Here is a 57,671-nt window from a genome sequence, read left to right as displayed (position 1 = left end):
AAAAAGGCGAAAAAGTATTGGTAATAGATGCGAATTTACGAACACCAACGATTCATGAAATGTTTGGAGTGGAAAATACAATTGGTTTAACTGACATATTGAACGGAAAAACAAATTTGGTGGGTGCTGTAAAAAAAACAAAGATGGAAAGTCTGGATGTATTAACTAGCGGTCCAGTGCCATTCAATCCGTCAGAAGTACTTAGTTCAGAGGCAATGGATATGTTGATTCAAAAGGCGATGGAACGGTATGACATCATATTATTTGACTCTTCCCCTGTATTAGAAGTAACAGATACGAGTGTATTAGCTGATAAGTGTGAAGGTGTTCTTTTGGTGATCCGGTATAATCGCACTGTGAACGAAGATGCACTTGAAACGAAAAGGGCATTAAGTTTTACGAACAGTAGAATATTGGGTGCGATTTTGAATGGAAAAGTATAAAGGATAGTTTTAAATTAAATCTTTGTATGTGAGAGTGTTCGTTATAAAGAAAAAACAATAGGATTGTGATGTGGTGATGTCTCCTAACCGCTATCAATGGAGGCACTCGATTATGCTGTGGGTTGTGAAAATAACCTTAGATGCCAGTCGTCAAAAGTGTAATGTGAGGGAGGGTTAGATGCCCATGTTTTATTAAAGTTTCTAACTATGTGTTTTTAATAAAGAGAATATAGTTAGAAACTTTAAGTTTGAAAGAGTTAAGTAAGGAATTGATTAAAGGAGGAAGTTATATGACGTATCGCCGGAGGATATCGTTATTGCTTTTAATGGATTCACTGATAGTATTAACTGCTATTTTTTTTAGTTATTTTTTTGTAAATGCTAGCTTTAGTGTTATCACTTTATCATCAGTTATTAGCTCTATCACTTTATTAGTTAGTCATCATTTGTTTGCTTTTATTTATAAGTTATATAAAAAGGCTTTGGAATATGCAAGTATAGGAGAATTGCTAATTATATGCAAGGTTGTTACATTTTCTATACTTACTACAGCGGCTGTGCAGCAACTAGTCATCGGAAAAATGTATTTTCGATTGTTAGTTGTTACTTGGATGATTCATATTTTGTTAATAGGTGGTTCTCGCTTTATTTGGAGAATGTACAGAGATATTTATTATGTAAAAAAAGGCGATAAGAAAAGAACGTTAATTGTTGGTGCTGGATCTGCTGGGACAATGGTTGCAAGACAGTTGTTGAAGAACAGTGCTACGGAATTAATGCCAGTCGCATTTATTGATGATAATATCAAAAAACATAATCTAGATATTTGGGGGATTCCGGTAATTGGTGGTATGAACCAAATTGATTACGTTATTAAAAAAATGAATATCGAAATGATAATTTTAGCAATTCCTTCGTTAAACAAAAAAGAAAGAAATATTATTTTAAAAAATTGTTTAAAAACAAATGTTAAAACGCAAATTCTTCCAATGTTAGAAGACTTAGTAACAGGTAAAGTTTCAGTGAATGAATTCAGAGATGTTCAAGTAGAAGATTTATTAGGGCGTGATCCTGTAGAGCTAGATGTGGATATCATTTCAGATTATATAACTGATAAAGTCATTTTAGTTACTGGTGCAGGTGGATCGATAGGCTCAGAAATTTGTAGACAAGTTGCGAAATTTAAGCCCAAAAAATTGATTTTATTAGGGCATGGAGAAAATAGTATATATTCAATAGAAATGGAATTAAATGAAAAATATAATGATAGGAAAGGCGTGTTTATTCCAGAAATTGCAGATATACAAGATGAAAAGAAGATGCATGTAATAATGAAAAAACATCTTCCTCATGTTGTATATCATGCTGCTGCACATAAACATGTACCATTAATGGAAAACAATCCTGAAGAGGCAGTTAAAAATAATTTGATTGGGACTATGAATATAGCAGAGGCGGCAAGAACACATGGAGTAGGAACGTTTGTTATGATTTCGTCGGATAAAGCAGTGAACCCAACGAGTGTTATGGGGGCAACAAAGAAATTAGCTGAGATGGTAATACAACATAAAGATAAAATAAGTCATACAAAGTTTGTTACTGTACGATTTGGAAATGTCTTAGGGAGTAGAGGGAGTGTTATCCCTTTATTTAAGAAGCAGATTCAAAAAGGTGGACCAGTTACTGTTACTCATCCAGATATGGTTCGGTATTTTATGACAATTCCGGAGGCGTCTAGACTTGTAGTACAAGCTGGTGCGTTAGCTAAAGGTGGAGAAATTTTTGTACTCGATATGGGAGAACCAGTAAAAATAGTGGATCTTGCTAAAAACCTCATTCGATTGTCAGGAAACTCCGTGGATGAAATAGGAATAGAATTTACGGGTATACGCCCAGGAGAGAAACTTTTTGAAGAATTACTAAAAGAAGATGAAATGAATGAGCAGCAAGTCCACCCAAGAATTTATGTAGGGCAAGAAATGAATGTTCGTATAGAAGAAATAGAAAAAATAATTTCTGAATATACAGAATTAGATGGATTTGAACTAAGAAAGCGATTGTTAAATTTAGTGAATCAGCGTAAAACTTTGAAACTATTAATACCAGTATCAGGTTAATGGCAAAAATTCATAATAAGACGGGTGCGTGGGATGGTGTCTAAAAAAGTTCTGTTTTGTGCAACTGTGGATTATCATTTTAAAGCTTTTCATTTACCGTATTTGAAATGGTTTGCAGATCAAGGTTGGGAAGTACACGTTGCAGCAAATGGGGATATACACCTTCCGTATGTAACTGAAAAATATAATATGCCTATTCAAAGATCACCTCTTAGCATACAAAATCTTCATGCATATAAAAAACTCAAATCAATTATTCATCAAAATAAATATAATATCATTCACTGTCATACGCCTATGGGAGGCGTAATTGCTCGTCTAGCTGCTCGGAAAGCAAGGAGTGAAGGGACGAAGGTCATATATACGGCACATGGATTTCACTTTTGTAAAGGATCATCGTTTATAAATTGGCTTTTATATTATCCAATTGAAAGAAGTTTGGCAATTAATACAGATTGTCTTATAACAATTAACCAAGAAGATTACAATTTAGCAGTTAAACATCGTTTTCAAGCGAAAGATATTAAACTCGTTCATGGTGTAGGGGTAGATATAGAACGATTTATTCCTGTTACTGAAAGAGAAAAGAAGAAAATAAGAGATAAACATGGTTATCAGTCTAAAGACTTTTTAATGTTTTATGCAGCTGAATTTAATAAGAACAAAAATCAAAGCTTGTTAATTCAATTGTTGGCACAATTGAAAACTGAAATTCCTCATGCGAAGCTACTACTTGCTGGTGAAGGGCCTTTAATGGAAGAGTGCAAAAAAATAGCGACGCAACTAGGCGTGAGTAGTATGGTTCACTTTCTTGGTTATAGAAATGATATAGCCTCTTTGCTACAGATGTGTGATCTAGCTGTTGCATCGAGTTATCGGGAAGGTTTACCAGTTAATATTATGGAAGCTATGGCTTGTGGGCTTCCGGTTATCGCTACAAGTAACAGAGGGCATAGGGAGTTAATTATTAATAATAAAAATGGTTGGACTATAGAACGCGATGACATAAAGACGATGGCTGAAAGAATCAATTCTATTTCTAAAAATACTGAATTACAAGCGCAGTTTGGACATTATGGACGTACTATTATTACGAATGAATATTCAGTTAATGAAGTATTGAAAGAGAAAAAAGAAATTTATACAAGTTATATGGATGAAATGGAGGATTTAAATTGGGCGCTCCATTAAGAGTATTACATGTAGTCGTAAATATGAATAGAGGCGGAGCCGAAACTTTAATTATGAATTTGTATCGTAATATAGACCGCTCAAAAGTACAATTTGATTTTTTAACTTGTAAAGAGGGGGTATTTGATGAAGAGATAGTAAAGTTAGGCGGGAAAGTTCATAGAATTCCATACGTTACAGATGTTGGTCATAGAGGTTATATAAAGGCACTAGATACTTTCTTTAGCACTCATCCGCATTATAAAATCGTTCATTCACATATGGATAAAATGAGCGGTTTTGTACTTCGTTCAGCTAAAAAAGCAAGGGTGCCAGTTAGGATTGCGCATAGTCATAGTACAAGCAGTGAGGGTGGCGCTATAGCAAAAATATATAAGTGGTATGCAGGAGCGTTTATTATGTCATGTGCTACACATTTTTTAGCATGTTCAGTATCTGCAGCGCAATGGTTGTTTGCCAATAGAGAAAGTACAACAAAAATATTAAAAAATGGAATTGAATGTGATGAATTTACATTTAATCCAGACGTTAGAGAGCAGGTAAGAAAAGAACTGAAACTTCATGGGGATGTTTTTGTGGTTGGACATGTGGGAAGATTTGCACATCCAAAAAATCATACTTTTTTAATTGATATTTTTGCTCAATTAATAAAATATAGGCCGAACTCTATTCTTCTATTAGTTGGAGATGGACCGCTTCGATTGGAAGTGGAGAAAAAAGTAGAGAAACTGGATCTAACAGATAAAGTGAAATTTTTAGGAATACGTAGTGATATTAATCGTTTATTACAAGCATTTGATGCATTTTTATTTCCATCTATTTATGAAGGTTTGCCAGTTACTCTTATTGAAGCACAAGGGGCGGGTTTGCCATGTATTATATCGGATACTATTACACAAGATGTGGATTTGGGGTTGAATTTAGTTGAACAGTGCTCTTTGTTAGATGTAAGAGAGTGGACAGGGAAATTACAAAGTATAACGGATAGGAAGATATCGAGAAGCATTGCACAATTTACGTTAGCTGAAAAAGGATACGATATAAAAAATATTACTGGGTTTACTCAAAAATTCTATGTAGCAGTATCGAGGTGAGAAATTTGAAAAAACTAACGGTTTTTACCCCTACATATAATAGAGGGTATTGTCTTCAGGGATGTTATGAAAGCTTGAAGAAACAAACATGTAAAGATTTTATATGGCTTATTATAGATGATGGATCTGATGATAATACAAAGGAGTTAGTGCATTCTTGGATTTCTGAAGATTACATAGACATGCGGTATTGTTGGCAACCAAATCAAGGTATGCATGGTGCTCATAATACAGCTTATGAAATGATTGATACAGAACTCAATGTATGTATTGATTCAGATGATTCAATGGCCAGTGATGCCGTAGAGAAAATTATTAATTTTTGGAATGAAAATGGAAATGAACAGGTAAGTGGGATAATCGCTCTTGATTTATATATAGATGAGAAGGTAATTGGTTCAAAATTACCTTCTCATCTTAACCGTTCTACACTTTTTAATCTCTACAATAAACATGGTGTAACTGGAGATAAGAAATTAGTATATCGTACAGAACTAACAAAGAAGTATCCATATCCTATTTTTAAAAATGAGAAGTATGTAGGTTTGGCATATAAATATTATATGTTGGATAAGAAATATGAAATGTTACTGATGAATGAAGCTCTTTGCTATGTTGAATATATGCCTGATGGTTCTTCGATGAATATGTTAAGTCAGTATCGTAAAAATCCAAAAGGTTTTGCTTTTTATCGTAAGGAACTGATGAAGCTACCATTTGCAAATAGATTGTTTAAATATAGACAAGCTATACATTATGTATCAAGTAGCATTATTGCGAAGAATAAAAAATTTATAAAAGAGTCACCATGCAAAGTGCTTACCCTTTGTGCAGTGCCATTTGGGATTATTCTATATAGTTACATTACATTGAAAACAAGAATGAAAGTAAATATATAGAAATTTATTTAGGATTGATAAGAGGGAAGAATAATGACTATACTTTGGATGAATTTCTTTATAGTGTTCGTACTAGCGTTTTTTGCACGTTATTTTGCGATCCCAGTAACTTCAGAAATTGTGATGTTAAAACCGAATCGACTCTTGATTTTAATGGCGACGACCTCTCTTGTACTAGTATCTGGTTTTAGAAATAATATTGGTGATACGTATTTTTATATGCATGCTTTTAAAGTTTCTGATTTTAATTGGGGGAATGTTCAGGATAGCCAGAATATCGGATTTAGTACTTTGCAAATGATTTTAAAAATGTATACGAATGATCCTCAAGTTCTAATTTTTATAACAGCGTTAATAACAAATATATTAATAGTAGCGGTTTTATATAAATATTCAAGAATGATTGAGTTAAGTTTATATGTATATATAGCATCGGGTATGTACTTAGTTTCAATGAATGGGGTGAGACAGTATTTAACAGCAGCTATTATTTTTGCAGCCACAAAATATATTTTAGATGGGAATTGGAAAAAATATTTTTTAATAGTTTTGTTTGCATCTACTTTTCATCAAAGCGCCCTTGTGTTGATTCCGATTTATTTTGTAATTCGAAGAAAAGCTTGGTCGGCCATAACATTTATACTTCTCTTTTTTGCAGTGCTTATTGTAATCGGGTTTAATCAATTTGCAGAAGTGCTCTTTGCAGCGATAGGGGATACACAATATGGTCACTATAAGGATTTTCAAGAAGGCGGAGCTAATATTCTTCGAGTTGCTGTGGAAGCAACTCCGCTTATCCTTGCTTTCATTGGGAGGCAGAAACTCAGAGAACTTTTTCCAAAGAGTGATTATATCGTAAACATGGCATTATTAGGTTTAGTCTTTATGATTATTTCAACTCAAAATTGGATTTTTGCAAGATTTTCGATTTATTTTGGATTATATCAATTAATATTAATTTCCTGGGTTGTAAAGTTATTTACTGATAAAGATCAAAAGCTTATTTATTATGCAGTTTTAGTATGTTATTTTATTTATTTTGTATATGAACATGTAATTACTTTGGGGATTATCTATAAGAGCAATTTGCTTGGATAATAAAGAATTAAATATAGGGAATTGATTGTAAGATTGGGGTAGATTTCAATGGTTAAGACTGAAAAAAACAAAAGAGTCTTGCACATTGTCAGTGCTATGAATCGGGGTGGTGCCGAAACTTTATTGATGAGTATATACAGAAAAATAGATAAACAGAAACTCCAATTTGATTTTGTATCCCATGGAAGCGGGAAGTGTGATTATGAAGATGAAATAGCAGCGTTAGGTGGGAGTGTATATAGAATACCGAGTCTAGGAAAAGTAGGGCCTCTGGTATATATTAAAGAACTTATAAAGATAATGTCTAATGGTCAATATGTGGCTGTACATGCACATACGGATTATCAAGGTGGTTTTGTAGCTGTGGCTGCAAAGATGGCTGGTATAAATAGGAGAATTTGTCATTCTCATAGTAATAATTGGCCGCAAGGATTTGGAGTCGCAGCAAGAGTTACCTTAAAAGTTCTGCAATCTATTATTAAATATGCTGGAACAGATTATTGTGCGTGTAGTATTGAAGCGGCCCGTTTTTTATTTGGTGAAAGGATGCTTAACGATAATAAGGTGCAGTTGATTAAAAACGGACTAGATATTAATCAATTTATTGATGTGGATATAGGAGATATTGACGGTGTAAGAAAAGAACTTTGTATACCGGATGCTGCGAAATTAATTGGGCATATAGGTCGTTTTTCAGAATCGAAAAACCATATTTTTATCCTACAAGTATTAAAGGAGATTTTAAAGAGGGATACGAATTTTATCGCTATTTTAGCAGGGGATGGTCCGTTAAAAGCTTCTATTGAATTGAAAGCAAAAGAACTAGGTATTTATGAAAATATTAGATTTTTAGGAGTGAGAACGGACGTTCCGGTAATTATGAATATTTTAGATGTTTTTATTTTTCCTTCTTTATTCGAGGGGTTTGGTATTGTGACATTGGAAGCACAGTGTGCAGGCGTACCTTGTATTGTGGCGGATACAATACCTAAAAATACTGATATGGGGTTAGGTATAATGTCGTTTGTTGGCTTAGATGAAAGAATTGAAATATGGTCTACAGAAATTTATAAAGCGCTACTAAAAGAAAGACCTGAAAAGGAAGTTATAATTAATAATATTTCAAAATTAGGTTTTGATATTAATAATAATATTCTTGATTGGTTAACTTTATACGGAATAGAGGATAAGGAAGTTATAAGGTAATCTGGTTTATTGCTAATTTATACAATGGATTCATATGGTGATTTGTTGGCCGGAGATAGCAAAAAAAGTCATATGAAATAATAGAAATCCACAATAGATTTTGTGAGGTATTCGAGGATGAAAAAGAAAAAAATATTGATTACATCGTTTGATTTGGCAATTGGTGGGGTAGAAAGAAGTTTGATTGGTTTACTAAATACAATTGATTACAGTAGATATGATGTAGATTTAATGTTATTAAAACATGAAGGAGAGTTTTTCACTTTACTACCGAAAGAACCAAATTTATTACAGGAATTACAAAAATACACTACTTTTAGAAAATCAATTAAACAGATAGTAAAAGAGGGGCATATCTCTATTGGGATAACAAGGTTGATAGGGAAAGTTATGGGTACTGTGCATGGCAGATATGTGAAAAGTGAAGAACCAGGGTACTTTGTCATTCAATATGGATGGAGAATGTCTCTTCCATTTCTTCCGAAATTGGAAGAAGAGTATGATGTTGCAATTAGCTTTTTGTGGCCACATTATTTCATAGGTAATAAAGTTCGGGCAAAAAGAAAAATTGGATGGATTCATACTGATTATTCGAATATACAGCTGAATAAAGATATGGAATATAAAATGTGGAAAGAAATAGATGATATTGTGGCTGTCTCTGAAAGTTGTAGAGATACATTTCTTAGTAACGTTCCTTATATTAATAAAAAGGTAGAGGTTATTGAAAATATAATATCTCCCGAGTTTATATGTAAGCAATCTAATCAAGATGTTAATCATGAAATACCAGTTAGCCTTGAACGGATCAAACTTGTTACTGTTGGTAGACTTTCATATGCTAAGGGAATCGATGATGCTATATATGCCTTTCGGAAATTATTGGACCAAGGGTACGATATTGAGTGGTACATTGTTGGATATGGACCTCAAGAGACTGAACTTGAAAAAATGATAGATAAACTAGAGCTGCAAGGTAGATTCTTTCTACTAGGCAAGAAGACTAATCCATATCCGTACATAAAGGCATGTGATATATATGTACAACCATCCAGATATGAAGGGAAGGCTGTGACAGTACGTGAGGCACAGATCCTTAATAAACCAGTACTTATAACTAATTTTCCAACTGCAAAAAGCCAGTTAGAGAATGGTGTAGATGGATATATTTGTCCAATGGGTGTAGATGGGATTGTAGAGGGAATAAAAAAGCTGGTTGATGATGTCGAATTCAGAACTGAAATTGTGAATAATGTTAGTCAACGAAATTATGGTAATGAAAGAGAAGTGGAAAAGATATATAGATTAATTGAGTGATAATTGATTAATTTATAAAACTAAAAAATCTTTTATTATATGTATAAAAGATATTTGGAGGAAGTGTTTTCATGGATAATGTTTTAGTGTTAGATACGTCGGTAGGTTCTCTTAATAAGGGCGATGACATAATAATGAAGTGTGTAAAGTACCAGCTATCTGATATAACTAAAAATGCATATGTTTTAACATTACCCACCCATGTTTCACCGTTTCATTGGTATCAAGTAGCAAGAAAATCACATCGAGTACAGATTTATAGTAGTGCTAAATATAAGTTTGTAGGCGGTTCAAACTTGTTAGTGATGGATATGCTTACTCACTTTCCTCAATGGAATATTAATATGTTTAATTGTGGTCCTTTAAAAGGGAGCATTCTAGTTGGTGTTGGTGCAGGGAAAGGAAATAAGATAAATAAATATACAAAGTTGTTATATAAGAAAGTGCTATCACATGAATATATACATAGTGTTAGGGACGAAAGAACGAAAAGGTTTTTAGAAGAAATGGGGTTTAAAGCTTTAAATACAGGCTGTGCAACATTATGGTCCCTTACACCTGAGTTTTGCAAGGAAATCCCAACAAAAAAATCAGACTCAGTAGTTTTTACACTTACTCATCATTCTAAGGATTTTGCAAAGGATCAATTATTGATAGATGTACTTAATAGAAATTATAAAAACGTTTATTTTTGGATACAAGACGCTGGGGATTATGAATATTTTAAAGAATTAAAAGATATACAAAAAATAAAAATTTTGCCACCTACTATAGAAGAATACGAAAAAATACTTAATACAGAGGTGGATTATATCGGAACGCGTTTACATGGGGGTATATTTGCAATGCGACATAAAAAACGCACAATAATTATTTCAATAGATGAAAGAGCCCAAGGGATGGGCGAGACATACAATTTAAATTTAATCGATAGAGCTGATTTTAATCATCTTGAGAAAATGATTAATTCAGAAATAATAACGGAGGTAAAGGTGGATTTTGATGTGGTAAATCTATGGTTAAAACAATTCTCCAATCAACCAAAAATCTATGGTAAATGAGGCGATTTATAAGGAGGAAAAAATGAATAGTATAATTCTCGATAAAATTATCGTAAAACATAACAGAGTTGATTACTTTTTTAGTATCAAGGGGGATTTACAAAAGTATTTTAACACAGGTAATCATATGTTTCTTGAATACAACTATGATTTATCTGATATTCCAAATAGCATTTTAGCTATTCCATTTGTTGCGAATGTAGTCCCTCTAATATGGATTACAGATTCAACAATAGTGATAGAAGAATTAGATAAATCCTTTTATATCTGTCTAAATAATATAAAGAATGCATATCAAAACATGTTTCCTAATGTCAAATTTATGGGTTCTATTGTTGTAGATAAAATTGTTGACAATACTTATATTCCTAGATTAGAGGCAGCATCTCTATTTAGTGGAGGACTTGATGCACTTACTACTTTTATAAGAATAAAGGATAAAAGGCCGTTATTGGTTACTGAATATGGATGGCATGAAGATGATATAGAGAGCAGTAATGTGTGGGATGCAGATAAAGAAAATGTTATAAATTTTGCAAAAGATAATGGATTAGAAAACATTCTTATACAATCTAATTATGGTACTTTTATAATTGCGGGGAATGTTGATCATGACTTTAGAAATAAATTAGAAGATACATGGTGGCATGGATTACACCATGGATTAGCAATAATATCTGCAGCTATTCCTATAGCTTTCAAACTTAAGATAAAATGCATATATATTGCAAGTTCTAATTCCCCTTTATATCAAGTTACTTGTGCATCTGATCCAACAGTGGACAACGAAATAAAATATGCATCGGGTGAGGTTTTTCACGATGGGTACGAACTTACTAGGCAGGATAAGGTTAAAGTGGTTGTTGATCATTATTCAACTAATAAGGAGTCGGTTAATATCAGGGTATGTTTTAAAAATGAAGAAAATTGTTGTAAATGTGAAAAATGTTTAAGAACTATTATGGGAATTATTGCTGAAGGAAAAGATCCGCGTGAATATGGATTCAATATCCCAAATAATCTTTTTCAGTACGTCAAAACATCTTTAAATAATGAGGTGAAGTTTTTTACAAATACGTTTATTGTTATGTATTGGAATCTAATTCAAGTTCGGATGAAGCAAAACTACACTTATATATTAGATAAAGATTTACTAGATTGGTTTTTAGATTATGATTTTAAAGCGCAGCGAAGAAGAGCATTATTAAAATATAGAGTAACAAAATTTTTTCCTATTTTAAAAAGAAAGATTCGTATTAAGGTAAATGCAATACTTAAACAAAACAATTAAAAATAGAAGGTATTATTATGAGGATACAAAATTCCCTAAAAAATATATTATTCGGTTTGTCTGGACAAATAATTAGTATTGGTATGGGGTTTATTGTTAGAACTGTTTTTATTTATATACTTGGCATAGAATATTTAGGGGTGGATGGACTTTTTACAAGTATATTAATTATGTTTTCGCTAGCTAATTTGGGTTTTGATACTGCTATAATTTATAGTTTATACAGGCCTTTAGCTGAAAAGGATATTTATAAAATACAGGCATTAATGAACTTATACCAAAAAGCATACAGATTAATAGGATTAATAGTTTTATTGATAGGATTAGCACTATTACCATTTCTTCCTTATATAACGAATGCTCATACTACAATTGAAAATATTAACATTATCTATCTCTTATTTTTAGTAAGTTCAGTTTCATCATATTATTTTGTGTATAAGCAATCAATTATTATCGCTGATCAACGTAATCATATTATATCTAAAATACACAGTATATTCACAATCATATCTCACTCTTTACAAGTTTTTTTATTGGTAGCTACAGGTAATTATATTATGGTGCTAATAGTTCAATTAACATTAAGAGTAATTGAAAATATATATATTGCAAATACGGCAAATAAATTATATCCATATTTAAAAGAGAAAAATAATGCAAAACTATCCAAAGAGGATAGAAAGATATTTTTTGAAAATTTATATGCGTTATTATTATACAAAATTAGTGGTGTAGTAATTAACGGAACTGATAATATTGTTATCTCTAAATTTGTTGGAATTATTTGGGTTGGTATGTATTCGAACTATTTGTTGATTTTAAACACATTAAATACCTTGTTAGGGTATTTTTTTTATTCTATTACTGCCAGTGTCGGAAATTTAAATGTTAAAGAAGATGCAGAAAAAAAATATTTTATTTTTCGTGTGATTAATTTCGCTAATTTTTGGATATATGGATTTTGTACGGTTTGTCTTTGGAATTTAATGGATCCATTTATAACTTTATGGTTAGGTGAAAATTATGTGTTTGATAAATATATAGTTTTTGCCATAATACTAAATTTTTTTACTGCTGGAATGCAAAATGCGGCCACAACTTTTAGAGAAACCACTGGTTTATTTAAAAAAGGAAAATATAGACCTATTATAGCGGCTGTTATAAATATTATATTTTCTATAATTCTCGCGAAACACATAGGAATTGCAGGTGTGTTTTTTGGAACCATCATCAGTAGATTGTGTACTTACTTCTGGTACGATCCTTATATTATATATAACTTAGTTTTCAAAAAATCAGTGAAATTATATTTTGCCAGATATGGTTTGTTTATATTACTGGTGTTAGTTGCTGTTATAATAACGGATATTTTGGGCAATATCTTTAATAATTCTATGGTCATTAATATGGTAATACGTAGTGTTTTATGTTTAGTTATTCCAAATGTAATTTTTTTATTGGCTTTCAGAAAAACTAGAGAGTTTGAATATTTAATCGATATATTCAAAACATTTACCATTAAAATAATATCTAGACGATTAGCACATAAAAATTCAAGTAAGACCTATTTATGAATAAGTTTTTGAATCTCACCACTTGAAATGTTAGATAATGGAGAGAAAATAGTGAAGATGATATCTACAAAGGGAGGTGAAGTTTATGAGTCAGGTAAGTATAGTAATACCTATTTATAATGCAGAGAAAAAACTTGATAAATGTATACATTCTATTCTTAATCAGACATTTGAGGATTTGGAATTGATTTTGGTGAATGATGGATCCTCAGATAGTAGTTTGAATATATGTAGGAAATATGAAAGACAAGATAAAAGAATCATTGTAATAAATAAAAAAAATGAGGGGAGTATTACAACTCGAAAAAAAGGCATAGAAGCTTCGAGTTCTGATTATGTCATGTTTGTAGATGCAGATGACTGGATTGACAGAAGAATGGTTGAAATATTATATAAACAATCTGTTGAAAGTTCTGCAGATATTACAGTTTGTAATACGTATAAAGTTTTAGGTAACGGTGTGTTGATTAAGAAAAAAAATAAAAGTGAATACTTCGATAATAATAGAATTTATGATAAGGAGGGAATAAGGAAAGAATTGGTAGTAGCGTACTTTTGGGGACATCCATTCCCATCTTCGTTATATGCAAAGCTATATAAAAGGGAGATACTCGAAAGTTGTGGGGAGTATTTGAATAAAATACATTTTTTGGGTGACGATCTCTTTTATAATTTGGAAATGTTTATAAAATCAAATAGGATAACAATTATTGATCAGGCTTTATATTATTATAGGATGGGTGGACTAACAAGTAAATATATGCCGTATTTATTTGAGGATATGGTCAATGGCTATCAAATACAAAAAGAAGTTATTAATAAATATTATTTAGATACTCAACAAAAGCAATACAATGGAATTAGTATAATGTTGCTAAATACATTTAAAACATGTCTATATAATTTATTTAATAGCAACCTTGGTGAAATGCACATTAGAGAATTGATAGAAAAGTATGTTTCGAATGAAAAGGTAATAGAATGTTTGCATAACGAAGGTTCTAGGGACTACTTTTCAAAGGAATATTTAGATGCTATCAAATATAAAAATGTAGATTATTTATACGCACTAGGTGAAAAAATGTATAGAAAGGGGAAAATCAAAAGGGTTATTAAAAATATTATTGCTAAGCTTCCAGTAATATAACTTATTGTAATTCGTTATGAAAATAGAAAATGTTCTCCGATTTTTGGAAAGTATACCAAAAATAATGAGTTGGAGAAAATTTTTTAGGAAAGAAGAAAGAGATTATAAAAGGTCTTTCTGAATAGTGAATTTCTGTATGGATATTTATAAAGTGCAATTAATTCTACTATATCCAATCAATTTACCTTACTGAACATAATATATAGAAAAGTGAAAAAGAGGTGAAAATTGATGTGGATCAGAAAGGCGAATCTTGGAAGTTTGAGTGATTTGAATTTTGTAACAAAACCTCCTTCTAATGACGATATTTTGACTTATGATAGTAATCAGTCAAAATGGATTCCAAAATCGTTAGGGATTCTAAATTCTTCAAGTATATATACATTAGAATTAGATAGGTGGAATGTTAAGAATGATGGAACTGATGCCGTTAATACTTCTCAGGGGATTAATAATGCTTTAGTTTGGGCGTCGCAACAAGGATGTATAGAAGTTGTATTACCAAAAGGTATATATTTAATTGATAAACAAAATCCTATTGAACCTCAAAGCTACCTTACACTGAATTTAAATGGTTCAATCTTAAAAATGGAAACGAATAAATTGACAGGTTATGCAATTATAAGTTTCCGTAAAAATCAGATTTATTCTAGGGTTACAAATGGTGTTATCCAAGGAGATAGAGATACGCATGATTATTCAAGTGGAGGAACACATGAGGGAGGGTATGGAATTGAAGTAGGGAGTTTTACTCCGCCTGCCGATGGGGGGAACAATATAAGGTTTCTATCTTTAGATAATCTAGATATTTTAGATTGTACAGGAGATGCGATTACACTGAACAGTACTTTTGGGCAGATTTCACCTTTTCCTACATCATTAGCAAGTTCATTTGAACAGGGAGCAATTAATACAACAGATGGTTCATTAATAAGTAGTACAACAAAGATACGTTCCAAGTTGAAAATTGATATGACCCAAGTGGCTATTGTAAAGTATGGTTACTTCGGTTTATATGGAAATGGATTTGGAGCATTGGGTTCTGATATAAAATGTGATTATTATGATGTGATTTTTTATACTCTAAGTAATGTATTTATAACTTCAAAAATTAATGTCCAATTTTTTGATGAAGTAGAGGTTCCTAAAGAAGCAAGTTATGCTAAAATCGTTCTGCATCAAGGTAATGTGCCTGTTCCTACAAATTGCTTAATAAATGTTCGAGTGCCTTCGTTCCCTCAATATACGTATATTGAGAAATGTGATTTACATGACTGTCGTAGACAAGGGATCAGTGTATGTGGTGCAAAGAATGTATACATTCGGGATAATAATATTCATCATATTGCAGGTACTAATCCACAAAGTGGAATTGATATTGAAGATGGATATGATTTAAACCAATATATCTATATTGAAAGAAATAATTTTCATGATAATAAAAATTATAATATTATTGTTGTAAATGGGAAATTTATTTATGTTTTGGATAATTCTATAATGAATACAGTATCAAATGCTTATGTTGGGCTAGCTATTAATGGTGGCGCGGATAGGGTAATAGTGGCAGGAAATAATATTCGATTAACAAAGATCGCTTTGTCAGGAGATGTTATTTTCTCTAATAATTACGTTTATGGCACACAAATAAACACGCAGGGTGCGTATGCGAACAGGTCTATTAACATACTAGGTAATGTTTTTTGCAATAGTAAGATGATTATTGATACACCTTTTTCATATGTAGTTAAAGTTGATTCATGTCGTTTTTTTAACGATGCTGATAAACTAACTTCTTTGTCATCATTGTATCAATGGACTTTAGAGGTGAAAAATGAGCCGCAAATAATTTCAAACTGCGTGTTTGAAGGGCAAGATGTGTTGTATTTAAATTATGTAACAGCAGGAACATTTAAATCAGGGTGGATATTTGAAAATACACTATTTAATAATGTTAAAAACCCAACCTTATTTGCAGGAACATACACAAATTGTTTTTTTAAGGAAATTGATTTGTTGGGTATTACAAGTAATACAGATTCTTTAGAATTAAGAGATTGTAAGTTCATTAGTAAGGATAAAAACAATACGTTACTTACAGTAAATAACCTCAAATCATTCAAGATGATTAATTGTCATATTGAAAAACCGAATGGAACGGTCTTAAATGTTCAAAATGTATCCGATGATATAGTGTTAAGTGGGAATGTTGCGAAAATTAAAAATGATACTCTTCAAAGAACGATTATTATTTTAGATGCAGCATTTGCAGGCAAACAAGCAGTAATCCAAAATAATACTATAACCGCTATAAATTTAATACAAGTTGGGATAGACAATAGAACAACGAGCAGTACACTTCAAGTCGTAATGCAGAATAACATGCTAAATAATGCAACAATGATGATTACAGGAAAAGAATTTCTACAAGGAAATATTGTAAACGGTGTGCTAGATCCATACTATCGAATACCAACTATCCCAACAACAGGATATTATAGATTAGGACAAGAACTAAGAAATTCAAATCCGATTGCAGGAGGATATATTGGTTGGATTTGTTCTAAAGCTGGATATGCAAATGATCAAACGTGGACAGCATCTAAAAGTTATGTGAAAGGAAGTAGAATTAATTTTGGTAACCATGTATATGAAGCTGTAAATAATGGTACGTCACATACAATCCCACCCACTTTTTCTACAATTTCCAGCGGTACTATTACTGATAATGATATTGTATGGCAGGAAATTGGTCCATTGGCCATGTTTGTAACGTTCGGGCAAATGAATGCGTAATGTGCTTAATTATTAATATAAAAAAAGAAAGGCTACCATGTTTTCATAGGCATAGTGGCTTTTTATTTATGCTGAGTTTTTAGAACTTTAGGAAGAAGTGCCGTATAACGACAACTAAAATTATATATATACGATTTAAATAAAATAACTGATATGGAATACATAACAAGAAACCAGCAGATATGAAAGGAGGAGATTTGATTTTATGGAAATTTCAAAAAGTGATACAAAAATGTTAAAAGGAGCAGCTATATTACTCATGTTGTTACTTCACTTGTTTGCTAGGAAAGAAGTTAACGGGATGTATGAAAATTTTTTAACAATCAAGGGAACACCGCTAGTTTACTACTTGGCATTATTTGGAGATGCATGTGTACCGATATATTGTTTTATAAGTGGTTATGGTTTATATATAATTTTTTATAAAGAGCAAAGATTAAATGTAAGTAGAAACTGTATACGTATTCTAAAATTATTAATGAACTATTGGATAGTGCTTGTTCTATTTGTTGTTGTTGGATTTTTTGCGGGTAAATCAGAGGTTTTCTCAGGTGGTATAATAAAGTTCTTTCTCAACGTCTTTGTACTGTCATCTTCATATAATGGTGCATGGTGGTTTTTACAGACATATATTATTCTTGTCTTTTTAGCACCGCTATTGACTAAATTGGTGAGGAAATATAATTCATTAAGTTTGTTACTGGTTTTTGGAATCATATATTTAGTGAGCTATATTCAACGTATAAAAAATGTTTTGGATGTTGGGCATCATACAATTTTAGGCATGTCAGTAAATGCCGTGGTATTGGTTGGTACATCTTTACTTCCATTTATTGTGGGTACTATTTTTGCGAAAGAAAAAATTTATTCAAAACTATATAATAAATTTTATTACATGCCTTATAAGAATATACTTTGTACTATAGGGATTATTATGTTAATAGTTTTACATGCTTTTTATGAATCTATGATTATCGCTCCTTTTACCGCTATTGCATTTATTAGTTTCTTTATTCTTATGAATAAGAGTAGTGTTATACAACATATATTAGCCTTTTTGGGGGCGCATTCGACAAACATATGGTTGACTCATATGTTTTTTTATATGTCAATTTTTCCAGGGCTTATATTTGCACCTAGATATCCAATCATAATTTTTATTTGGTTGATAACGTTATGTATTGCCTCATCGTATGTAATAAATTTTATATATAAACCTATAGAGCGAATGATTGATAACAGGAGTTTTATTGCACGTAATAATCAAAGAGCGATTGGATAGCTTTTTTCATTGAAATAAATGGGACAATTGTCTATTTAATAGAAGTAGTTGTTTTATATGAAATAATAAGTGAATGGAATAAGTTAATAATTAAAAAATTACGATAAATTAAAGGGAAGCTAAATGTATAAATAAAAAAGGGAACTGAAAAATACAAGGCTTACATTTTTTTCTAAGATGTATAGTGAAATGAGATAAGTTTGTAACAAATGTCTTTTGGTTTATATATTTATTGTTGAAAATGGCATTCGTAAAAATATTAGCAAGGAGTATGATTATTAATGAAAAGACTCTTTGATATACTTATTTCTTTATTATTATTATTGTGTTTCTTTCATGTCATTCTTTTAGTAGCGGTCCTAGTTAAGTTCAAAATAGGCTCACCTATCCTATTTAAACAACAACGTCCAGGTATACATGGACATCCTTTTTATCTTTATAAGTTTCGCACGATGACTGATGCTAGAGATAGTAATGGCGAGCTGCTATCTGATCACGATAGATTAACTAAATTTGGAAAATTCCTTAGGAAATATAGTTTAGATGAATTACCACAATTAATAAATGTACTAAAAGGTCAATTGAGTTTGGTGGGCCCTCGGCCATTATTAATGGAATATTTGCCTTTATATTCGCAAGAGCAAGCTAAAAGGCATAATGTTAGACCGGGAATCACTGGATGGGCTCAAATTAATGGAAGAAATAGTATCTCATGGGATGAGAAATTTAAATTAGATGTATGGTATGTTGAGAATCAAAATTTTCTTTTAGATTTGAAAATTTTATATCTAACTTTTAGTAAGGTTTTAAAATCCGAAGGGATAACAAATAATAAGCATGTGACTATGCCAGTTTTTAAGGGGGGAATCGAGCATGGGAGGGAATAAAATGAACATTTTGTTTACTAGCTCTGGTAGGAGGGTCACTTTAATTAAAAAGTTTAAGGAGGTATTTGAACAAGTAGGAATCAAAGGGAAAATCTTTACTGCAGACTTAAAAGAAACTGCTCCTACCATTTACTTTAGTGATAAGCATTTTATTGTTCCGCGTGTAAATGAAGAAGGGTATATAAATGAATTGTTAAAAATATGTAGATCTGAAATGATAAATCTAATAATTCCGTTAATTGATACCGAATTAACCCTTATGGCTAATAATTCGGAGGTTTTTGAAGGTATTGGTGTAAAAGTACTAGTTTCTAGTATGGAATTAAATAAAATTGCTAATAACAAAAAATACACATATAACTTTTTTGTATCTAATAATATACCAACTCCTAGAGTGTATAGTGATGAAGAGATTGAGAGAAAGGAATATCAATTTCCACTATTAATTAAACCTTATGATGGCAGTTCTAGTAAAGGTGTAACAAAAATAATGAATGAAAAGGAATTGGAATTTTTTAAGGAGTATATACCTAACGCTATGATACAAGAGTACGTTTCAGGAGAGGAATACACTATAGATGTCATGGTAGATTTCTATGGGAATATAAAAACGATCGTTCCTAGATTGCGTATAGAGACACGAGCAGGTGAGGTAAGTAAAGGTGTGACCAAGAAAGATTTTGACATCATCCAAGCAGCAGAAACTGTAATGAAAGCTCTTCCTAATCCTATTGGGTGTATTACTTTACAATGTTTTAAAAAGGAGGATGGGCAAATTACGTTTATTGAAATAAACCCTCGTTTTGGAGGAGGAATACCACTATCAATAGAAGCTGGAGCGAATTTTCCACTTTGGACAATTAAAATGTGTCAGGGGGAAGTCTTTATAGATAAAGACTTTAATTGGAGAGGAAATTTAACAATGCTTAGATACGATGAAGCGGTTTTTATGGAGAGTATGTAAAATGTTGATTAAGGCAATTGTTTTTGATATGGATGATACTTTATATAAAGAGAAAGATTATGTTGTAAGTGGTTTTAAAGCAGTGGATGATTGGATTAAAGAGAAGCATAAAAAGACCGAATTTTATGATATTGCAATGCGGTTATTTAATTCAGGTGAAAGAAAGCAAGTGTTTAATAAAACACTTGAAAAGTTAAACATTGATTATGATGAAAAATTGATTGGTAATTTGATAGAACAGTATAGGTGTCATAAACCAGATATTCAATTATTGGAGGAAGCAGATTGGGTACTAAATAATTTAATCAATTCCGTAAAAATAGGACTAATTTCAGATGGGTATTTAGTTGCTCAAGAAAGAAAAATAAATGCATTAAAGTTAAAAGAGAGAGTTCATTCAATAATACTCACTGATAAGCTTGGAAAAAAATATTGGAAACCGAGCGAAATTCCTTATAAAAAAATAAGTAGGGAATTACAGGTTCCCCATCAACAATGTGTATATATAGGAGATAATATAAGTAAGGATTTTATAACTGCCAAGAAACTAAAATGGTTAACGGTTCATATTAATAGAAAAGATGGTATTTATCATAATCTTAAAGTTGATCAAGCCTATAAAGCGCATTACACAATTGATAATTTAAAGAGATTAACCGATATACCTGTATTAAAGCATATGTTTTTAGATACATAGTATTTAAATATATATAAAGGATGTGTTTACATGCAAACCATTCAACACAAAAACCGAATCTATCTTTCCTCTCCACACATGAGCGGAAATGAACAAAAATATATTAAAGATGCCTTTGACTCAAACTGGATTGCCCCTCTTGGCCCAAATGTAGATGAATTTGAAAGAGAACTTGCATCTTTTGTAGGAGTTAAAGGCGGGGCTGCGGTTAGTTCAGGTACCGCGGCTATTCATTTAGCTTTACGATTATTAAACGTTCAAGAGGGCGATACAGTATTTTGTTCAAGTTTCACTTTTGTAGCGAGTGCAAACCCGATTGTTTATTTGGGCGCAGAACCGGTATTTATTGACTCAGAACCTGAGACATGGAATATGTCAACACAAGCTCTAGCACTTGCGTTGCATGATGCTAATAAAGCAGGGAAATTACCTAAGGCTGTTATTCTTGTTCATTTATATGGTCAGAGTGCTAAGTTAGATGAAATTCTTTCGCTTTGCAATCATTATGATGTTCCTATAATTGAGGATGCAGCAGAATCTCTAGGTTCTACATATAAAGGAAAAGCAAGTGGCACATTCGGGAAGTTTGGGGTTTATTCATTTAATGGAAATAAAATTATTACAACTTCAGGTGGTGGAATGCTTGTTTCTGATGATGTGGAAGCATTAGAAAGAGCGAGGTTTTTAGCAACACAAGCAAAGGATCCAGCACCACATTATGAGCATAGTGAGATAGGATATAATTATCGAATGAGTAATATATTAGCTGGTATTGGAAGAGGACAATTAGAAGTGTTAGAAGACAGGGTGAGAGCTAGAAGATCTATATATAACCGGTATTACGAAGCGCTATCTCTCATGCCAGGATTTTATTTTATGCCTGAACTAGAAAATGCTCGTTCAAATCGTTGGCTTACTACATTGACAATTGATGAAAAGGAATCCGGAATCTCTATTGGGAAAGTGTTGAGAATTTTAGCGGAAGAGAATATTGAAGCGCGTCCTATGTGGAAGCCATTGCATATACAATCGCTCTTTAAAGAGAAGAAGTATTATCCGCATAGCAAAAATGAAGATGTGTCGCAGTACCTATTTCAAAGTGGAATTTGTTTGCCTTCAGGATCTAATATGTTAGCAGAAGATCAACAAAGGGTTATTCAAGGTATTTTAAAAGCTGTAGAATGGAAGAATTAAAAGAAAAGTAAGTGAAAGTGGAATTAGATTTGTATACGTACCACGAATCGTTCTTTATAATGAATTTTTTAGGTGGTTCAGTTTTAATTTACATAAAAAAGGGAAGGGTATAGATTTTAAATATCTGTGTATTAGACTGAAAGTAACTTAAAGCATGTGATTGAGAAAGTAATAAAATAAATAATTTGTTCTTTAAAAAGAATGATAAAGAGGTATGTTTAACGAATTTAATATATAAATAGTATTTGTATTAACTTTTCATATATTAGGAGGGAAAAATGAGCGCTATAACTGGCATTATTCACTTTAATAACGAACCTGTATCAATTGAACATGGCACACGATTAATGAGTGACTTACAAAAGTATCCTGCTGATGATATTCAAATATGGCGTAAAGAAAACGCTTTTCTGGGATGTCACGCACAATGGATTACACCAGAGTCAGTTGGTGAACAATTACCCTTCTATAATTATGAAAAACAACTGGTAATTACAGCAGATGCTATTATTGATAACCGTGATGAGTTGTTTGAAAAATTACAAGTAGATTATGCGGATAGAAAAAATATGACAGATAGTGAGTTGATTTTGCTCTCTTATGAGAAATGGGGAGAAGCAGCACCGAAATATTTGGTGGGCGATTTTGTCTTTATGATTTGGGATGAGAAAAAACAAATTCTGTTCGGAGCTAGAGATTTTTCTGGGAGCCGAACACTTTATTTTTATCGTAGTGAGAATAAATTTGCTTTTTGTACTATCATAAAGCCATTATTTACTCTACCATATGTTGAAAAAACATTGAATGAGCAGTGGATTGCTGAATTTTTAGCTATACCTGTAAATTTCGAGTCAGTAGATCCACAGCTAACAGTCTATAAATATATAGAACAGGTCCCTCCATCACACACTGTTTTGGTAAAGGATGGAAAAATCGAATTTTCGCGATACTATATACCAACTGCTGGGAAAATGCTTAATTTAAAATCAAATGAAGAGTATGAAGAGGCGTTTCGAGAGGTGTATCAAAGTGCAGTGAAGGCACGTTTACGAACACATCACGAAGTAGGAGCTCATTTGAGTGGAGGGCTAGACTCAGGGTCTGTTGTTAGCTTTGCTGCAAAAGATTTACGCGCTGAAAATAAAAAATTACATACGTTTAGTTATGTTCCAGTAGAAGGTTTTGAAGATTGGACACATAAAGGTAGAATAGCTGATGAAAGACCTTTTATTCAATCAACTGTAGGGCATGTAGGGAATATACAGGATTATTATTTAGAATTGCCGGAGAGAAGCCCACTATCGGAAATTGATGATTGGCTAGAAACAATGGAGATGCCATATAAATTTTTTGAGAATACTTTTTGGTTGAGTGGAGTTTATGAAAAAGCATCTCAGCGTGACATAGGAGTACTCCTTAGTGGCCAAAGGGGTAATTGGACAGTATCGTGGGGGCCGATGTTAGATTACCAGGCAATGTTGTTAAAAAAATTACATTGGATTCGTTTTTATCGTGAACTACATTTATATAGTAGAAACCTAGGAGTGAAAAAAGCACGTGTTTTTGAAGTGGTAAGAAGAAAAGCTTTTCCGTTTTTTCATCAGTTACTTTCTTCAGAGGAACAAGATGTTTTTCCTATAATAATCAATCCAGAATTTGCAAAAAAAATGAATGTTTTTGATAGACTCAAAGAACAGAATGTTGATATAACAGGTACTTCTATCTCAACTGCATATGACATGAAAAGAGAACAATTTGAAAAACCATATTATTGGAGCATAAATGGAACGTATGAAACGAAATTATCGTTACGTTATGCTTTATGGGATCGTGATCCTACAAATGACTTACGGATTATTCAATTTTGTTTGTCAGTCCCAGAAGAACAGTATGTTCAAAATGGTTTAGATCGATCTCTTATTCGCAGAGCCACAAAAAATTTCCTTCCTGATAAAGTACGATTAAATCAACGCGTCCGAGGTGTTCAAGGTGCAGATGGTGTTTACCGTATGACTCCATTTTGGAACGAATTTATTGAGGAAGTTCAAGAACTTAGTGTAGATCCAATAATCTCTGAATTTCTAAATGTAGAGGTAATTAAGAAAGCTATCTCAAAAATATGTAAAGAACCTCGACCAGAATATGCATTTGATTTAGATTTTAGAATTTTAATGCGTAGCTTAATCTTCTATCGATTTATAAAAAAATAATATGAAAGGAGGTGATACGTATGAAAAAGGAATGGAAACAACCTGTATTAGAAGTACTTAATATTAATATGACTATGGCGGGGCCAGGACATAAAACTCCTGACGCAATTCAACCTGATCCAGATGATCCAGTGAAGTATAGTTAAGTTGTTGAACAAATAAAGCTCTTATATAGTTTTATTATATAAGAGCTTTCAAAAAAATTGACAGTGTGGTGGGAATAGGATGATCGATTCGAGGAGAAATGTGTTATACAAAGCCTTCGGGTTAAAAATAGTAAGTGAAATCCCATTACCCGAGTTGTCTCAGCTAAATGAAAAGAAAGAGATGGCAGATGTTCAAATCGAAATAACTGATTTATCTGAACGGTGGGATAGATATGACGAATCACAACAAAAAAACATTGTAGTGGAAGATGATGTAGTGATGTTTCATGTTCCTCAAACTGCAATATTTTCTATCCAAGCGGGCGAGAAAATAACTTTTTCACCTATGTCAGAGGCGAAAGAAGATAAAATTCGATTATACATTCTGGGAACTTGTATGGGGGCACTTTTAATGCAGCGGAAAATACTCCCATTGCATGGAAGTGTAATTGCCATAGACGGGAAAGCGTATGCATTAATTGGTGATTCAGGAGCTGGAAAATCAACGTTAGCCTCAGCTTTTTTGAATAAAGGATATCAGCTTTTAAGTGATGATGTAGTTGCTGTGTCTCTTTTGAATAAAAATACTGCAGTAGTTCATCCTTCTTATGCACAACAAAAATTATGGCAAGAGAGCATAAATGAGTTAGGAATGGTAGTAACGCAATTTAGCCCTTTGTTTGAAAGAGAAACGAAGTATGCTGTTCCTGTGAATTCTCAATTTTTTCCTGATCCATTACCTCTTGCAGGTGTTATTGAATTAGTAAAAACTCAGGGAGAAGATATTGAGATGATCCGTATAGAAGGTCTCACACGCTTGTACAAGTTATACCAACATACTTTTAGAAATTCTTTGATTTCTAAATTAGGATTGATGGAATGGCATTTTGAAACTTCATCTAATGTTGCAAGTGGAATGGAGATGTTTCAATTAAGACGCCCGGATTCAAAATTTACAGCTCATGAGCTTGTGCAAGTTATTCTAAATACTATACAGAAAGGGAGTATGGTTGATGGTTGTTCATTCGAGAAACATATCATTAGAACATAATGTTGTACAGAGTGAAGGTAATATAGTAAGTGATATGGATGGAGAAAAAGTTATGTTTAATGTCCAAAAAGGAAATTATTATAACTTAGGTGAAATAGGCGGAGAAATATGGGAGCGTATTGAAAAGCCGATAAAAATTAATCAGCTTGTTACTATGTTAGTATCTAACTATGAAATTGAACGAAAAGATTGTGAAGAGCAAGTTCTTTCCTTTTTAGAGTGTTTGTTTCAAGAAGATTTAATTCAAATAAAAGATCAATCCAATAGATAAATTCGTAATTTCAAGAGAACTGTTAGGAAGGGATTAATGAATATTGTGAAAAGGTTAAGGGTATTTTTATCGCTGAGCATGGAAACAAAGCTTTTATTTTTAGAGGCTTTTATTTTTTTAGGGTGGGCGCGTGTACTAAAAAGTATTACCTTTTCCAAAGTTGCACCTTCTTTAGGGGATTACATGAACGAAACATCAGTTGCCCAAATTCAGCCACATGGGGATACACTAAAGAAGGTGTCTGAAGCTATTTCTATTATGAGCCGTTATACTTTTTGGGAAAGTCAGTGTCTTGTTAAAGCTATAGCTGGGATGAAAATGCTCGAAAAACGTCACATTGAGAGTACTCTTTATTTAGGAACTGCTAAGGATAGTCATGGGGATTTAATTGCACATGCATGGTTACGGAGCGGTTCTTTTTATGTTACTGGATCAGAAGGAATGGAGAAATTTACTGTTGTTGGATCATTTGCAAAGAGGCTGAGTGAGGACGCTATTAAAGGAGAATAAAATGGAGAAAGATTTTGGTCTTAATGTAGAGTTCATGTCTAAAGAATTGAAACTTCTTTTTACAATTTTGAAGTCACAAGATGATGAAACAATGCAAATTTACAGTAATGAAGGGTTTTCGAATATCGATTGGGAGATATTTCTTGAGCAAGCTGTGCATCATCGTGTTTATCCGGTGATATATCAAAAACTTAAGCAGGTGGATGAGGAACTAATTCCTTCCCATGTTGTACAAACCTTGAATAGGAAATATAAAAAAAATACATTTCACATGCTTTATTTAAGTGCTGAAATGGAACGAATAAATAAACTATGTAATGAAAATGAGATTTGTATGATTTTTCTAAAAGGACCTGTACTATCTCAAGACTTATATGGAGATATTTCTTTACGAACATCCTGTGATTTGGACGTTCTAATACCAATGCAAAATTTAGAAGAAGTAGAAAAGCTACTTTTAGAACAGGGGTATGTAAAAGATGATTATATTCAAACGATATTAAATGATTGGAAATGGAGGCATCATCATATAACATTTTTTCATCCAACAAAGCAGATTAAGCTTGAGATTCATTGGAGGTTAAATCCCGGACCTGGTAAGGAACCTGGGTTTGAAGAGCTTTGGAAGCGAAAGAGAAAAAGTACCCTTACGAGTAATTCTGTATATATGTTAGGGAAGGAAGATTTATTTTTATTTCTTGTATCGCATGGTGCAAGACATGGTTGGTCCAGATTACGTTGGTTAGTAGACATAAAAAAAATTGTCGGTCAAGATCTTAACTGGAATGAGATTCATAAATTAATGAGAAAATATCAAGTGCTTCATTTAGGAGGACAAGCATTAATTTTGGTATCACAATTGCTAGGTGTACGGCTAGATGAAAGGATGACGGAATTAGTAGCTAAAAAACAGTCGAAGCAGTTAGCACAAGAAGCACTGTTTTATTTCAAGAAGATGATAAATTTACATTCAGAACCTGTTCCTGAAGAAGTACTTTCCTATCATAGTAGACATTTATTTTCACTGATGTCTAATCAGCAAAAAATTATATTTATTTTGAGCCAACTTTATCCTTATCCAATTGATGCAAAAACATTACCGTTACCTAAATTTCTTCATTTTTTATATTTTCCTTTACGACCGTTCTTATGTCTTTGGAGGAAAACAAAGAAGCTTGCTTTGTTATAGGGGGAACATCGATGAATCATATTATATATTTTATGAAGAAATTATACTCTTCAGCGGGAAAAATACTGTATGTGAATTTATTTGGTATGGTTTTAATAAGTTTACTTGAAGGGATAGGTATTATTTTATTAATTCCTATGATAAGTATGACTGGAATAATGAATATAGGCGAGGAGACTACTTTTATTGCACCTGTCTCTAGATTTTTGCAGGATTTTCCTAAAACAACAAGTCTAGTTTCTATTTTAGGTATATATATACTAATAGTGTTAGGTCAAAATTTACTACAAAGAAATATAACGCTAAGGGATGCGAGAACGCAACAAGCTTTTGTACGAGAATTAAGAATAGAAACATATAGTTTGATTTTAAAAGCAAAGTGGAGTTTTTTTTTAGAGAAAAGGAAAACAAATCTAATAAATATATTAACTACAGAATTGGCTCGAGTAAGTTATGGGGTTAATTTAATTTTACAATTGTTAGCTGCTGTTCTGTTTACATTTATACAGGTGGGGATTGCGTTTTTATTATCTCCCCAAATAACGATATTTGTTTTGGTCTTTGGCTTATTATTTTTGGTAGCTTCTCGTGTTTTTATAAAAAAAGCACGAATACTAGGCAGTAAGACCTCAGAATTGGCAAGAGACTATCTTTCTGGTATAACAGATCAGTTTAATGGAATTAAAGATATAAAGAGTAATACTTTGGAAGCATCACGTTTAGACTGGTTACAATCTATAACTACAAAAATGAGTAATGAGCAAATGGAGTATATGAGAATAAGATCGAACTCGCAATTGTTTTATAAAGTTTCAATGGCTATATTAATTGCATTTTTTATATTATTATCGGTAAGTATATTCAAAGCTCAACCGGCCCAATTATTATTAATCATACTTATCTTTTCGAGACTTTGGCCACGATTTATGACAATTCAGTCCAATCTTGAACAACTAGCTGCAAGTATTCCTGCTTTTAAGTCATTATGGGAGCTGCAAAAGGAATGTAAGGAAGCGATTGAAATGCAGGATATACATCAGCAAAAACATATAAAGCCGATTGGTATTGAACAAGGTATTGAGTGTAAGGATGTTCACTTTCGCTATAATAAGCAAGAATTTTTATACGCACTTCAAAATATTAATGTACAAATTCCAATAAATAGTATGACGGCCATTGTGGGGCATTCTGGTGCAGGAAAAAGTACATTAATTGATGTATTAATGGGATTAATCCAGCCAGAAAAAGGTCAAGTGTTAATAGATGGTACTCCACTTACAACTGATAATTTATTGTCATTAAGGCGGGCAATTAGTTATGTACCACAAGATCCTTTCTTATTTAATGCAAGCATAAGAGAAAATTTATTAATGATTGAGCCAAATGCAAGTGAAGAACAAATTTGGTCTGCATTAAAATTTGCGGCCGCTGCTGAATTTGTACAAACGCTTCCAAATGGGCTTGATACATTGATTGGAGATCGCGGGGTGAGGCTTTCAGGTGGTGAACGTCAGCGACTTGTACTAGCTCGGGCTATTTTAAGAAAGCCATCGATTTTAGTATTAGATGAAGCTACGAGTGCATTAGATACTGAAAATGAAGTGAAAATCCAATCAGCAATAGAAAAATTGAAAGGAACAATGACTATCGTTGTTATTGCACATCGTTTATCTACTATACGTAACGCAGATCAAGTTATTGTCTTAGGAAAAGGTGAAATTGTCCAAATAGGTGAATTTAATCAATTGGCTAAAGAGAGGAAAGGTGTTTTTCGAAATTTATTAGGGTCACAGATGGAAGTTGGTTCTTAGAGGGGAAAGAGTGAATGAATTTTTGTATTCATACAGTTCGAATCGAATAAAAGCCTGAGTGATGGCCAGTTTTAACAGGACATTATTCAGGCTTTTATTTGTGCGTTTTCTACATTTTTGGAGTGAATATAAATGAGTACCTTGCAATGAATAATACCAAGTGGTATATTATGGATATAACAAGTACCGTGTATTGAACAGTACTGAAATGAGAAAGGGGGATTGACCTTGAACGTTCAGTTTAAAAAAGGTGTGTTAGAACTGTGTGTATTGGCACTTGTGAAACGTAAGGATTGTTACGGCTATGAACTTGTTCAGCAAATCTCAAATAAATTTTTAATATCGGAAGGGTCAGTGTATCCTTTATTACGTCGCTTAACGAAAGAAGGGTATTTTCAAACGTATTTGAAAGAATCTACGGAGGGGCCGCCTCGTAAATATTATCAACTAACTGAGCAAGGGGAAACGCAACTGAATTTGTTAGTAACAGAGTGGCGTGATTTTGCAAAAGGCGTACAAGAAATTATTGAAGGGGTGGAATGGGATGAGTAAAGAGCAGTTCCTTAAAGAATTATCAAGTCATCTTAGAAAGTTACCGGAAGAAGAGAGGAAAGATATTTTATTTGATTATGAAGAGCATTTTCAGTTTGGGATAGAAGAAGGAAAAACTGAATCGGAAATAATAAAGGGCCTTGGCTCTCCGAAAGTAATTGCGAAAGACTTACTTGCTTTGTATCGCTTTGACGAAATGAAAAAAGACCCATCAACTACCAATATAACAAGGGCTGTTATGGCAGCGATTGGACTTAGTTTGTTTAATTTCATAATTGTATTAGGCCCGTTAGTTGCAATTATCGCTTTTATATTTTCTTTTTGGATCGGTGGGATTGCTAGTGTAGTGACACCGGTTTTTGTTATTGCAAAAGTATTTATGGGTACTTTTATATGGTTGGATGTATTCGTTAGTATAACGTTTGTTGGAGTAGGTTTGTTGTTATGTATTATCGCTTATTATAGTACGAAGTGGTTTAAAAAGTTATGCGTACGTTATGTATTATGGAACTTCAAAATGATAAAAGGGGAGTAGATGATGAAAAAAATATTGTTAGTAGCAATCGCTTGTATCATTATTGGAGTAATAGGGATTTCACAAACGTATGAAAAAGCAGTACAAACTGCAGAAAAAGGAAACAAAGAAGACGTTATTAAAAACGAAACATTAAAAAATGTAGAAGTTAAGTTAGACGCTGGGGATATTGTTGTCCAAAAATCTCCCGACTCTTCTTTTTATGTAAAGCACACAGGAGATACACGTAAACAAGAGGTTCGTATTGCTGAAGATGGTGACACATTAAAAATTATTGGGGAAAGAGAAAAAGGTGCTTCATTTGATTTTTCTTTTTACAATTTCAAGTTTCAAACGTCTACATTGACTATATTTGTACCAGAACGTTCTTACCATGAGATAAAAGTAAATTCATCTGCTGGACAAATAGAAATAAGTGATGTGAAAAGTGATCGTGTAACTGTTGGGACACTCGCTGGAGAAGTGAATTTAAAACATGTCACAGCTAAGAGTGTGGAGGGATCTTCAAAAGCTGGTGAGGTGAACTTTAAAAAGGTAATCGGGAATGTAATAGCGAAAACGGCCAGTGGGGAAGTGCATATTATGGATCATGATCCTAAGTATGATGTAGAGGCAAGTTCAACTGCTGGCGATGTAGATATTACCTTATTAGAAAAGCCGCAAGATGCAGTTATAACGGGGCAAAGCGCTGCTGGCGACGTGATGATTTTTAATGAAGAAAATAAAAATATAACGATTGGCAATGGTAGTAAAAAGATTAGCGGTAAAACAGCTGCTGGCGATGTGACGATTGAAACTCGTTCATAAGAAATAGAATTATATGAAAATCTATCAAAATACAAAAAAGAAGATAATTACCGTATATAAATAAGGTAATTATCTTCTTTTATTATGCTTAATGTAAATCACGATATACGCCAATTACTTTTCCGATAACTGACACTTGTTTTAAAATGATAGGTTCTAATGAAGAGTTTTCCGGTTGTAGACGGAAATGGTCTTTTTCTTTATAGAAACGTTTAACAGTTGCTTCGTTATCTTCTGTTAAAGCGACTACAATTTCACCGTTGTATGCAGACTGTTGTTGGCGAACAACAACTAAATCCCCATCGAAAATACCAGCCTCAATCATACTATCTCCAGAAATACGTAACATAAACACTTGGTCTGCTCCAGCAACAATGCTAGCTGGAAGTGGGAAGTGATCTTCTACACTTTCAACTGCTGTAATCGGTAATCCAGCAGTAACTTTTCCGATAATTGGAACTTGAATAACAGATTGTGTTTCTGCATCCATTCGATCGTCACCTAAAATTTCAATTGCTCGTGGTTTTGTTGGATCGCGTCGAATATATCCTTTTTCTTCTAGTCGTGATAAATGTCCGTGCACTGTAGAACTAGAAGCGAGGCCGACCGCTTGACCAATTTCACGTACGGAAGGTGGATATCCTTTTTCTTGTACTTTTAGCTTAATAAAGTCGAGAATGTCTTGCTGGCGTTTCGTTAACTTTTCCATGTTTTCTAACACCTCGTTTTCTTTCATTTTTCTTATTAATAAGTATAACATGCGAAAAAACATTCTACAAACATAAGTTCGAACAAAAGGCGAATTTATGTTACACTGGAGGGAAATAATAGTGAGAAAGAGGGGTTCATAATGAATGCAATTATTTATGCGCGTGTGAGTACAACGAAAGAAGCGCAAGAAACGTCATTATTACGTCAAAAAGATGAATTATTGCATTTAGCTGAGCGCTATCAAATGAATGTTGCTAAGGTAATTGAAGAACAGGCTAGTGGGTATACGATTGAACGTGACGGTATATTAGAAGTGCTGGATACCATTCGAGATGAACAAATTGATGTGCTACTCATACAAGATGAAACGCGCCTTGGTAGGGGGAATGCAAAGATTGCATTAATGCACTGTTTACATAAAGAGGGAATAAAAGTATACACGCATACGCATAATGGAGAATTACAATTATCGGATTCTGATTCGATGGTATTAGATATTATTGGTATTGTTGAAGAGTATCAAAGAAAGATTCATAACTTGAAAATTAAACGTGGTATGCAACGTGCAGTAGAAAAAGGTTATCGTCCAGAAAATAATTTGAAGAATCGTCATTTAAGCGTAGGACGAGAGAAGAAAGAAGTGCCGATTGAGGAAATTGTACGTTTGCGCAAGAGTGAACTTACTTTCGAAGAAATTGCGGCAACGCTTCGCGGCTTTGGTCATAATGTTTCAAAAGCGACTGTACATCGTAGATATGTAGAGTATACAAAGCAATTGCTTGATAAAGAGGACTAACTATTGTATGATAATAATCAGTTTTGAGTAAAAGGGGGATTCGAGATGCAAAGTCACGAACTCATTGAACGCATTAACTTCTTAGCGAAAAAAGCAAAGGCTGAAGGCTTAACTGAAGAAGAACAACGTGAGCGCCAATCGCTACGTGAACAATATTTAAAAGGATTTCGTCAAAATATGTTAAACGAACTTAAAGGAATTAAAGTTGTTAACGAAGAAGGTACTGATGTTACACCGGCGAAATTAAAAGCTTTAAAAAAGCAAGATAATGCAAAATTAAACTAAAAGATGGGCGAAGCCCATCTTTTTTATTTATTATATCCGTTATTTAATAACTTTCCAGTTATTATTGACTGATGCTTCTATCTTTTTGTGCTTCAATATATAGTTAGCGATAAGTTCAGACATATCTGTTGGTATGTCTTTTATTACGGGCTTATTTTGAAACATAAAGAAGTTTCCTCCGCCGCTTGCGCGATAATTATTCATAACGACGTCATATTCTTCATCCATATTAAGAGGAGCGCCTTTATACTGTAAAGATTCTACTCTCTCGCCAATAGGTTTGGAAATGTTTAATATGTACGAAATCCCTTCCCACATATCATAATTATAGTGCTGTGGCTTCGGTTCTATGAAGGTAGGGTTTACGATGATAGTTCCATCTGAATGTAATGTGAAATAAGAAGCAGAGAGTTCAAGGGCGTTTTTTATATCTGCTCCAGTTATTCTAATTACTTTTAATGTATTTGGATAAATATAATTAGAAACGATGTCACGCATTGTTACATGACCAGGGAAACCTGGAGATGTATTATGGAATAAGCTTGTACAAGAAATAGAAACATTAGCTATATCCATCTGTATCTTATTTATGAATTCAATAAAAGGATGGTCTTGCAAACGAGTTTGCATAGCGTCTGAAATTTGCATATCCCCATAGATTAGTCCAATAGGTTGATCGAGCCAATTTTGTGTTTTCTCTTCATAATCGGTAACCAAGGAAAGCATATGTTGGTCCGCTGCAATTCCTCGCACGGGCAATAATTGTGAATAACTCTCTTTTTTTACCCATTTTTGTTCTGTTTTCTCGAATGTTACTGTTATTTTTCCGGCAGAGTGTCCATTGCATCCAGTCTGTAAAACTGTTACACCATTTATTACGGTGTGAGCGATTTCCCGGTGTTGGTGGCCTGTTAGTAAAATATCTATGCCTTCAATTTCATGGCACATTGCATAACCTTGGTTTTCACCTGTTAAAACTTCAGTCGGTACCCCGGTTTGTAAATCGCGTTCAAATCCTCCATGATACGCTACGACTAGTAAATCTGGTTGCTCTTGTTCGCGAATGTAAGAAACCCATTTTTTTGTTGTTTCTAATGCATCTTCAAATTGTAAATCTTGAATGTGATGAGGTTGTTCCCAATTAGGAATGTAATGCGTTGTCATTCCTAAAATAGCGATTTTTATATTTGATTCAATATGTTTTATTATATATGGTTTCCCGAAATAAGGTTCTTTTCTGTTTGTATCTAAAATATTAGCTGATAGATACGGGAAGTTCGCAGTAGAAATAGCGTGGTTTAATACGTCCATTCCATAATTAAATTCATGATTCCCGATAACTGCAGCATCATAACGTAAATAGTTCGCTAATAAGGACATTGGATTTTTCTTATCTTTTGCATATGTAGCGTAATGATAAGTAAAGGGTGTTCCTTGTATGAAGTCACCGTTATCAATTAAAAGAACGTTTCTGTTTTCGGAACGTTCTTTTTTTATAAGAGTAGAAATTTTAGCTAAACCAATTTCAGCTTTGGAGTTATCTTGGTAGTGAATTGGATACACAGTACCGTGTATATCACTTGTTAATAAGATGTTTAAAGTTACAGTTTGATTTTGATTCAATATCATTCACCTTTTCTATTGTTATCTACTAGTTAAGCATATCAAATATATGAAGAGAATTTTAATGAGAATGTATAGAATGTGTAAAGATTCTGTAAATAAGCAATTATTAATAAAAATGTGTGATATATTTCTTCATGTTTACGGAAGGTAATTTATAACAACAAAAATGGAGGCATTAATATGTTGAAAAAAGTTTTTGCAATGAGCACGACAGTTGTACTGGCGGCGGGATTATTAAGTGGCTGTGGAACAAAGGAATCTAGTGCAAGTAAAACTGAAGATACGAAAAAAGGTTATGTACCAAAGACTTTAAATGTTCAATTTGTTCCTTCTCAAAATGCAGATACGTTAGAGGCGAAGGCGAAACCATTGGAAAAGCTATTAAGTGATAAATTAAATATTCCGGTAAAAGTTAGTATTTCAACGAATTACAATACAATTGTAGAAGCGATGGCATCTAAGCAAGTAGATGTAGGCTTTTTACCTCCAACAGCATATGTGCTAGCACATGAGAAAAAGGCTGCAAACGTAATTTTACAAGCACAACGTTTTGGGGTAGATGATGAAACCGGAGCTCCTACAAAGGATTTAGTAGATTTTTATAAATCTGAGTTTGTAGTGAAGAAAGATTCAAATATTAATAGTGTAAAAGATTTAAAAGGTAAAAAAATTGGTTATCAAGATGTAACGTCATCAGCGGGATACGTATGGCCTGCGGCTGTATTGTTAAAAGAGGGTGTTGATCCGTTAAAGGATGTGAAACCTGTTACATTAAAAGGTCACGATCAGTCGCTTATTGCTCTTTTAAATGGTGATGTAGATGCAGCTGTTGTATTCCAAGATGCTCGTAATATTGTGAAAAAAGATTATCCGAATATATTCGATCAAACAAAAATTGTGAAATTTACAGAGAAAATTCCAAACGATACGATTTCGGTACGCTCTGATTTAGATGAAGAGTGGAGCAAGAAATTACAGGATGCTTTCATTGAAATAGGAAAGAATGAGGAAGGTCACAAAATCATTAAAGAAGTATATTCACATGAAGGCTATGTTAAATCTGATGATAGTAAATTTGATATCGTTCGTGAATATGGAAAGAAAGTAAAAACGCAATAATACATATGGAAATGGCGGCTAACTGGAAGGATTTATTTTCAGTTAGTTTGCCGTTTTGAATACATAGAAGGTAGGTAAGATGTGTGATAGAGTTTCGAAACGTTTCCAAAGTGTATCCGAATGGTACAAAAGGATTGAATAATATAAACTTGAACATTCAAAAAGGCGAGTTTGTTGTAATGGTAGGGCTGTCTGGGGCTGGAAAGTCTACACTTCTAAGATCGGTAAACCGCCTTCATGAGATTACAGAAGGCGAAATTATGATTGAAGGTGAGTCTATTACTGCAGCGAAAGGAAAAGGATTACGCCGCATGCGCCGAGATATTGGTATGATCTTTCAAAATTTTAATCTTGTAAAGCGATCAACGGTATTGAAGAATGTACTAGCGGGGCGTGTTGGGTATCATTCGACACTGCGTACAACGTTAGGTCTATTTCCAAAAGAAGATTTGGAGCTTGCTTTTCAATCGTTAAAAAGGGTGAATATTTTAGAAAAAGCATATGCGCGAGCTGATGAATTATCAGGAGGACAACAACAACGTGTATCGATTGCTAGAGCGTTGGCGCAAGAAGCGAAAATCATATTGGCAGATGAACCTGTTGCGTCGTTAGATCCGCTAACAACAAAGCAAGTGTTAGATGATTTGAAAAAAATTAATGAAGATTTTGGGATTACAACAATTGTAAACTTACATTCTATTGATTTAGCTAGGCAATATGCGACACGCATTATTGGATTACATGCAGGCGAAATTGTTTTTGATGGATCAGTAGAAGAAGCAACGGATGAAAAATTTGCTGAAATTTATGGAGACGTAGCGCAGAAAAGTGAATTATTAGAGGTGGCAGTTAAATGAATGACGTGACGATATATTCGAAATCGATACCGAAGCCGCCGAGTAAGTTGAAACATATGTTAACGGCTATTCTAGTCATTTTACTGTTGTGGGGAAGTAGTGTACAGGTCGACGCATCATTTTCAAAACTAGTAGTTGGTTTTCCTAATATGATTGATTTGTTAAAAGAGATGGTGCCGCCTGATTGGAGTTATTTTCAAGTTATTACAACAGCGATGTTAGATACAATACGTATGGCGATTATTGGGACGACTTTAGGAGCGATTTTAGCTATTCCACTGGCACTATTTGCGGCAAGTAATGTGTTTACTAGTACATTTTTGTACGGTCCAGCTCGATTGGTTTTAAATTTTATCCGAACGATACCAGATTTATTATTAGCGGCGATTTTTGTAGCTATTTTTGGAATAGGACCACTTCCAGGTATTTTGGCTCTTACTTTTTTCTCAATTGGGCTCGTGGCGAAATTGTTGTATGAGTCAATTGAATCGATTGATTCAGGTCCATTAGAAGCGATGACAGCAGTAGGAGCAAATAAAGTGCAATGGATTGTGTATGGGGTAATGCCGCAAGTGAAAGCACATTTTGTCTCCTATGTTCTTTATACATTTGAGGTGAACGTACGTGCAGCAGCTGTTTTAGGTTTAGTAGGGGCAGGCGGTATTGGATTATATTATGACCGTACACTTGGGTTTTTACAATATCAACAAACCGCATCTATTATTATCTATACCCTTGTTGTTGTATTGTTAATTGATTATGTAAGTACATTGTTGCGGGAGAAATTATAATGAGTAAAACGACGTTAATCGTACCAAAACCGAAGAAACCGAGTATGTATCGCTGGTTTATTTTTATAGCACTTGCATTTGTTTATGTATGGGCTTTTTCAGGAGTCCCGTTAGAGGGAATAAAGGATACGGCAGGAGAAATTACAAAAGCAATTATGACAGGTGTATTGAATCCAGATTGGTCGTATGTATCTTTGCCAGATGGTGAAGATTTATTACATGGTTTAATTGATACGTTGGCAATTGCGATATTAGGTACATTTATTTCTGCCTTTTTATCTGTTCCATTTGCTTTTTGGGCTGCAACGAATATGAGCAGTGGAAAATTAACTTCAGGAACTGGGAAGTTTGTACTTAGTTTTGTTCGTACATTTCCGGAATTAGTTATGGCGCTTTTATTTATAAAAGCTGTTGGACCAGGCTCTTTTGCTGGAGTTCTAGCTTTAGGGTTACACTCTATTGGGATGTTAGGAAAACTATATTCAGAAGGAATTGAAAATATAGATAAGGGACCGACGGAAGCGTTAATAGCGACAGGCGCAAATCGCTTCCAAATACTTTGGTATGCGGTATTACCACAAGTATTACCGGATTTTCTATCGTATACGTTATACAGGTTCGAAATTAATGTACGATCCGCTGCTATTTTAGGTGTTATTGGAGCAGGTGGGATTGGTACGCCTTTAATTTTTGCACTGAGTTCACGCAATTGGTCTCGTGTGGGTATTATTTTATTAGGCATCATTTTAATGGTAATTATCATTGATTTTATTTCAAGTTCGATACGGAAGAAAATTGTATAATTTATTTTAAGCACCTATAAAAGGTGCTTTTTTATATAATAAGAATAATAAATGTGAGCAATAGGGGGGATAATTTGGCTTTACAGCATGAGTTTGTATTTGTTTCGAATGAAAAAAAAGATTGGATTTTATAGATATAGATTGGATTGAACGTTGTTTTCTATATAAAGAAGAGGCAACGATAGATGAGTATGTTGTATTAAGTGATGAGCTAATCGTATATCTATTAGATTTTACTCATTGGATTCCGACCTACTATCCAGCGAAAAGAGCAGAAGGATTTGGAATTCACTATTATGGTATTACGAAAATAGAACAGCAAGGGGCAGTGATAGCAGAACAGTTATTTTGTTCGCTAGTTAGCATGTTTTCTTTAGCGCCAGAAACAATCGAATTGACAGGACAGTTTCAATGGGAAAATGATAAAAATACGGATGGAGAATATGAAAGATACGTATTTGATCGAGATAAATTATGCCAAGATTTACAGTCGTTTATTTATTTGCTTCGTAGAGTGAAAAATGGGGAAGGATATATTTTGCATTATGGAATTTGAAAATGATGAATAAATATACAGATAATTCCCTTTCTTTTTAAAATAAAAACAATGAAAAAGTATGTCATATTGAATGCCCATACATTCCTGAAAACCTTGATTTTTTTATGGAAAACCAAAAAAATATCAACATATTTGTCGATACATGTTGTATAATCTTGCGTGGGAAGCTATCATATAAATGTATAAAACGTTTACTAATATAAGCGAAGGGAAGAATAGCATGTCACATTCAATCGAACAACTTTCTATCAACACGATTCGCACATTATCCATCGATGCGATTGAAAAAGCAAACTCTGGTCACCCAGGAATGCCAATGGGTGCAGCACCAATGGCTTATACATTATGGACTCAATTTATGAAACACAATCCAAATAACCCAACGTGGTTTAACCGTGATCGTTTCGTATTATCTGCAGGTCATGGTTCAATGTTATTATACAGCCTACTTCACCTATCTGGTTATGATGTAACAATGGATGACTTAAAGAACTTCCGTCAATGGGGAAGCAAAACTCCAGGACATCCTGAGTACGGTCATACAGCTGGTGTAGATGCAACTACTGGCCCACTTGGACAAGGTATTTCAACTGCTGTAGGTATGGCAATGGCTGAAAGACATTTAGCTGCTAAATATAACCGTGATGCGTATAATGTAGTAGATCATTATACATACGCTATTTGTGGTGATGGAGACTTAATGGAAGGCGTTTCTGCTGAAGCATCTTCATTAGCTGCTCATTTACAATTAGGTCGTCTTGTTGTGCTTTACGATTCAAATGATATTTCATTAGATGGCGATTTAAATCGTTCATTCTCTGAAAGTGTAGAAGATCGTTACAAAGCATACGGATGGCAAGTAATCCGTGTTGAGGATGGAAACGATATTGAAGCTATCGCGAAAGCAATTGAAGAAGCGAAAGCTGACGAAAAACGCCCAACGCTAATTGAAGTAAGAACGACAATTGGTTTCGGTTCTCCAAACAAATCAGGAAAATCAGCTTCACATGGTTCTCCACTTGGTGTAGACGAAACAAAATTAACGAAAGAAGCATATGCTTGGACTGCTGAGCAAGACTTCCATGTAGCAGAAGAAGTATATGACAACTTCCGTAAAACGGTACAAGATGTTGGTGAAACTGCACAAGCAGCGTGGAACACTATGCTAGGTGAGTATGCACAAGCCTACCCAGAATTAGCAAACGAATTGCAAGCAGCAATGAATGGTCTTCTTCCAGAAGGTTGGGAGCAAAACTTACCAACTTATGAATTAGGATCAAAAGCAGCAACTCGTAATTCTTCAGGTGCTGTAATTAATGCAATTGCAGAATCTGTACCATCATTCTTCGGTGGATCTGCTGACCTTGCTGGTTCTAACAAAACATACATGAATAACGAAAAAGACTTTACAAGAGATGATTACAGCGGAAAAAACATTTGGTACGGTGTACGTGAGTTCGCAATGGGTGCAGCAATGAACGGTATTGCACTACATGGCGGTTTAAAAACTTACGGTGGTACGTTCTTCGTATTCTCTGACTACTTACGCCCAGCAATTCGTCTTGCAGCATTAATGCAATTGCCAGTAACGTATGTATTCACACACGACAGTATCGCTGTTGGTGAAGATGGTCCAACACATGAACCAGTCGAGCAATTAGCAGCGCTACGTGCAATGCCAAATGTATCTGTTATTCGTCCAGCTGATGGTAACGAATCTGTTGCAGCTTGGAGACTAGCTCTAGAATCTACAAACAAACCAACTGCTTTAGTATTAACTCGTCAAGACCTTCCAACATTAGAAGGTGCAAAAGACGATACGTATGAAAAAGTAGCAAAAGGTGCATATGTAGTTTCTGCAAGCAAGAAAGAAACAGCTGATGTAATCTTACTTGCAACTGGATCTGAAGTAAGCCTAGCTGTTGAAGCACAAAAAGCTCTAGCAGTAGACGGCGTTGATGCAGCTGTTGTCAGCATGCCATCTATGGATCGCTTTGAAGCTCAAACTGCTGAGTACAAAGAATCTGTATTACCAAAAGCAGTAACAAAACGTTTCGCAATCGAAATGGGTGCTACATTCGGATGGCACCGTTACGTAGGTCTTGACGGAGATGTGTTAGGTATCGATACATTCGGTGCTTCTGCTCCTGGTGAGAAGATTATGGAAGAGTATGGATTTACTGTAGAGAACGTTGTTCGTAAAGTAAAAGAAATGCTTTAATGATTTTAGAAAAATCTCTCCGGCATGGAGAGGTTTTTCTATGTAAATGAGTTTTTTCGACAGAAAAAGTTTTTTATCTCTCCGCAGTCAGACAATCATTGCAAAGTTTCTTCTATATAATGAAGGGAAAAGGTTGTCCAGATTGGGAGGCAAAAGATGAAAACGTATGAATTGTATTTAATTCAAGAGGATATTGCGAAAGCTTACTTTGGTCGTGAATATTTGTTTTTTGATTTATTTGCTCGATTTTCAGAATCTGGGTCCCTTTCGGAGAAAAAAGTGTTATATAAACAAATGATGTATATAACGAGGCCATTACAAGTAATTAAAATTCATCATAAATTAGAACAAGCTTTGCGTGTTCTTGGTAAATATGATCGAACACATCATACACATACACTTTATACAGGGGCGGAATACGGCGAAATAATGGTGAAACCGCACTATATTCGGATGAATACCTCTGGAAATGTTTCTATGGAAACGACTTTCTTTGAGGTGTTGAGAAAGTGTGAATTAACATTTTTAGCTATGGATTATGAAAATACAAAGTACGGATGGCTGAATCCTCTAAAACAAGTACGAACATATGTGTAAAAAATGTCGAATTGTATCTTGTCTTATTGAAAAGGTTTTAGTACACTGTAAGGTAGACAACATGAAGGAGGAAAATATATGCCAATTTGGTTAGGTATTCTAGTGGGCGTAGTAGCACTAGTAGCAGGCGTGGCGTTAGGATTTTTCATTGCCCGCAAATACATGATGAACTACTTAGAAAAAAATCCACCAATTAATGAACAAATGTTAAAAATGATGATGATGCAAATGGGACAAAAACCTTCCCAAAAGAAAATCAATCAAATGATGAGCGCGATGAGCAAGCAACAAACAAAATAAGCGCTAAAGGGCACTCGATAAGAGTGCCCTTTCTTATTGGACTTTTAAAGTGTTTAAAACTTTTAAAAATTCTGCATCTTTGGTAAACTGAAAACATCGCTCATTTTAAGGGAGGAGGATAAAAATGAAGGTGTTTATTAATTTAGCTTGGTTTTTTAAACAAGAAAAACGAGCGTACATAATCGGAATTATTATGTTATTTGGTGTCGCGCTTCTTGAACTTGTAGCTCCGAAAGTACTAGGTATTGTAGTAGATGAAATTAATAATGGAACATTAACATCTGAGAAGTTGTTGAAGTGGGTTGTTTTATTAGTAGTTGTAGGGATTACTATGTACATATTACGTTATTTATGGCGTATTATGATTTTTGGATCTTCGTTAAAACTAGCTCGTCAATTACGAAAGAATTTATATGAACATTTTACAAAGATGAGCCCATCTTTTTATCAATCACGTCGTACGGGTGATTTGATGGCGCATGCGACCAATGATATTCAGGCGATTCAACAAACGGCTGGATCGGGCGTTTTAACACTGGTTGACTCATTAGCGGTTGGGGGATGTGTACTCGTAGCGATGGGTTTTACAATTAGTTGGAAGTTAACATTGTTAAGCTTAATTCCAATGCCGATTGTAGCGATTTCGACAAATTATTATGGAACGTTATTACATAAAAGGTTTCATAAAGCGCAGCAATCGTTTTCGGAAATCAATGATAAAGTGCAAGAGAGTATGAGTGGGATGAAGGTAATTCGATCACTTGGACAAGAGAAAGAAGATTTACAAGCATTCCGAAAAAAGTCAGAAGATGTTGTACATAAAAATATGTTAGTTGCACGTATTGATTCGTTGTTCGATCCGACAATCTCACTTATCGTTGGATTTTCTTTTTTAATTGCAGTATGTTACGGGTCAGTATTAGTTGTGAGAGGGGAATTAACTGTAGGTGATCTCGTTACATTTACAACGTATTTAGGTACCCTCGTTTGGCCAATGTTAGCCTTTGGATGGTTGTTCAACATTATGGAGCGTGGGCGTGCTTCGTATGACCGTGTAGAAAAAATTCTCTCTCAAAAATCAGATGTAGTAAATAGAGAAGATGCTGTGCATACAATAGCGAGCGGTGATGTTACATTTGCGGTTGATTCATTTTCCTATAAGAAAAATGAATTGTCGCAGCTAATAGATGTTCACTTTGATTTGAAGAAGGGTGAAACATTAGGAGTTGTCGGCCGTACGGGCGCGGGGAAAACGACATTATTAAAATGTTTAATCCGTGAGTATGATCATTTTAATGGTGAATTAAAAGTTGGGGAGCGGGATATTCGCGATGTAACACTTTACGGTGTCCGTTCTGCCATTTCATACGTGCCGCAAGATCATTTTTTATTTTCAGCAAGTATTGGGGAAAATATTGCCTTCGGAAAGGCGGATGCTACATATAATGAAATTACCCGGGCTGCAGAGATTGCTTGTATTCATAATGACATCCTCCAATTTTCAGAAGGGTATGAAACAGTGGTAGGAGAAAGAGGCGTTTCGTTATCTGGAGGTCAAAAACAGAGAATTTCTATTGCGCGTGCTTTATTAACAAATGCAGAAATTTTAATTTTAGATGATTGTTTATCAGCAGTAGATGCAAAAACAGAAGAAACGATTTTAAATGCATTAAAGAGGGAAAGAGCAGGGAAAACGACGATTATTACTGCTCATCGTTTAAGTGCAATTCAACATGCTAATCTTATACTTGTTGTGGATGAAGGTAGAATTGTACAACGAGGTACACATGAGCAATTAATGGAAGAAAACGGTTGGTATAAAGAGATGTATGAGAGCCAGCAGTTAGAAGCATTAGTTGAGAAAGGAGGCGTATGATGACTGAGAAGAAGCAGAGTGATTTAAGCAGATTGCTTTCTTATATGAAGCCATATAAAGGGTTGCTATCTTTAGCATTTATCTTTTTAGTTGGTGCAACAGTAACTGAAATGATGGGTCCTTTTTTAATTAAACAATTTCTTGATGAACATTTAGTACCACGAAACTTTGATCAATCGGCACTTGTGACTCTATTTGTTGTATATCTAATTGCTCACTTATTAAAAGTATTATTTACTTATTTAGACTTATTGTATTTTCAAAATATCGCTTTTAAAATTGTTCAAGATATGCGTGTTGAAGTATATGATCATGTTCAAAAGTTGTCATTAAGTTTCTTTGATCGTACGCCGATTGGTACGCTCGTATCGCGCATAACGAATGATACGGAAGCAATTAAAGACTTTTATGTCAGTGTATTATCCACATTTGTCAAAAATGTAGTCTTTTTAATAGGTATTTTAGTAGCAATGTTTTTATTAAATGTAAAACTAGCTCTATTTTCTCTCATATTAATTCCGATCATGTTTGCAATTATGGTGCTATATCGCCGAAAAAGTGCAGCTTTTTATTTAGAAGTACGTAATCAATTGAGCGTGTTAAATGCAAAGTTAAATGAGTCTATTCAAGGAATGAATATTGTTCAAGTGTTCAGACAAGAAAAGCGTATGAGAAAAGAGTTTGAAGAAGTGAATAATAAACATTATAGTGCAGGGCGACGGACGTTAAAGTTAGACGCATTACTTTTACGCCCAGCAACGGATTTAGTTCATATTATAGCAATTGCGTTAGTACTTGGTTTATTTGGAATTGATGCGCTGAAGAGTCCTGTTGAAGTAGGAGTTCTATATGCGTTTGTTAACTATATACATCGTTTCTTCCAGCCTGTAAACGAGATGATGATGAAATTATCATTTTTCCAACAGGCACTTGTTTCATCATCACGTGTATTTCATTTAATGGATGAGAAAGATTTAGCGCCAGTTCAAAAAGGGGATGGAAATCCTCAAGTCGTTAATGGAGAAATAGAATTTAAAAATGTTACTTTTTCGTATGATGGAAAACGTGATGTTTTAAAAAATGTATCTTTTCAAGTGAAACAAGGACAAACGGTTGCTTTCGTTGGACACACTGGTAGCGGAAAAAGTACCATTATGAATTTATTAATGCGATTTTATAATATTAAGTCCGGAAATATTGTAATAGATGGTGTGGATTTAGAGGGATTTGAAGAACGAGAGATTAGAAAGAAAATAGGACTCGTATTGCAAGATGCATTTTTATTTGCGGGAAATGTAAAACAAAATATTCGTATGTACAATGAAGAAATTACGGATGAAGAAGTAAAAGAAGCAGCACAATTTGTGCAAGCCAATACGTTTATTGAAAAATTACCAGAGCAGTATGAAACAGAAGTAGTAGAAAGAGGAGCTGCATTTTCTAGTGGTCAACGCCAATTAATTGCTTTTGCTAGAACGATAGCAACGAATCCGAAAGTATTAGTATTAGATGAAGCAACAGCTAATATTGATACAGAAACAGAAGATGCAATTCAAACAGCATTACAGCAAATGAGAAAAGGGAGAACGACGATAGCCATTGCGCACAGATTATCTACAATTCAAGATGCGGATCAAATCTTTGTTATGCATGATGGAGAAATAGTAGAAAGAGGTACACATCAAGAATTACTGAGTGAACAAGGGTTGTATTATAATATGTATTTACTACAAAATAAAGGAAGTTTACAAAAGGCCTTGTAATTACAAGGCCTTTTACTTTGTTTATAAAATATATTTGTTCTTAATGTCTATAGTATAAACGACGTGACCCTTTAATAAAGTTGTACATATTGTATGTATACGATATGAAAAAAATTGATAGGAGCTTTTATATGCAAGATAGATCTAGTTCAAATATTACGTTTATCGATGTGTCTCATTGGGAAGGGAATATTGATTGGAATGCAGTGAAGGGGTCCGGTATTTCAGCGGCGTATGCAAAAGCGACAGAAGGTGTGAATAATCTTGATCCTACTTTGGTTCAAAATGTACAAGCAGCGCGAAATGCGAATGTATTAATCGGTGCATACCATTTTGCACATCCAGAACTAAATGATGCAATTTCAGAAGCGAAACATTTTGTAAATATATTACAAAGCAATCAGACAGACTTAATGCCAGTTCTAGATTTAGAATCACCGGTAAATCCGAGTAATAGTAATTTAACTGGTACTGCTATATCTAATTGGGCAAGAAGTTTTATAAATTATGTGAAACAGGCTACTGGAAAAGATGTTATGTTGTATACAGGAGTTTGGTATATTAATGAGTTCGGAATTAGCGGGTTAAGTGATGTACCACTTTGGATTTCCAAATATTCTAGTACTCCGCCTGCCGATGCTGGTGGATGGACAGAGTGGACAGCGTGGCAATATACAGATTCAGGACAAATTTCAGGTGTAGGAGGAAATTGTGATGTATCAGCAGCTGTTTCATTAGAAGCTATACAAGGGAATGGAACAAATGGTGGTGGAAATGTTTCCCCGCCTAGTACTGCTACAGCGGTCTACGGCGTTGCTGTAATTAATGGCGATAATGTAAATCTACGGAGTGGACCATCTTTACAATCTAGTGTAATCCGTCAGCTAAAGCGTGGCGAATCATATGAAGTTTTGAACGAACAAGGTAGCTGGCTTGCTTTAGGTGGAAACGAATGGATATACTATGATCCAAGTTACATTCAGTATAAACATTATGTGGCGACTATTACTGGTGATAATGTGAATCTGCGGGATGCTCCATCAATAAATGGAAATGTTATAAGACAGTTACATCATGGTGAGGCTTATAGAGTGTGGTGTAAGCAAGATGGATGGCTTGGTTTAGGTGGAAATGGCTGGATATACTATGATCCAAGTTATATTCAGTATGGTGTACAATAAAATGCACGTAAAAGGTATCTCGCCTGAGATGCCTTTTATTCAGCTATTTGAGGGCAAGTTGAAACGATCAGTAGGGCATGGGGAATACAGTCTCGCTTCATTAAAAATATGTAATTTTTACAAAGTGTATATTGAAAGCATAGTATAATATAATGGATGTTTATAAAAATAAATGAAAATGAAATGAAGGAGTAAAAATATGGATTATGTGCTAATAGGTGTGATTTTATTATTATTAGCTGTAGTATTCGTGCTGTTCTATAAAAATAAACAGCTAGAATCAGAGAGTCAGCAAGTAGAGTTTGAAAAGAAACAAGCAATTGAAACGTATGAAACTGAAATTGCAGCTACGGTTACAGAGCATAAAGAACAACAAAATACATTGAAAAGTATGGAACAGAAGAAATACAATGATTTACAAATAAGTGCAGCTAGAGAACTTGAAAATATGCGTATGATGAAAAATCAATTAGCTGTGCAACATAGTAAAGAACGTAGTGAAGTGCAAGAAAAGCATAGTAACGAAATACATATGTTTCAACAATTAATTGCAAATTTGCGAGAGTATACGAAAAGTGGAGCTGAAGTGAATACACACGAAACATTACATTATATGAAGCGAGGCTTTGTAGATCAAGGCATGATACTAGATAATGAATTTCATATTATGCCGAATGTTTTTATTAGAAATCAGCACGGCGGAAATGATTTTCGAATTCATCATCTTGTTTTAAGTAAAACGGGCATGTATCTACTTGAGACGAAAGAATGGACAGGTAAATTAATTCATGGCTTAACGAAAGAAAATGCTAGTATTTATTCATTTATGATTGATGAAATTGGCAAGTATCAACAAGAGGAAGAGAAAGAAGAGACGTTTGAATGCATAACAGGTGAAGAGTCATTAACGATACAAGTGAAAAATGAAGGGAATCCAGTATATAGAGCGAAGAAACTATCTCATATTCTATACAATTGTTTGAAAGAAATCCAAGTTGATATTGTAAAGGAAAACGTAAAACCGATTGTATATTTTTATAATGAGAGTGGGAAAGAAGTGCTAGATCTTTCTGAAGAAAAAACGCCGAGATTAAAAGATAGAGAGCAAATTGTAACGTTCTTCAGAAATGAGATTTTAACAGGGAAAGTAATATATACAGATCAAGAGTTAGAAAAGCTCCGAGAAATCATTAACCGGATGAATTATAAAATGAATTAAAAAGAGGTGGGATTTCTGAGTGCTATATTAAGGGGTATTTTGTATGTTTATGTTTGTTTGTATATACTAATGTATCTTGCGTTTATGTTTGTTATTGATTCGGTTCATATGTCAGTAAGTGTAAAAAGTATGTTTGTAGTAGTCATGCCATTTGCTATGTTAGTTGTGATTCAAAAGTTCGTCTTACGTACGTCTGTAAATCGTAATACAGAAAAGAAGCAAATGCTAGGTGTAATGATAGTAGGATGTATTCTATTGTTGGTGTGCACTGCACAATTAAGTATGAATACATACACCTCAAAGTTTAATCAAGATCGGTGGTTACATGCTGAAGAAAAACGGGTACATATGGTAGATGATCTAATGCGAAAATATAAATTAGCAGGGAAATCAAATGAAGAAATTACAAAATTACTAGGAACGCCTACTGAAACAAGAAATGGAGAAGAAGGGATTATCACTTCGTACTATCTTGGAAATGAACGTGGTTTTATTTCTATCGATAGTGAACAGCTTGTTTTACAATTTGATAGAGATGGTAAAGTTATGGAATATAAGGTACAGAGAGATTAAATAAATTTAGAAGCTATATGTTATAGCTTCTTTTTTATTTTTCAATATGTTACGGAAGGGAGAGAAGGGTTTTGAAGGGAATAAGGAATGAAAGCGGAGGTGAGGCATATATATAGATGCGTTGGGTTGTTTTTATCGTGCATAAACGGAAAGCCCGATTATAATCAGTGCGGAGTGGACTAAACCTTTACTGATTAAACTTTCACTTTATCATATTGTAAAAATGAAGAGGAGGTAAGACGGTGAAAGCTATACCGACTGATGTCCTGAGTAAAGAACTGATGGAACGAGAAGGGGTTATATCTATTACAGTAAAGGAATTTGAAAAGATAGAAGTAGCTGGAGTAGTAGTCGCTGGTCCTGCGGTTATTTTGATTAATCAAGACTAAGTACATAGTATCAATCTAGACAAGTATGAAAGCATCCGTTCAGGGTGCTTTTGAAGTTTTCAATGATTATGACACTAGTTTTCGCTGGATGTATGTTATGGATGGAATAAAAATAATATAGCAAACTAATATGTTTTACGAATGAATTATGTAAGTAATTCATATTTCCCATATAAAAGGATTTGCTTTAATATAATGAGTGTAAAGTTCGAGTATTCGAAGTACTACTTGAATTATATCCCTATCCCTTTTCTAAAAATGCGAACAAGTTTTGCCCTATTCTATTCAATAATTAATTGCATAGAAATATATTGTTCGATGACCATTATGGAACGTACATAATGGGAAAATCCCGATCCTTAAAGAGGATGCCCCTAATCTTCATGTGAAAATATGATCGGATAAGAAAGCTGACCAATTTATGGTCAGCTTTCTTTTTGTTCAAAAGTTATTTCTTCTTTAATTTCTGTTTGCAATAGTAAAGCTTTTCCGAAACGACGTTTGCATTCCGCACGTACTTTTTCAATGGCTAGTAGCTGAGTAGTGGCGGGAACCGTTACGATAGCTTGGCGCGGTTTTCGATTTTCTTCACAAAAGACACATTCCACAACATATTTAGAAATCATATTTTCATCCTTCCGTTTTTAATTTCTAAGAAGGGATTGTCTATGAAGTTGATGTAAACTTTCGTCATTGTTTTACTATTTTCCTCTTTTTTCAAGGGGAAAATAAAAAGGAAGACGAATAGTAGTAGGGGAGGGATGTATATGGAAAGATGGGTAGGTTGTGCGGCAGTATGTGTAAACGAAAGAAATGAAGTTTTAATGGTGTTGCAAGGGCAAAAAGGTGAAGAAAAAAGGTGGTCTGTTCCAAGTGGCGGGCTTGAAAAGGGAGAAACACTAGAAGAATGTTGTATTCGAGAAGTTTGGGAAGAAACAGGTTACAATGTGGAAGTTGTAAATAAAATATACGAAAAAGAAGGTATTACATACGGGGTTCCTGTATACGTTCATTATTATGTCGTTAAAAAAATAGGCGGTAGTATGAAAATTCAAGATCCTGATGAATTAATATATGAAATTGCTTGGAAGAGGATAGATGAGATGAAGGAATTAACGCTATCATTCCCGGAAGATTTTGAGATTTTAAATACATATATAAATAAAAAAGCGAGTGTTTAAACACTTGCTTTTTTAATGTATCCACGATAAGAAAAGCGGAACGATAACTAAACTAGCTCCCGCTGTTAAAAGCATAGATAAACTTGCAATCGTTCCTTCTATAGGACCGATTTCGAATGCTTTTGATGTGCCGGTTCCATTTGCACTCGTACCTAACATAATGCCTTTTGCGAGTGCTGTTTTAATACGACATATGCGTATGAGAGAAGGACCGAGCAATGCTCCTGTTAACGCAGTTAAAACAACAAATACGGCTGTTAATTGTGACATACCACCAATCATTTCTGAAATAGCCATTGCAATTGGTGTTGTTACAATATGAGGTGCTAAACTATGTTCTAACGATGAATCAATTTGAAAATAATTTGCTAGTAGTGCTGAAGTAATAACTGATAAAAACGAACCGACAATGACGTTAAGTAAGATAGCTATTCCATGTTTCTTGAGTAAGTCAAAGTATTTATAGATTGGCCATGCAAAAGCAACTGTTGCAGGCTTTAATAATTCAGTTAACCATTGACCACCTGTTTCATATGTTTCATAAGGTGTGTCTAGTCCGAGTAATAAAGCAATTAAAATAATAGGACAGACGAGAAGAGGAGAAAGTAAGCTCCAATTCCAGCGTTGATACATTTTCTTCGATATCCAATATGTGAATAGTGTTAATAATAAACAAAGAAAGCCGATCATTGTGTTGATCCTTTCCGCTTTAGTAGCAATTCTGTTAAGAGTCCTGTAACTAAGGTAACGCAAAGCGTGCTAATCATAATAATTAAAATGAGATCGATTCCATATTGTGATAGTGTATCTTTGTAGCGTATGACAGCGACTGCAGAAGGAATGAAAAATAAAATAAGTTCTTTTAATAAAAAGTCTGCTCCGTCTTGTATCCACTCTTTTTTCACTAGGTTAAATTTTAATGAAATTAATAATAAAAAAATACCGATTATACTTCCTGGAACTGGGAGGTGTGCCTGTTTTGCAATCCATTCACCTGTCCAAGCGAAACAAAATAATAATAAGATTTGTCCGCTTAATTTCCACCATTTCATACAGTAACCACCCCTTTCTTTTTTTACATAAAAATTGTAAAAAAGAATTAACAATTTCTACTATACGTTCATTCGAAAAATTTGTCTAATATATAAATTATATGTTATTAATATATTAGATGTATTAATCGAAAGTGAAAAGGGTGTCCAAAATGGAATTACGGCATTTGCAATATTTCGTTGTAGTGGCAGAGGAGTTACACTTTGGACGAGCAGCTGCTCGTTTACAAATGACACAACCACCGCTTAGTCAACAAATTCAGCAATTAGAAAAAGAAATGGGAGTTATGTTATTTTCAAGAACGAAGAGAAAGGTTGAATTAACAGAAGCTGGAGAAATGTTTTTAAAAGAAGTAAAAAAAGCGTTTGAACAAATTGAAAAAGCAGTAGAAATCGCACAAAGTGCCCAAAGGGGAGAAGTGGGATCACTTTCAATTGGTTTTGTAGGTGCGGCGATATATGATATTTTACCATCTATCGTAAGGGAGTATAGAAAGAAATTTCCGAGAGTGTCTGTTGCACTACATGAACTGTCAACACCAGATCAGGTGCATGCACTTCACGATAACCGTATTGATATTGGTTTTTTACGTCCGCCAATTCCAACACAATTGCTGGAGTTAGAACCAATTCAAAGGCTTTCTTGTACGTTATGTTTACCGAAGGCACATCCACTTGCTGAAAAGGATGAAATACATATTGAAGATTTAAGAGACGAACCGTTTGTATTTATTACAAGGCCTGTATGGCCAGCGTTATACGATACAATATTATCACTTTGCCGTGACGTCGGTTTTAGTCCACATATTGTACAAGAAGCGACGGAATATCAAACAGTTATGGGACTTGTAGCGGCAGGAATTGGAATTACGGTAATACCTGTATCGGCAAATAAATTGTATAAAACAGAAGTCGTATATAAAGAGTTATATGATTCGAATTTTGTTGCAGAAATGTCAGTAGCGTACAAAAAAATGAATACTAATCCAGAACTTTTAGAGTTTTTAAAAATTGCAAGAGAGAAGAAAAGAATAGAAGTTGAGGATGAGGTTAATTAATTTGTTTAAAAGTACACCTCATTAAACAATAAAGCGGAAATGCAATACTATTGCATTTCCGCTTTAGTTTGCTTTTTTTAGTTCTATACTAAAGAGATAAACATGTTCGTTTTCTTGTAATAGTTGGTCAATAGCATTTTTTTCCTCAAGCATTGGGATTCTTACGTTTTCTTTATTCGTTTTTATTATAGCTGTTAAAGTCGTTTTTTGATTATATTTTAATTTTATAGCAGATTGAAGAGTAGTAGATGCAGAGCTATTTATACTTGGAGGTGCTTCTTCAGGAACGAGCATGGAACTACCTTCAATATTAATATACCAATTTTTTTGCTCTTGTATATCTTTATCGAGTTGGGATTGAGGTGGTAAAAAAGAAAGCTTTACTTTCTTTTTTGGAAAATGTGAGGTAACTGTATTCACAATTTCGTTTGTTTTTTTACCATTTTGATAATGGTCAATTGTAGCATGTATTTCATCTTTTTCATTTTTAAGTGTAACGCTATAAAATATGCTGTTTCCTTCTTGAAAAGGTGTCATTTGTAAAATAGAAGATTGCTCTTCTGTTAATTTGTATGGCTCAACAATCGCGATCTCATTGTGTTTAAGTGGGCTACAACTTGTGAGAAATAATAAAAACAAGATTGATAGTAATTTTATACGCATGCAATCCTCTCCTTTTTACAATTATATTCTTAATATGATTTTTTTACCATTTTATTTTCTAGGACTAAAGACTTAGAACAAATTCAGATTGTAGTGCGATGTTTAAAATGTCATATTTTTATACACTTGTAGTATAGAATGAGTTTGTTATGAAGTAAGGTAGGGGAAGAACATATGTCTTTATGTCAGTTAGTGAGAAAAAATATAAGAACATTTGCTGCCAAAAGGATGAAGCAATTTATGTGGGTTGCTATGATTACTATGATTTTATTTTTTATGATATCGCTCCAATTTAATGAAGTAGTTGTTGAGGAATTAGGGACTATACTTTTATTTCAAATGTGTTTTTATACACTGTTTCTTATATTCATTTTTATATGTATTTTTACTACATATAAAATAACGTTTTCTCTTCTGCAAGTGAGAAAAGAGGAAATTAAATCTTATGTAGCAGAGAATAGGAACGTAATATGTTTATTATGTCAGGAGCAATTATTCATTTATGGCGCGTCGTTTGTTTTTGGATTAGTTAATGGGATGTTATTTTTGAAATTATTTACGATTATTTTTATGAAACTAGTAGGAATACAAGGGATAAATAGTGCACCGATTACAATATATGCAATAGTAGTTGTTAGTATAATTATGATTGTTATCGTCTTATTATCGATGATGCAATGTTTTCGATTTGTTCAAAGTTTACAAGATAAAAATTCATTTCATTTCAAGAAAAAGGCATGAGAAATCATGCCTTTTCCTATTTTACACATAAAAATAATCATGTTACAGTGTAAAGACCTGACAAAGAATGGGAAGGAAAGGTTGTATAGAATGACAAATGAACAATCGATTGTAAAGGTTGAGCGATTAACGAAGCGAATCGGCTCAAAGACACTTGTGGAAAATATTAGTTTCGAAGTTAAAAAAGGTGAAGTAGTTGGTTTGCTCGGACCAAATGGTGCTGGAAAAACGACTTTAATGAGAATGATGGTCGGCATGATTCGTATGACAGAGGGAGAAGTTTGGATTGACGGCCAATCTGTAAAACAGCAATTTGAAAGTACTGCTTCGAAAATTGGAGCAGTAATTGAGACACCGGAGTTTTATCCTTTTTTGAGCGGCTATGAAAATTTAACATATTTCGGACGAATGAATGGTAAGGTGACAGAAGAACGTATCGATGAAGTAGTGAAATTGTTAGGGATGGGACAAGTAATTGACCGCAAAGTAAAAGCATATTCACTTGGTATGAGACAACGTTTAGGAATTGCTCAAGCGCTTATTCACGATCCAGATGTATTGATATTAGATGAACCAACGAATGGATTAGATCCTAGTGGAATACATGAAATGAGAATGTACATAAAGAAAATTGCACATGAACAAGGAAAAGCGGTACTTGTATCTAGTCACTTACTTTCAGAAGTTGAATTAATGTGTGACAGAGTTATCATTATTCAGCACGGAGAATATGTGGCGACGCAAAATATTCAGCATAATCAAAGCGAAGAGATGGAGACAATCCGTATACGTGTAGATGATGCGAAAAGAGCAGCAGAATTGTTAGACCAAGATGTTTTAATAAAAGGTAATGATCTACTTATTACTGTAAAAGATGAAGAAATCCCAAATGTTATTCGTACATTGCTTGAGAAAAACATTCAAGTATATCGTGTATATGAAGAAAGAAAAACGTTAGAAGAGCAATTTTTAGAATTAACAGGGGGAAAAGATATTGTTTAATTTAGTGTATAACGAACTGTATAAAATATTTAAGCGAAAGCGAACGATTATTCCATTTGCAGTTATTGCAGTATTAATAATTGGATTAGGATGGGTTACGGTAAAGTATCTGGAACCAGAAACAAAAGGATGGAAAGCCGATTATACAGAAAGAACTGTAGAAATTGAGAAAAAGCTAGGCATGAAAAAAGAAGCTATTTTAGCAGAGCGATCTGGAGATGAGCTTGTAAAGGAATATCAGCTGAAGATGAAGTATTTGGATACAGATACAGCACCGGCAAGCAGTTCTCCGCTTTCTTTCATGAGAGATACAGGTTTTATCGTATTTCCAATATTGCTCCCATTTATCCTCGTGTATGCAAGTACAATTTTTGCGAATGAATATAGCTGGGGAACATATAAATTTTTAACGATACGACCAGCAAGTCGATTTAAAATTTTGACAGCCAAATTTTTAGCAATCGTGATATTTGCAGCATTATTGTTTATATTTAATATGATTTTCTCCACATTATGTGGGCTTGTTATTTATAAATTCCAGCAGCCTGCATGGAGCGAGTTTATTTTCCAAGATGGAAATATTATAAAACAAAATATTTTTGTAGAAGCTAGTAAGTATTATATTTTATCTTGGTTGCCGACGATTGTGTACGCAGCGTTTGCATTTATGATTTCTGTGTTAACAAGATCTAGTGGAGGCGCGATTGGAATTTCGCTATTCCTTGCTTTATCAGGAAACATTGCATTACTAGCAGCAACTAGATATGATTGGGCGAAATATTTATTGCCAGCAAACACAGATTTATATAGTATTGCAAAGAATGGAAGTTTTATTGATGGAGTAACGTTCCCGTTTGCTTCATGTATGTTATTACTATATTTATTTGTATTTTTAAGCATTTCCTATACCGTATTTTTAAAACGTGATTTAACTTAATAAAAAAGGAGCCGTTAAGTATCTCTTAACAGCTCCTTTTTTTATGCAAATTGTTTGAGTGCTTTTTCAGCTAACAAAGCGAAGTATTCTGCACTTATAGGTAATGCTCGTTCGTCTACTGTAAAAGCGGGATGATGCCATTCATGTGTACCACTCGTTCCCATAAATACGAATGAACCAGGTATTTCTTGTTGATAAAAAGAAAAATCTTCTCCGGCCATTGAAGGAGTAGGGGAGATGATATTTAAATTCATTGTTTCTGCAACTTGAGTCGATAAGTTTGTTAGAAATGTATCGTTATGAACAGCAGGAGGCCCTGCATAAAAACGAAATTCTGTTTTTACACCTAATGCATCAGAAACCCCTTGAATAATACGTCTCATTAGTGCAGGAATTTTTTCACGTGTTTCCGTTTGGAATGTACGTACAGTGCCTTCCAGTGTTGCTTGTTCAGGAATAACGTTCCACGTATTTCCTGAATGGATGTTTGTAACACTAACGACTGCATTATGAGAGGAACTTATATTCCGGCTTACAATTGTTTGGAGTGCCATCACAATTTGAGAGGACGCGACAATAGGGTCTACCCCAGCATCTGGTACAGCTGCATGTGTACCAACTCCGTGAATTTCAATTTCAAATCGATCAACCCCGGCCATGAGTGGACCATCTTTAATACCGATTGTACCTACTGATAAATCAGGTTTATTATGCATACCGAAAATAGCTTGCACATCACGTAAATGTCCGGCTTCAATTACTTTGCAAGCACCATTGCTACTTTCTTCAGCTGGCTGGAATATAAAGCGTACCGTTCCGCTAAGAGAAGATTCTTTTTCCTTTAATAAATAAGCGGCACCAATAATTGCAGCTGTATGAAAATCATGCCCACAAGCGTGCATCTTGCCGTGAATTTTTGAAGCGTACGGCAAATTTGTTTCTTCTTGAATAGGAAGAGCATCAATATCAGCACGTATTGCTATAATCGGTCCGCTATGATTCCCCGAAATTTCAGCAATAACGCCTGTTTCTAAACTAGAATTAATAATCGTAATGTTTTTCGCTGCTAACCAATTCTTTATAGCTTTCGTCGTTTCAAATTCTTCGTATGATAATTCTGGATGCTCATGCAAATTTCGACGAATAGAAATTAGTGCCTCCGTTAATTGCTCTAGATTTGCTACCACTTATCATGCCCTCTTTCTTAAATAAAGTCTTTACATTAAGTATACAACAAGAAAAGAGAGGTTTCTTAAATGAAAATCCTCTCCCATTTTATCATTTCCCGACAGAAAACTCCCACCTCAAGGAATGGGTAGGACATGTTCCAATGAGTAGGTGGGAGCTGAATGACGATTAGGCAACAGCCTAAAGGTTCTTCTTGGTGAAGAATCAGTTAAGGTACCGGTATCGTAATCAGTTCGTTCCTATAGAAAGAAAATGTTATAGCTCAGAGGGATTTTTACATCTACGAAATTGTTTCATTTGTATTTTTTTGAAAGGGACAGAGGACTTTCGACAAAAAAGAAGAAATAATACGTGATCAGTATTATTTGGTTATATCATGATATCGTTCCCATGCATATCATGAAAAAGATTGTAAACAAATAAAAAAAGGAAGTGAGGTGAAAAGCGGTGCTTATCCATAAAGCGTATCAGTTTCGGATCTATCCTAGTTTAGAACAAAAAATAGCTATTACGAAAACAATTGGTTGTTCACGATTTGTATTTAACTACTTTTTGGAAAAGTGGAATGATAGATATAAAGAAACAGGAAAAGGGTTATCCTATGGCACTTGTTCTTCGCAATTACCTACTCTCAAAAAAGAATTTGTATGGCTAAAAGAAGTAGACAGTATCGCTCTTCAATCTTCTCTTCACAACCTAGCTGACTCGTATGCAAGATTCTTCAAAAAACAAAACAAAGCATCTCGGTTTAAATCGAAAAACAATAAAGTCCAATCCTATACAACGAAACATACAAATGGAAACATTGCGATTATAGATAATAAATTGAAGTTACCGAAA

Annotated in this window: 56 protein-coding genes and 1 pseudogene (1 of these 57 running past the window's edge); 50 read left to right on the top strand and 7 right to left on the bottom strand. The window is 33.7% G+C overall.

Going from position 1 to position 57,671, the window contains the following annotated elements:
- The 28 genes from FOT98_RS29900 to FOT98_RS29765 form a co-directional block, all read left to right on the top strand.
- Positions 1–443: the 3' portion of a CpsD/CapB family tyrosine-protein kinase gene (locus FOT98_RS29900; protein ID WP_063260596.1), read on the top strand. It extends 220 nt beyond the left edge of the window; 443 of the gene's 663 nt are visible here — the last part of the coding sequence; the start codon falls outside the window, past its left edge; it ends in the stop codon at positions 441–443.
- A gap of 290 nt (positions 444–733) precedes the next feature.
- On the top strand, positions 734–2,560 hold the full coding sequence (locus FOT98_RS29895) for a polysaccharide biosynthesis protein (RefSeq protein ID WP_063260597.1): 1,827 nt from the start codon (positions 734–736) through the stop codon (positions 2,558–2,560).
- A gap of 33 nt (positions 2,561–2,593) precedes the next feature.
- Positions 2,594–3,751 carry a glycosyltransferase family 4 protein gene (locus tag FOT98_RS29890; protein ID WP_063260598.1) on the top strand — a complete coding sequence of 386 codons (1,158 nt, stop codon included), beginning with the start codon at positions 2,594–2,596 and terminating at the stop codon, positions 3,749–3,751.
- Complete coding sequence (locus tag FOT98_RS29885; RefSeq protein WP_063260599.1) at positions 3,736–4,845, top strand: glycosyltransferase family 1 protein; 1,110 nt, start codon at positions 3,736–3,738, stop codon at positions 4,843–4,845. The genes FOT98_RS29890 and FOT98_RS29885 overlap by 16 nt, the downstream gene beginning before the upstream one ends.
- A 5-nt stretch (positions 4,846–4,850) precedes the next feature.
- The gene (locus FOT98_RS29880; protein WP_063260600.1) at positions 4,851–5,744 is read left to right on the top strand and encodes a glycosyltransferase family 2 protein; all 894 of its coding nucleotides are present in this window, start codon (positions 4,851–4,853) and stop codon (positions 5,742–5,744) included.
- Between the two features lie 33 nt (positions 5,745–5,777).
- A complete protein-coding gene (locus FOT98_RS29875) occupies positions 5,778–6,842 on the top strand; it encodes an EpsG family protein (protein WP_063260601.1) in 1,065 nt (354 codons plus the stop codon).
- 48 nt (positions 6,843–6,890) lie between these two features.
- On the top strand, positions 6,891–8,048 hold the full coding sequence (locus FOT98_RS29870) for a glycosyltransferase family 1 protein (RefSeq protein WP_063260602.1): 1,158 nt from the start codon (positions 6,891–6,893) through the stop codon (positions 8,046–8,048).
- A gap of 117 nt (positions 8,049–8,165) precedes the next feature.
- Entirely contained in the window at positions 8,166–9,365 is a 1,200-nt protein-coding gene (locus tag FOT98_RS29865; RefSeq protein WP_063260603.1) for a glycosyltransferase, read from the top strand.
- Between the two features lie 71 nt (positions 9,366–9,436).
- Positions 9,437–10,426 (top strand): polysaccharide pyruvyl transferase family protein, encoded by a 990-nt coding sequence (locus FOT98_RS29860; RefSeq protein WP_063260604.1) that lies wholly within the window; start codon positions 9,437–9,439, stop codon positions 10,424–10,426.
- Positions 10,427–10,448: 22 nt separating this feature from the next.
- Positions 10,449–11,717 carry a hypothetical protein gene (locus tag FOT98_RS29855; protein WP_063260605.1) on the top strand — a complete coding sequence of 423 codons (1,269 nt, stop codon included), beginning with the start codon at positions 10,449–10,451 and terminating at the stop codon, positions 11,715–11,717.
- Positions 11,718–11,734: 17 nt separating this feature from the next.
- Positions 11,735–13,294, top strand: a complete 1,560-nt coding sequence (locus FOT98_RS29850) for a lipopolysaccharide biosynthesis protein (protein WP_063260606.1) — start codon at positions 11,735–11,737, stop codon at positions 13,292–13,294.
- An 85-nt stretch (positions 13,295–13,379) separates the two neighbouring features.
- Positions 13,380–14,441 (top strand): glycosyltransferase family 2 protein, encoded by a 1,062-nt coding sequence (locus FOT98_RS29845; RefSeq protein WP_063260607.1) that lies wholly within the window; start codon positions 13,380–13,382, stop codon positions 14,439–14,441.
- A 231-nt stretch (positions 14,442–14,672) separates the two neighbouring features.
- The gene (locus FOT98_RS29840) at positions 14,673–17,237 is read left to right on the top strand and encodes a right-handed parallel beta-helix repeat-containing protein (protein ID WP_063260608.1); all 2,565 of its coding nucleotides are present in this window, start codon (positions 14,673–14,675) and stop codon (positions 17,235–17,237) included.
- 205 nt (positions 17,238–17,442) lie between these two features.
- Entirely contained in the window at positions 17,443–18,519 is a 1,077-nt protein-coding gene (locus FOT98_RS29835) for an acyltransferase family protein (protein WP_063260609.1), read from the top strand.
- Between the two features lie 281 nt (positions 18,520–18,800).
- The gene (locus FOT98_RS29830; RefSeq protein WP_132131270.1) at positions 18,801–19,406 is read left to right on the top strand and encodes a sugar transferase; all 606 of its coding nucleotides are present in this window, start codon (positions 18,801–18,803) and stop codon (positions 19,404–19,406) included.
- Positions 19,393–20,370, top strand: coding sequence for an ATP-grasp domain-containing protein (locus tag FOT98_RS29825; protein ID WP_063260611.1), 978 nt, complete (start codon positions 19,393–19,395; stop codon positions 20,368–20,370). Before FOT98_RS29830 ends, FOT98_RS29825 begins: the two co-directional genes overlap by 14 nt.
- Position 20,371: 1 nt before the next feature.
- Positions 20,372–21,067, top strand: a complete 696-nt coding sequence (locus FOT98_RS29820; protein WP_063260612.1) for an HAD family hydrolase — start codon at positions 20,372–20,374, stop codon at positions 21,065–21,067.
- 30 nt (positions 21,068–21,097) lie between these two features.
- Positions 21,098–22,261, top strand: a complete 1,164-nt coding sequence (locus FOT98_RS29815; protein ID WP_063260613.1) for an aminotransferase class I/II-fold pyridoxal phosphate-dependent enzyme — start codon at positions 21,098–21,100, stop codon at positions 22,259–22,261.
- A gap of 278 nt (positions 22,262–22,539) precedes the next feature.
- Positions 22,540–24,471, top strand: coding sequence for a lasso peptide isopeptide bond-forming cyclase (locus FOT98_RS29810; protein WP_063260614.1), 1,932 nt, complete (start codon positions 22,540–22,542; stop codon positions 24,469–24,471).
- A gap of 20 nt (positions 24,472–24,491) precedes the next feature.
- Positions 24,492–24,617 carry a paeninodin family lasso peptide gene (locus FOT98_RS29805; protein ID WP_120450774.1) on the top strand — a complete coding sequence of 42 codons (126 nt, stop codon included), beginning with the start codon at positions 24,492–24,494 and terminating at the stop codon, positions 24,615–24,617.
- A 79-nt stretch (positions 24,618–24,696) separates the two neighbouring features.
- A complete protein-coding gene (locus tag FOT98_RS29800) occupies positions 24,697–25,668 on the top strand; it encodes an aldolase (RefSeq protein WP_063260615.1) in 972 nt (323 codons plus the stop codon).
- The gene (locus FOT98_RS29795) at positions 25,631–25,939 is read left to right on the top strand and encodes a lasso peptide biosynthesis PqqD family chaperone (RefSeq protein ID WP_063260616.1); all 309 of its coding nucleotides are present in this window, start codon (positions 25,631–25,633) and stop codon (positions 25,937–25,939) included. The genes FOT98_RS29800 and FOT98_RS29795 overlap by 38 nt, the downstream gene beginning before the upstream one ends.
- Positions 25,940–25,975: 36 nt before the next feature.
- Entirely contained in the window at positions 25,976–26,449 is a 474-nt protein-coding gene (locus FOT98_RS29790) for a lasso peptide biosynthesis B2 protein (protein ID WP_063260617.1), read from the top strand.
- 1 nt (position 26,450) lies between these two features.
- Positions 26,451–27,638: a nucleotidyltransferase domain-containing protein gene (locus tag FOT98_RS29785; protein ID WP_063260618.1), complete on the top strand. Its 1,188-nt coding sequence runs from the start codon at positions 26,451–26,453 to the stop codon at positions 27,636–27,638.
- A gap of 11 nt (positions 27,639–27,649) precedes the next feature.
- A complete protein-coding gene (locus FOT98_RS29780; RefSeq protein WP_063260619.1) occupies positions 27,650–29,449 on the top strand; it encodes an ABC transporter ATP-binding protein in 1,800 nt (599 codons plus the stop codon).
- Positions 29,450–29,677: 228 nt separating this feature from the next.
- A complete protein-coding gene (locus FOT98_RS29775) occupies positions 29,678–30,001 on the top strand; it encodes a PadR family transcriptional regulator (RefSeq protein ID WP_001102620.1) in 324 nt (107 codons plus the stop codon).
- Complete coding sequence (locus FOT98_RS29770) at positions 29,994–30,536, top strand: DUF1700 domain-containing protein (protein WP_063260620.1); 543 nt, start codon at positions 29,994–29,996, stop codon at positions 30,534–30,536. Before FOT98_RS29775 ends, FOT98_RS29770 begins: the two co-directional genes overlap by 8 nt.
- A complete protein-coding gene (locus FOT98_RS29765) occupies positions 30,537–31,343 on the top strand; it encodes a DUF4097 family beta strand repeat-containing protein (RefSeq protein ID WP_063260621.1) in 807 nt (268 codons plus the stop codon).
- A gap of 88 nt (positions 31,344–31,431) precedes the next feature.
- Here the strand turns inward: FOT98_RS29765 and lexA are convergent, their stop codons facing one another.
- Positions 31,432–32,052, bottom strand: coding sequence for a transcriptional repressor LexA (gene lexA / locus FOT98_RS29760; protein ID WP_016086752.1), 621 nt, complete (start codon positions 32,050–32,052; stop codon positions 31,432–31,434).
- 141 nt (positions 32,053–32,193) lie between these two features.
- Between lexA and FOT98_RS29755 the strand changes: the two genes are divergently transcribed.
- Together FOT98_RS29755 and FOT98_RS29750 are read left to right on the top strand one after the other, a co-directional pair.
- Positions 32,194–32,850, top strand: a complete 657-nt coding sequence (locus tag FOT98_RS29755; protein WP_061677970.1) for a YneB family resolvase-like protein — start codon at positions 32,194–32,196, stop codon at positions 32,848–32,850.
- A gap of 45 nt (positions 32,851–32,895) precedes the next feature.
- The gene (locus tag FOT98_RS29750; protein WP_001190582.1) at positions 32,896–33,135 is read left to right on the top strand and encodes a DUF896 domain-containing protein; all 240 of its coding nucleotides are present in this window, start codon (positions 32,896–32,898) and stop codon (positions 33,133–33,135) included.
- A gap of 39 nt (positions 33,136–33,174) precedes the next feature.
- Here the strand turns inward: FOT98_RS29750 and FOT98_RS29745 are convergent, their stop codons facing one another.
- Positions 33,175–34,758, bottom strand: a complete 1,584-nt coding sequence (locus FOT98_RS29745; protein WP_063260622.1) for a bifunctional metallophosphatase/5'-nucleotidase — start codon at positions 34,756–34,758, stop codon at positions 33,175–33,177.
- Between the two features lie 183 nt (positions 34,759–34,941).
- On the opposite strand from FOT98_RS29745, the gene FOT98_RS29740 reads away from it, so the two are divergent.
- The 14 genes and pseudogenes from FOT98_RS29740 (at position 34,942) to FOT98_RS29675 (ending at position 49,009) form a co-directional block, all read left to right on the top strand.
- Positions 34,942–35,880 carry a phosphate/phosphite/phosphonate ABC transporter substrate-binding protein gene (locus FOT98_RS29740; protein ID WP_000915073.1) on the top strand — a complete coding sequence of 313 codons (939 nt, stop codon included), beginning with the start codon at positions 34,942–34,944 and terminating at the stop codon, positions 35,878–35,880.
- A gap of 83 nt (positions 35,881–35,963) precedes the next feature.
- Entirely contained in the window at positions 35,964–36,737 is a 774-nt protein-coding gene (phnC, locus tag FOT98_RS29735; protein WP_061677974.1) for a phosphonate ABC transporter ATP-binding protein, read from the top strand.
- Entirely contained in the window at positions 36,734–37,528 is a 795-nt protein-coding gene (phnE, locus tag FOT98_RS29730; protein WP_063260623.1) for a phosphonate ABC transporter, permease protein PhnE, read from the top strand. Before phnC ends, phnE (FOT98_RS29730) begins: the two co-directional genes overlap by 4 nt.
- Positions 37,528–38,331, top strand: a complete 804-nt coding sequence (gene phnE, locus FOT98_RS29725) for a phosphonate ABC transporter, permease protein PhnE (RefSeq protein WP_063260624.1) — start codon at positions 37,528–37,530, stop codon at positions 38,329–38,331. The genes phnE (FOT98_RS29730) and phnE (FOT98_RS29725) overlap by 1 nt, the downstream gene beginning before the upstream one ends.
- A 74-nt stretch (positions 38,332–38,405) precedes the next feature.
- Positions 38,406–38,887 (top strand): annotated as a pseudogene (locus FOT98_RS29720) (coproporphyrinogen III oxidase).
- A 223-nt stretch (positions 38,888–39,110) separates the two neighbouring features.
- The gene (gene tkt, locus FOT98_RS29715) at positions 39,111–41,111 is read left to right on the top strand and encodes a transketolase (protein WP_063260626.1); all 2,001 of its coding nucleotides are present in this window, start codon (positions 39,111–39,113) and stop codon (positions 41,109–41,111) included.
- Positions 41,112–41,267: 156 nt separating this feature from the next.
- On the top strand, positions 41,268–41,708 hold the full coding sequence (gene sirA, locus FOT98_RS29710; RefSeq protein WP_063260627.1) for a sporulation inhibitor of replication protein SirA: 441 nt from the start codon (positions 41,268–41,270) through the stop codon (positions 41,706–41,708).
- 78 nt (positions 41,709–41,786) lie between these two features.
- Complete coding sequence (locus FOT98_RS29705) at positions 41,787–42,008, top strand: YneF family protein (RefSeq protein ID WP_001123316.1); 222 nt, start codon at positions 41,787–41,789, stop codon at positions 42,006–42,008.
- Between the two features lie 124 nt (positions 42,009–42,132).
- On the top strand, positions 42,133–43,884 hold the full coding sequence (locus FOT98_RS29700) for an ABC transporter ATP-binding protein (RefSeq protein WP_063260628.1): 1,752 nt from the start codon (positions 42,133–42,135) through the stop codon (positions 43,882–43,884).
- Positions 43,884–45,647, top strand: coding sequence for an ABC transporter ATP-binding protein (locus tag FOT98_RS29695; RefSeq protein WP_063260629.1), 1,764 nt, complete (start codon positions 43,884–43,886; stop codon positions 45,645–45,647). Before FOT98_RS29700 ends, FOT98_RS29695 begins: the two co-directional genes overlap by 1 nt.
- A gap of 131 nt (positions 45,648–45,778) precedes the next feature.
- Positions 45,779–46,828, top strand: coding sequence for a GH25 family lysozyme (locus FOT98_RS29690; protein ID WP_063260630.1), 1,050 nt, complete (start codon positions 45,779–45,781; stop codon positions 46,826–46,828).
- A 199-nt stretch (positions 46,829–47,027) separates the two neighbouring features.
- Complete coding sequence (locus tag FOT98_RS29685; protein WP_063260631.1) at positions 47,028–48,047, top strand: nuclease-related domain-containing protein; 1,020 nt, start codon at positions 47,028–47,030, stop codon at positions 48,045–48,047.
- Positions 48,048–48,053: 6 nt separating this feature from the next.
- Complete coding sequence (locus FOT98_RS29680; protein ID WP_080467555.1) at positions 48,054–48,620, top strand: hypothetical protein; 567 nt, start codon at positions 48,054–48,056, stop codon at positions 48,618–48,620.
- A 242-nt stretch (positions 48,621–48,862) separates the two neighbouring features.
- Positions 48,863–49,009 (top strand): BC1881 family protein, encoded by a 147-nt coding sequence (locus FOT98_RS29675; protein WP_000644411.1) that lies wholly within the window; start codon positions 48,863–48,865, stop codon positions 49,007–49,009.
- Positions 49,010–49,434: 425 nt separating this feature from the next.
- Here FOT98_RS29675 and FOT98_RS29670 read toward each other — a convergent pair whose 3' ends face one another.
- The gene (locus FOT98_RS29670) at positions 49,435–49,635 is read right to left on the bottom strand and encodes a DUF3903 domain-containing protein (RefSeq protein WP_061677984.1); all 201 of its coding nucleotides are present in this window, start codon (positions 49,633–49,635) and stop codon (positions 49,435–49,437) included.
- 141 nt (positions 49,636–49,776) lie between these two features.
- Here FOT98_RS29670 and FOT98_RS29665 point away from each other — a divergent pair, with 141 nt between their 5' ends.
- The gene (locus FOT98_RS29665) at positions 49,777–50,190 is read left to right on the top strand and encodes an NUDIX hydrolase (RefSeq protein ID WP_063260632.1); all 414 of its coding nucleotides are present in this window, start codon (positions 49,777–49,779) and stop codon (positions 50,188–50,190) included.
- Between the two features lie 12 nt (positions 50,191–50,202).
- On the opposite strand, the gene FOT98_RS29660 is transcribed toward FOT98_RS29665, so the two are convergent.
- Positions 50,203–50,880 (bottom strand): LrgB family protein, encoded by a 678-nt coding sequence (locus tag FOT98_RS29660; protein WP_063260633.1) that lies wholly within the window; start codon positions 50,878–50,880, stop codon positions 50,203–50,205.
- Positions 50,877–51,242, bottom strand: coding sequence for a CidA/LrgA family holin-like protein (locus tag FOT98_RS29655; protein ID WP_000872363.1), 366 nt, complete (start codon positions 51,240–51,242; stop codon positions 50,877–50,879). The genes FOT98_RS29660 and FOT98_RS29655 overlap by 4 nt, the downstream gene beginning before the upstream one ends.
- 152 nt (positions 51,243–51,394) lie before the next feature.
- Here FOT98_RS29655 and alsR point away from each other — a divergent pair, with 152 nt between their 5' ends.
- On the top strand, positions 51,395–52,300 hold the full coding sequence (gene alsR, locus FOT98_RS29650; RefSeq protein ID WP_063260634.1) for an acetoin biosynthesis transcriptional regulator AlsR: 906 nt from the start codon (positions 51,395–51,397) through the stop codon (positions 52,298–52,300).
- A 63-nt stretch (positions 52,301–52,363) separates the two neighbouring features.
- On the opposite strand, the gene FOT98_RS29645 is transcribed toward alsR, so the two are convergent.
- Complete coding sequence (locus FOT98_RS29645; protein WP_063260635.1) at positions 52,364–52,963, bottom strand: hypothetical protein; 600 nt, start codon at positions 52,961–52,963, stop codon at positions 52,364–52,366.
- A 174-nt stretch (positions 52,964–53,137) separates the two neighbouring features.
- Between FOT98_RS29645 and FOT98_RS29640 the strand changes: the two genes are divergently transcribed.
- From FOT98_RS29640 to FOT98_RS29630, 3 genes are all read left to right on the top strand, one after another.
- Positions 53,138–53,704 carry a hypothetical protein gene (locus FOT98_RS29640; protein WP_063260636.1) on the top strand — a complete coding sequence of 189 codons (567 nt, stop codon included), beginning with the start codon at positions 53,138–53,140 and terminating at the stop codon, positions 53,702–53,704.
- Positions 53,705–53,794: 90 nt separating this feature from the next.
- A complete protein-coding gene (locus FOT98_RS29635) occupies positions 53,795–54,706 on the top strand; it encodes an ABC transporter ATP-binding protein (protein WP_063260637.1) in 912 nt (303 codons plus the stop codon).
- Positions 54,699–55,643 (top strand): ABC transporter permease, encoded by a 945-nt coding sequence (locus tag FOT98_RS29630; RefSeq protein WP_063260638.1) that lies wholly within the window; start codon positions 54,699–54,701, stop codon positions 55,641–55,643. The genes FOT98_RS29635 and FOT98_RS29630 overlap by 8 nt, the downstream gene beginning before the upstream one ends.
- A 41-nt stretch (positions 55,644–55,684) precedes the next feature.
- Here the strand turns inward: FOT98_RS29630 and FOT98_RS29625 are convergent, their stop codons facing one another.
- On the bottom strand, positions 55,685–56,830 hold the full coding sequence (locus tag FOT98_RS29625; RefSeq protein ID WP_063260639.1) for a M20 peptidase aminoacylase family protein: 1,146 nt from the start codon (positions 56,828–56,830) through the stop codon (positions 55,685–55,687).
- A 448-nt stretch (positions 56,831–57,278) separates the two neighbouring features.
- Between FOT98_RS29625 and FOT98_RS29620 the strand changes: the two genes are divergently transcribed.
- A partial coding sequence (locus FOT98_RS29620; protein WP_144291207.1) for a helix-turn-helix domain-containing protein occupies positions 57,279–57,671 on the top strand: 393 nt, incomplete at its 3' end.

Source organism: Bacillus sp. HY001, from assembly GCF_007558965.1.
In the GTDB taxonomy this organism is placed as follows: Bacteria; Bacillota; Bacilli; order Bacillales; family Bacillaceae_G; genus Bacillus_A; species Bacillus_A mobilis.
The sequence above is the reverse complement of the archived record's forward strand: the minus strand, read 5'-3'. Positions and strand labels throughout refer to the sequence as shown.

Excerpts from the sequence above, each read along its gene's own strand:
- FOT98_RS29695 (WP_063260629.1), top strand. The coding sequence starts at position 43,884 with ATGACTGAGAAGAAGCAGAGTGATTTAAGCAGATTGCTTTCTTATATG.
- FOT98_RS29685 (WP_063260631.1), top strand. The coding sequence starts at position 47,028 with ATGGATTATGTGCTAATAGGTGTGATTTTATTATTATTAGCTGTAGTA.
- FOT98_RS29705 (WP_001123316.1), top strand. The coding sequence starts at position 41,787 with ATGCCAATTTGGTTAGGTATTCTAGTGGGCGTAGTAGCACTAGTAGCA.
- FOT98_RS29860 (WP_063260604.1), top strand. The coding sequence starts at position 9,437 with ATGGATAATGTTTTAGTGTTAGATACGTCGGTAGGTTCTCTTAATAAG.
- phnE (WP_063260623.1), top strand. The coding sequence starts at position 36,734 with ATGAATGACGTGACGATATATTCGAAATCGATACCGAAGCCGCCGAGT.
- FOT98_RS29825 (WP_063260611.1), top strand. The coding sequence starts at position 19,393 with ATGGGAGGGAATAAAATGAACATTTTGTTTACTAGCTCTGGTAGGAGG.
- FOT98_RS29875 (WP_063260601.1), top strand. The coding sequence starts at position 5,778 with ATGACTATACTTTGGATGAATTTCTTTATAGTGTTCGTACTAGCGTTT.
- FOT98_RS29740 (WP_000915073.1), top strand. The coding sequence starts at position 34,942 with ATGTTGAAAAAAGTTTTTGCAATGAGCACGACAGTTGTACTGGCGGCG.
- FOT98_RS29780 (WP_063260619.1), top strand. The coding sequence starts at position 27,650 with ATGAATCATATTATATATTTTATGAAGAAATTATACTCTTCAGCGGGA.
- FOT98_RS29820 (WP_063260612.1), top strand. The coding sequence starts at position 20,372 with ATGTTGATTAAGGCAATTGTTTTTGATATGGATGATACTTTATATAAA.
- alsR (WP_063260634.1), top strand. The coding sequence starts at position 51,395 with ATGGAATTACGGCATTTGCAATATTTCGTTGTAGTGGCAGAGGAGTTA.
- FOT98_RS29815 (WP_063260613.1), top strand. The coding sequence starts at position 21,098 with ATGCAAACCATTCAACACAAAAACCGAATCTATCTTTCCTCTCCACAC.
- FOT98_RS29845 (WP_063260607.1), top strand. The coding sequence starts at position 13,380 with ATGAGTCAGGTAAGTATAGTAATACCTATTTATAATGCAGAGAAAAAA.
- FOT98_RS29800 (WP_063260615.1), top strand. The coding sequence starts at position 24,697 with ATGATCGATTCGAGGAGAAATGTGTTATACAAAGCCTTCGGGTTAAAA.
- FOT98_RS29785 (WP_063260618.1), top strand. The coding sequence starts at position 26,451 with ATGGAGAAAGATTTTGGTCTTAATGTAGAGTTCATGTCTAAAGAATTG.
- FOT98_RS29700 (WP_063260628.1), top strand. The coding sequence starts at position 42,133 with ATGAAGGTGTTTATTAATTTAGCTTGGTTTTTTAAACAAGAAAAACGA.
- FOT98_RS29765 (WP_063260621.1), top strand. The coding sequence starts at position 30,537 with ATGATGAAAAAAATATTGTTAGTAGCAATCGCTTGTATCATTATTGGA.
- FOT98_RS29855 (WP_063260605.1), top strand. The coding sequence starts at position 10,449 with ATGAATAGTATAATTCTCGATAAAATTATCGTAAAACATAACAGAGTT.
- FOT98_RS29670 (WP_061677984.1), bottom strand. The coding sequence starts at position 49,635 with ATGATTTCTAAATATGTTGTGGAATGTGTCTTTTGTGAAGAAAATCGA.
- FOT98_RS29635 (WP_063260637.1), top strand. The coding sequence starts at position 53,795 with ATGACAAATGAACAATCGATTGTAAAGGTTGAGCGATTAACGAAGCGA.
- FOT98_RS29660 (WP_063260633.1), bottom strand. The coding sequence starts at position 50,880 with ATGATCGGCTTTCTTTGTTTATTATTAACACTATTCACATATTGGATA.
- lexA (WP_016086752.1), bottom strand. The coding sequence starts at position 32,052 with ATGGAAAAGTTAACGAAACGCCAGCAAGACATTCTCGACTTTATTAAG.
- FOT98_RS29665 (WP_063260632.1), top strand. The coding sequence starts at position 49,777 with ATGGAAAGATGGGTAGGTTGTGCGGCAGTATGTGTAAACGAAAGAAAT.
- FOT98_RS29870 (WP_063260602.1), top strand. The coding sequence starts at position 6,891 with ATGGTTAAGACTGAAAAAAACAAAAGAGTCTTGCACATTGTCAGTGCT.
- tkt (WP_063260626.1), top strand. The coding sequence starts at position 39,111 with ATGTCACATTCAATCGAACAACTTTCTATCAACACGATTCGCACATTA.
- FOT98_RS29655 (WP_000872363.1), bottom strand. The coding sequence starts at position 51,242 with ATGAAATGGTGGAAATTAAGCGGACAAATCTTATTATTATTTTGTTTC.
- FOT98_RS29810 (WP_063260614.1), top strand. The coding sequence starts at position 22,540 with ATGAGCGCTATAACTGGCATTATTCACTTTAATAACGAACCTGTATCA.
- FOT98_RS29770 (WP_063260620.1), top strand. The coding sequence starts at position 29,994 with ATGAGTAAAGAGCAGTTCCTTAAAGAATTATCAAGTCATCTTAGAAAG.
- phnE (WP_063260624.1), top strand. The coding sequence starts at position 37,528 with ATGAGTAAAACGACGTTAATCGTACCAAAACCGAAGAAACCGAGTATG.
- FOT98_RS29890 (WP_063260598.1), top strand. The coding sequence starts at position 2,594 with ATGGTGTCTAAAAAAGTTCTGTTTTGTGCAACTGTGGATTATCATTTT.
- FOT98_RS29840 (WP_063260608.1), top strand. The coding sequence starts at position 14,673 with ATGTGGATCAGAAAGGCGAATCTTGGAAGTTTGAGTGATTTGAATTTT.
- FOT98_RS29805 (WP_120450774.1), top strand. The coding sequence starts at position 24,492 with ATGAAAAAGGAATGGAAACAACCTGTATTAGAAGTACTTAATATTAAT.
- FOT98_RS29645 (WP_063260635.1), bottom strand. The coding sequence starts at position 52,963 with ATGCGTATAAAATTACTATCAATCTTGTTTTTATTATTTCTCACAAGT.
- FOT98_RS29795 (WP_063260616.1), top strand. The coding sequence starts at position 25,631 with ATGGTTGTTCATTCGAGAAACATATCATTAGAACATAATGTTGTACAG.
- sirA (WP_063260627.1), top strand. The coding sequence starts at position 41,268 with ATGAAAACGTATGAATTGTATTTAATTCAAGAGGATATTGCGAAAGCT.
- FOT98_RS29690 (WP_063260630.1), top strand. The coding sequence starts at position 45,779 with ATGCAAGATAGATCTAGTTCAAATATTACGTTTATCGATGTGTCTCAT.
- FOT98_RS29755 (WP_061677970.1), top strand. The coding sequence starts at position 32,194 with ATGAATGCAATTATTTATGCGCGTGTGAGTACAACGAAAGAAGCGCAA.
- FOT98_RS29835 (WP_063260609.1), top strand. The coding sequence starts at position 17,443 with ATGGAAATTTCAAAAAGTGATACAAAAATGTTAAAAGGAGCAGCTATA.
- FOT98_RS29850 (WP_063260606.1), top strand. The coding sequence starts at position 11,735 with ATGAGGATACAAAATTCCCTAAAAAATATATTATTCGGTTTGTCTGGA.
- FOT98_RS29865 (WP_063260603.1), top strand. The coding sequence starts at position 8,166 with ATGAAAAAGAAAAAAATATTGATTACATCGTTTGATTTGGCAATTGGT.
- FOT98_RS29640 (WP_063260636.1), top strand. The coding sequence starts at position 53,138 with ATGTCTTTATGTCAGTTAGTGAGAAAAAATATAAGAACATTTGCTGCC.
- FOT98_RS29830 (WP_132131270.1), top strand. The coding sequence starts at position 18,801 with ATGAAAAGACTCTTTGATATACTTATTTCTTTATTATTATTATTGTGT.
- FOT98_RS29750 (WP_001190582.1), top strand. The coding sequence starts at position 32,896 with ATGCAAAGTCACGAACTCATTGAACGCATTAACTTCTTAGCGAAAAAA.
- FOT98_RS29790 (WP_063260617.1), top strand. The coding sequence starts at position 25,976 with ATGAATATTGTGAAAAGGTTAAGGGTATTTTTATCGCTGAGCATGGAA.
- FOT98_RS29895 (WP_063260597.1), top strand. The coding sequence starts at position 734 with ATGACGTATCGCCGGAGGATATCGTTATTGCTTTTAATGGATTCACTG.